Genomic DNA, 57,157 nt, shown 5'->3' on the forward strand with positions numbered 1-57,157 from the left:
TCGAGTATGGCATCGAACCAGACGGTACGAACCGCCGACGAACCGCTCGACGTGCGATTTACCGAGGCGGAACTCGAAGCCGAACACGAACGAATCCTGTCGTTCATCGAGGAACACGTGAACCGTGACGAGGAGCGCATGAGCGTCACGCGCGAACTCGATACCGCCGTCGTCGGCCTGTCCGGCGGAATCGACAGCACGCTGGTCGCGTATCTCGCCGTCGAAGCGCTGGGAACCGAGAACGTCTACGGCGTCGTGATGCCGAGCGAGGTGAGCAGCGACGAGACGATGAGCGACGCCGAGCGTGTCGCCGACGACCTCGGTATCGACTACGACGTCGTGGAGATAGGACCGATAGTCGATGCGATAACGGACGCGCTTCCCGACCACGGGGAGACGAACGACCGGATCGGACGATTCCAACGCGACATAACGGCGGTCCGAACGCGGACGCTCGTGGAGTACCTGAACGGGATGGAGATGAGCGGCGTCGTCGTCGGGACGAGCAATCGGAGCGAATGGTTGACCGGCCACTTCGACAAGTACGGCGACGCGGCCGTCGACTGCCAGCCGATCCTTCACCTGTACAAGCGTCAAGTTCGTCAGCTATCGGCTCACGTCGGCGTCCCCGACCGGATCGTCGAACGGAAGGCGAGTCCGGAAATCGGTGCCGGGGGGACCGACGAGGAGAACCTCGGTGCCAGCTACGACACCATCGACTCCGTCCTCGCGCTGACCATCGACGGACCGGTTTCGCCGGGACGAACGGCCGAACTGGTCGGCATCGAGGAGGAGACCGTCGAGTCGATCATCACCCTCTACGAGCAGTCGGAAATCGAGCGACGATTCGCACCCGCACTCGATGCACCCGTCGATCGAGTTCGATAAGGACCAAATGGGCCGACGGATCAGTCGACGAAGAGCGTTCGATCGACCGAGGTCTCGTTTTCGTCCGTCGAGGAACGACTCGGAAGCCGCGCCAGCAGGCTCATCAGCGCTGCCCCACCTCGTAGCAGGGTCGGTTCGAGCGCGTCGGGAATACGGTCGCGCGACGAGAGGAGCGACGAGAGGCCGTCCCCCCCGCGACTGCTGGGCACGTATCGTCTCCTCCACTGCGGGCCGACGGACCTGCTCGACGCGTCGGAGAAGCCGTTCCGGGAGCGGACCGTCACCGCGATGGAGGACGGGCGTGAGCAGACGATGTACGGCGAGCGCATCCTGAATCGCCAAGTTGTTCCCTTCGGCACCGATCGGCGAGGCGACGTGTGCGGCGTCACCGATGAGCAGGAAGCCGTCGTCGGTCCATCGTTCCGCAAGCCCGGAGCGGATGGAGAGCAGGGAACACGCGTCGAACGAGGTCAGATGTTCGTCGATGTCGCCGTCGAGGGCGGGTTCGATGGCCGAAACCGTCTCCCGAAAGTCGGCGATACCGCGGTCGCGCAGGGCCGGATAGGTGCCTTTCGGGATGAGCAACCCATACTGGGATTCACGCTCGCTCAGCGGGGAGTACACCAGGACACCCTCGTCCTCGACCCGGATGTGTGTCGTGAAGTCCGCCGCCGCACACGGCAGTCGAAACCACACAACCTCGATACCCGTCTCGTTCATTCCCGAATCGATTCCGGCGACCTTCCGGGTGGACGAGAACCGACCGTCCGCGCCGACGACCAGCCGACTCCGAATTTCGAGCGTCTCACCGCTCGGGCGGGACGTCGCGGAAATCCCCGCGACTGAACCGTCTTCACGGAGGAAACCGTCGAACGTCGTTCCGCTGTGAAACGTGAAGGTGTCGTACTCCCGTGCACGTTCGATGAGGAGGCGAAGCAACGGCGGTTGCTTCAACAGGAGGACGTACCGCTCGTCGAAATCGAACACCGGATACGATTTGCCATAGGCGACGACGGTACCCTGGGTGATGACCTCGTGAGGGAGGTCCTCGATGGCATCGAGGAGATCCATTTCGGCGAAGAGACGCGGAAGCGGCGGGCGAAACCCGTAGCCGCGGAATTCCCTGTCGAGCGTCCGCTGGCGTTCGATGAGAACTGTTTCCACGCCGCTTCTGGCCAGCAGATAGCCGAGGACGGCACCGGCCGGACCAGCACCGACTATCACCACGTCCGCCGACTGCTCGGTTCGTTCGGTTCGTTCTATTCGTTCCGCCTGATCGGATTCGGCGGAATCCACCGACTCGTCGGTCATCGCTGTGGCCCCACGGACGCAACGATATCGACACGTCCGGTTTCGGGAAACCGACGGACGTGGACCGGAAGGGACTGCTGTGAGGGGGAGGCAATCATCGGATGTGGGTTCCAAAAACGAAGACAAAAGCTTTCCGGGACGGTATAATCCGTATCCGATTATACAGTGGGGGGAAGCGTGGGTGCATCGATACGAACGGCGGGGGACTTCCGGAGAACATCGCTACAGCTATTGGTGGGGTCGGTCAGATTTCGAACGAGCGTGGTCAGAACGAAACTGAATCGCTTTCGACTCGCCGATGTCGCACAGCAGTTCCTCGGAGCGTTGATCCTCGGTGCCGGGTTCATCATCCCGCCGGACGTGTGGCTCGTCAGCGAGCAAATGTCCACGGTGCGGGTTCTCTTGACCCTCGTACTCGTTTCCGGAATCGCCTATCTGGGGCTGTACTCCGCCGACCAGACCCACGACGTCGAGCGGGAACGAACGGTCGGTGGGGTACCGCTTCGCCTCGTCTCCCTGTTCGTCGTCTCCGGACTCACGGCGACGGCTATCGTGGTGTTCCTTCGGGAACCGTCGTTCTACGGGGCGACGCTCGGAACGACGCTGAAAGCGATTCTCGTCACCAGCCTCTTTACGACCATCAGTGCAACCGTCGCCGATTCGGTGCTGTAGGTGTCGGTGTCATAACGAGAACCGCCCGGCGTTAAAACGTCGGATGAGGCGTTCGATCGGAATCCGTTTCCCGATTTCGAACAGGACGAGTGCGCTGGCACAGAAGACGAGTCCGGTGGAGAGCAGCGCGAACTGTGGTGATAGCCCGAACTGGGTGAAAAAGAGCGGGTTATCCCAGATGTTCGTGATGGCGTGAAACGACTGGAGCGGCGTCACCGTCGCGCCGAGCAGGAACAACACGCCGACGAGGGTACCGCTCCCGCAGAGGATCCGAAGCATGATGCGATGGGAGACGACCGGGTTTTTACGGATGTAGTCCCGGGAGAACCAGAGACCGGCCAGCGCGAGGACGAACACGCCACCGGCGACGATGGCGACCCGTGGGTGGAGTTGGACGTAAGACACGACTTCGGAGACTTGCTCGGAGACCTTGGAAAGTAGCAAGCCGAGCGGGGACGTTTCTCCTGCACCGCTGTACACCAGGAACGTCAGCAGGAGGTTGAAGATGAACGCTCCGCTCGCGGAGTAGGTGACGAACTTTCGGAGGTCCATCTCGGCGATTCCGGCGGGTATCGAAATGGCGGCACGCATCAGCGGCAACATTCGACCCCAGAAGACGGAACTCTCGCCCCAGTGCCCGAACCATCGTTGGCCGCGCTGAATATCGTCGTCGGAGACGTGAACGAGATAGCCCCAGCGACCGAGGACGTATTCGCTGTTCTTCCCGAGGACGTAGTACGCGAGGACACTCCCCACAGTCGCTCCGAGCGTTGCGTCGAGGACGAAGAGGCCGAAGGAAAACGGATCGTGGACGAGTTGCGTGGCCGCGAACGGGACGACGAGTTCGCTGGGTGCGAAATGCAGGATGAATCCCGTTTCGAGCGCCATGTACACGAAGACGGCGAGATAGCCGTAGTCGGAGACGAACGAGAGAACGGTGTGAGTCACCCAATCAAACATTCGATCGGATCTAACGTGAGAACGGCTATCAACTTACTGGTAGCGCCAGGAATCGGACTTTCGTGTCGAAGGGCTGCTGGCAAGCGGTTACAGTCGCACTCGTGAGTAGACTAGCTAAAGATAGTGACGCGAGTCAAACGTGAGTTGAAAAACGGAATATAGAACCCAAACCGAAAGCAAGCGGTGATTTGTGGATGATCAGCGGACATATATTTTCGACAAAAGTAGTTCTACATTGTACCGCATATTCGATGTTATATCATGGAATACCTCTTATATACGTTGATTAACCGATGGTCGTATCGAATCACCGTATGGCAGAGACATACTCGCGACGGAAGGCGCTCGGTATCCTCGGTTTGACAGCACTCTCGACGGCAGGGGTTTCGGTTGCCAAGGAAGGCAACGACGGAAACGGTCAACACCAACGAGGGAACGAAAAGGAGCCTCGCAACGACTTCGACCAACCGGCACTAACTCGGTTCGCGACCGTTCCACTCGGTGCCGAAGTCACGGGACTTCGGATGGCACCCGACGGGCAACTCTTCATGAACGTCCAGCACCCGAACAAGGATAATCCGACACCGTACGACGCGAGTGTCGTCGGTGCAGTCGTCGGCATCGACGGAAGTGGATTTCCCACGGACGTTCCGAACCTTCCGGCCGCGTCGACGGACGACGAGAAGCAAACGACTCGAACCGCAATCGGTCAGCATCAGGTGCTCGCAACTGGGACACAAAAACTCGGAAACGGCGACCTGCTCGGTGTGCCGAACGATGCCGATGGGAACCCGATCACTGACGAAGCCGAGTCGGACATGAACGCGTACGTCCCGACCGGCGAAAACGAGGGATACCTCTTCACGAACTGGGAGGCCCAACCCGGCATGATTTCGCGGATGTTCCTCAGCCGCGATGGGGACAGCGCGGAGTGGACTGTCGAGGACGGAAGTATCGAAAATCTCGATGTGCGGAGAATGGAAGGGACGTGGAACAACTGCAACGGCTCGCTCAGTCCGTGGAACACACCGCTGTCCAGTGAGGAGTACGAACCGGACGCGAAAGCGTGGTTCGAGAGCGACGAGAAAACCTACGGCAACGCCGAAAAGACGTTCGAGAACTACCTCGGCTACTTCGGGAATGCCTACCGTTACGGGTTCATCGTGGAGGTCGAGGACCCGACCGGCGATGCGACGCCGACGAAGCGCTTCGCGCTCGGACGGGCATCCCACGAGGTCGGCGAAGTGCTCGGCGACGAGCGCACCGTCTACCTCACCGACGATTACGAGGGGGGCGTCCTCTACAAGTTCGTCGCCGACGAGGCGGGCGATTTGAGTGCTGGTACGCTCTACGCCGCGAAACTCGAACAGGATGCGACGGATGACGTGACGAAGGCCGGGTTCGACGTGGAATGGGTCGAACTGGCACACGGCGAGGAAGACGAGATCGAGTCGTGGATCAGCGAATACGACGATCAGGACCCGACCGCGGACGGATACGAGGCGAAGTACATCACCGACCACGAGATTCGGGAGTGGGCGAACGGAAACGCCGAGGACGACCGCGTCGCCTTCCTCGAAACCCGGAAGACCGCGGCCGCGCTCGGCGCGACCAACGAGTGGCAGAAACTGGAAGGAATCAGCGCACCGAGTGACGCCAAGCCGGGAGACGTTATCAACATCGCCTGCTCGAACGTCCACGCGACGATGAGCGACGTGGACGGCGACGTGATGCTCGAAGAGGACACATACGGCGCGGTCTACAGCGCCCGACTGACTGGAAGCTACGATATCAAACGCATCGAACCGTCGCTGGTCGGCGGCCCCGAAGCGAACGTCGTCGCACCCGGTGACGACGGCAAAGACGCGAACGGAATGCTCCTGAACACGCTCGCCAACCCGGACAACATCGTCACCTTGGACGACGGCCGCGTTCTCGTCGGCGAGGACGGCGATCACGAGAACAACGTTCTCTGGCTGTTCACGCCCGGAAAGCGAAGCTGGAAAGGAAACGACGGCCACGGCAACGAGGACGGAAATAACGGCGACGGGAAGGACGACGGTTGCTAAGTCGGCGACTTCGAGGTTCGATTTTTTCCGAGAGCGGCAAATGACTCGTTCACTCGTCTGCCCTCGGTTATAATCCATACGCGTCAGACTCTATCTCTTGTACTGCCGGGACACGGCGGAGGAGCGGATGAGCAGCCCAGAAGATCGCCATCGAAAACAATCCGACGGTTACCCCGAGCATCAGTAAGTCGAGTCCGACAATCGTTGCGAGCGCCCCGCCGAGCAGTGAACCGACCGGCTTTGCGACACCGGTGACGCTGTACACTACAGCGGTCACACGGCCGAGGAGACGGTCGGGAACGAGCGACTGAATCATCGCGATGAGTATCGTGTCCATGACGCCGATCGGAACGAACGCGAGGCAGACGAGGACCGTCGATAACGGCAACCACTGCATCCGAACCGCGGCGAGCCATGCAACACCGCCCAAGCAGTAGCCGACCGCACCGAGCAGATGTATCGGTATCCGTTTGAGTTTCGGCGCCGCGAGAGCCCCGACCAACCGTCCAGCGGAGAGTCCGGCGAGGAACATCCCGTACGTCCCTGCCCCGCCGTGTGCTGCCCCGAAAGCGGGAAGTACTGCAATCGTCGCGTAGGCCGCGACACCGGACAGGACGAAGGTGACGAGAATCGGGACGAGAACTGTAGCCCGAATATACCGAATTCCCTCACGCAGTTTCTCGGCGTAATCACCGACTGCCGATGACGATGGCTCGCTGTTCGATCGCTCTGCGGTAGGAACGCGAATATCGGCAAAGACGAGGGCAGCGATGGCAAACGTGGCGGAGTCGATGAGATACAGCGAAACCGCACCGACGAGTGCGATGAGTACGCCACCGACGGCGTTGAAGAGGAAATCCACTCCGCCGTAGGCGAAGGAGAACGCCGAATTCGCATCGACTAACTCTTTCGTTTCGACGATTCGAGGGAGTGCAGCGCTCTCCGCCGGATAGACGATTTCGTTGACCAGTCCGGCAACCGGAATGACGAGAAGCACCGTGGGGACCACAAATCGATCCGTGACGACCGCCAGCGGTACGGCCAGAACGAGAACACATTGAACGAGTTGGGTTCCCAACAGCGTTCGCCGAAGGCTCCATCGGTCGACGAGCGGTCCGATGAGGACCTGAAACGTCTGCGGAAGGAGAACCAACGCACCCGCGAGACCTGTGTAGAACGTCGAGTCGCTGAGGGAGTAGACGAGCCACATCGCCGCGATGTAGTAGAGACTGTCGCCCGCGTTCGTGATGATTCGACCGAAAAACAGCCGTCGGAACGTCGGGTTTCGGAAGAGCTCTCGCATCAATCGAACCACTCGCAGGGTAGCCATAAATGTAATCCAAGCGATATTTCTGTTGGCGGAGGAACAGAATAGTCGTTCTGTTCAGCAGCCGTCAGAACTGGAGACGCCGAACGTCTCGTCGACGTGGACGGTCAGCGACGACGTATCGACTCGAAAAGTCACGTCCACCCGGAGCGGAGTTCGGTTAACGATGGTCACCCTCTCGGGGGAAAGCTCCGAAAATCTCCAGACGGGTCGCTCTCGGACGACGATAGCGTGTTCGTAGTAGAAATTGGCGACGGTCGGATTTGCGAGCAAAAGCGCGTGGTCGAGCGCAAGTCCGGCATCGGCACCGCATCGTTGACATTCGAACGAAACCACCGGTTCGCCACGGAAATGGCTGGTATCTTCGGATTCGGTCGCCGACGTCGAGGCCGTATTCGGCGGATCCGACGGTCGCACCGTCGGTTGCATTCGACCGTTACAGTACGGACAGAAGCCATCGATAGCGTGTCGTGATATCGTTCGGATATACCGGTCCACGACCGCTGGAATCGCGTCGTGGTCGTACCCTGAAAAGACGGACGGTGGTGCTGGGACGTTCCATCCGGATGGACACGAGGAACAGGAGTCACAACCGATGCGGATGGTTTCGCTTTCGTATTCGATTCGCAATCGGTCTCCGCTCGTTTCGCATCGGTCGTTCAATTCGACCGGGTCGAGCGTACCCCGTGCCGTGTATATTCCGGATGCAATCGCACCGCAAACGTGTTTGCCCGCTTGGGTGAGCCGATACGTACCCTCCTCTTCCTCCTTCGTGACGAACCGACCCACGAGCTTTCCGAGATGATAGTTGAACCCGCTCGATTCCCGTTCCCCGGCGGCGGTTCGCAGTTCTGAAAACGTCATTCCGGAATCGTTGCCCTCCCAAAGCGTCTGTAAAATCGTGAGGCGAGTTCCGTCGGAAAGCGACGTAAACACCTCGTGAGGTTCGGCTTCGTGGATAAACGGGTCGCTCATGCGCTACCTTGGAGACGTTTCGGCATAGCGATATTGGGAGCGTTCTCGACAGCCCCAGACACAGGTCGTACGCTCAAAACGTACATTTGCGAAAGGTATAAATAGGTGTACGCTTCACGTATGGGTGGCGATGACGAGATGAGCAACACCACGCCGACGACCGAACTGTCGATGACCGCGCTTCCTGCGGTGGAAGGAGAACACGGAACGAGGACGAACTGATGGCAAACTGGGCACCCGATACCGACGACGACCGAATCGAACACATCGTGGAGGACGTGCGTGACCGTCCCGAAGTCGCCGATGTGGAGCACGACGACGAGACGATAACCATTTCCTTCGACGAGCAAACGACGTTGCCCGAGGGCTTCGACGAATGGGCCGACGCCAACGACCTGCTGATTCGTGACGTCGAGGTGCGGCCCGAGGACGACGGCTTCGCCGTTCACCTCACCTTCACCGACGAAGTCGAAGCGCTGTCGTCCCTCCGATCCGGAGTGGACAACCTCCGTCGATACCTCGACGCGGACCATTCCCCTGCCACACGGCGCAAGGCGCTGATGGCTGCCCGCGGACCGTTCGCACGAGCGAAGTGGGGTCCGTCCCATGGGGACCAACACGAGGGAAGCGACGGATTTCACGCCGCCTGTAACCACCTCCGTCACCGGTACGGCACGGGCAGACACCCACGCTCTCGGTTCGGAAACGACGATCCAGGACGGTTCCGGTCGCGACAATAGTTCCGGGATAAATTCGAGCACGCGTCCGCGCACTCGAACCGGCGGTCGTGCGTCGATCACCCGGAGTACCCTTCGAATCCCGTGATTTGGCTCCCGAACGCTCGGGACCGCGTTACAGGAACCGTTTTTTCTTGAGCAGTGCTCGGTCGGTGGGGAGGATGTACGCTTCAGGAAAAAGAGTACGTGTAGAGCGTACATTATACAGTATATTTAAATATACGTACGTCTCAGGCGAGAGTGGAGACGACAAAATGAGTAACGATTCGAACATGATCGAGGCCGACGACGTCCGCCTCACGTACGCGGACGGGACGGAAGCGGTCCGAGGAGTGAATCTAACGGTACCGAAAGGGGAGTTCTTCGGCTTCTTAGGCCCGAACGGTGCAGGAAAGACCACGACGATAAAGACGCTGACGACGCTGTTACGGCCGACGTCGGGAACGGTGCGGATCAACGGATTCGACACGGACGAGGATTCACGGGCGGTCCGCCAATCCATCGGGTACATGGCCCAGGAGACCAGCGTGGATCCACACCTCACTGCACGGGAGAACATCCGTTTCGCCTGCGAGGCGTACGGCGTCCCACGCGACGAGCGGACGAATCGTGTGAACGAGTTACTCGAACTCGTCGATCTCGCGGACGTGGCGGACAAACGCTCCGAGCGGTTCTCCGGTGGCATGAAAAAGCGACTCGACGTGGCGACCGCGCTGGTTCACCGACCCCAGTTGGTGTTTCTCGACGAACCCACGACGGGGCTGGATCCGAAAGCACGACTCAACCTGTGGGAGTACTTCCGAAAGATCAACCGACAGGGAACCACGGTGTTCCTCACGACGCAGTATCTGGAGGAGGCCGACGAACTCTGTGACCGTCTGTCGGTGATTCAAGGCGGGAAAATCGTCGCGACCGATTCGCCACAGGCGCTCAAATCGCGCGTCGGCGGAGACGTTCTCGATATCACGATCGAGGAATCGAACGACGAGGAGCGGGCGCGTGCCCGTCGGGTCGTGATCGAATCCGGCCTGTTCGCCGACGCGACTATCGAAACGACCGCTGACGGGATTTCCCTCACCGCGAAGAACGCGCGGCGTAACGGCACCGACCTCCTACTCGCGCTGCGGAACGCCGATTTCACGGTCGTCGGCTTCGACGTTCGGTCGCCGACGCTCGACGACGTGTTCCTCGCCATCACCGGCGAACACGTGGACGAGGTCACGACGGGAACTGACACGGACGGCGCGTCCGCCGCACCGGAGGTCAGCCCGTGAGCACCACCGAACGAACAGTCCCGACGACGGGGAATAGCTTCGTCGTCGACGTCTGGATCATCCTCAAGCGCTGGCTCATCAAGACGACCCGTGACCCGATGGTGCTGATATTCACCTTGTTCCAACCCATCATCTTTCTCGTCCTGTTCTCACAGGTGTTCGGGGATGCCACCAGCGGCGTACTGGCGCAGTCGCTCGGCGAGAACGTCAACTACGTCACGTACCTCGTACCAGCGATCGTGATTCAATCGGCGTTCTTCGCCGCCGGTTCGTCGGGTACCGGACTGACGGACGACATGGAGACCGGGATGTTCGACAAGATCCTCGTCTCGCCGATCCATCGGGGTGGAATGCTGCTCGGGAAGTCGCTTTCCGAGGTCGTTAGAATCGTCGTACAGACGTTCATCATTCTCGTCCTCGGGTACGTCCTCGTGTGGCTCGATACCGGCGGTTCGGTCGGCACGTACGTCGCAACCGGTCTACCGGGGGTACTCGGCATCGTGGTCGTCGCGATGGTGTTCTCGATCTGGTTCGCGGCGCTATCGAACATCGTCGCCGTCGCCACCGGAAACGGTGAAGGAACCATCGTCGCGATGATGATACTCCAGTTCCCGATGCTATTCCTCTCGAGCGCGTTCCTCCCGATCGATTCGCTCCCCACGTGGGTGCAGACGGTGGCGAAAATCAACCCGCTCACGTACGGTATCGACGCCACTCGCGCACTGATGCTGAACCAAGACGTATCGAACGTTCTCACCATCTCGGGACTCGGCGGCGTCTGGAATACGGTGGTTCCGGCGCTGGTCGTTCTCGGCGTCCTCGACATCGTACTCGGGGCGATAGCTGTCCGATTCTTGAATCGGGCGTCGAGTCCGTGATCCGAAGCCGTATTTTGCAGTTCGCGTACAATATAGGTACATCGGGAGGTAGTCGGGAGGTCGGAAGTCGAAAGTACGTATGAGGCGTACATCTCCGGATTTGTTAAGTAGATGTACGCCTTATACGATTTCAGAGAGCGAAATGAGTACCATCGCACCGGCGACCGAAGCGTTCAACCCTCGCGTCACGGAAGACGTGGATAGAACGGAGAGCAACCGATGAGCTGGGCCCCAGATGCCGACGACGAACCCGACCGCTTCGAGCGTATCGTAGAAGACGTCCGTGACCGACCCGACGTCGCCGACGTACGGGTCGACGACGAGACGATAAAGATCTTCTTCGAGGAGACGAACCGGCTTCCCGATGGATTCGATGAGTGGGCCGACGTGAACGCCCTCTCGATTCGGGATTTCATGATCCTCCCCGACGACGAAGGATTCGTCGTCGGACTGGAGTTCATCGACACCATCGAAGCGCTGTCGCCACACCACCACGCCGCCGAGGGGCTTCGCCCGTACTTCGAGGCTGGCGTACCACCCGCCGCGGCGCTCGACGCGTGGATGGCCGACCGGGGACCGTTCAGCCAAGCCGAATGGGCGCGGTTCCGCGGCGTCGGTCGGCAGACCGTCGGTGACCGAGTTCGGAACGCCCGCGAGCACGCTCCAAAACGACGGTTGCGCGACGCCAAGCGACGACGGCACGACGACGATGCGGAGTCACCGTGGTGGGACCTCTTCTGACGATTCGCAGTCGGTAACACACGAAAAGAATCCGTTTTTCGAAGTCGATTCGACGGTGGTTCACGAGCGGGATGCTCGTCCAACCACTCAATCGTCGGTCGAACCCGTTCCCACGTCCCGGTGGCCGTCTTCGGAGGGGACACCGTCCTCCGTTCCCTGCGTCCCGGGACTACCTTCGTCCATGTCCGGGTTCGGAAGGGCGAATGCGAGCAGGAAGCCGAGGGCGATAACGGGAACCGTCCAGAGGAACATGGTCGTGAGACTCCCGGAAAGGGCGTTGATAACCGCGTGCTGGATTCCCGACGGGAGCGAGCTGATCTCGTTGACGTTCTGGCTCGCACCCGCGTACTGCGCCGCTTTCGGCCCGAGCGCGTTCGTGAGATCGTCCGTGAGTGTCGAGGTGAAGACGGAACCGAGCACTGCGACACCGATACCCGACCCGAGGCTCCGGGTGACGGAGACACTCGTGGTCGCCACCCCGATCCGCGTCCGATCGACGGCGAGTTGCGCGGAAAGCGACAGCACGGGGTTTACGAAGCCGAGTCCGACGCCGGTGACGAGCATGAAACCCGCGATGGTCGTGAACCCCATGTCCGGTGTCATCGTGGAAAAGAGGTAGTAGCCGATCGAGGCGGTTGCGAATCCGACGACGGGGAAGACACGCAGTCGCCCGTATCGACTGATCAGTTGGCCGGTGATAGCGGACACGACGATCATCCCGCCGAGCAACGGGAGGAGCAGGAGTCCGGAGTTCGTCGCGGACACGCCCGTGACCGCCTGGAGGTAGAGCGGGAGGTAGGTGACGCCGACGAGTTGGCCGAGACCGATGACGAAACTCAGCCCCATCGCCACGCCGACGCCGCGGTTCGAGACGAGGTCGATCGGGAACACCGGTTCCGCCGTTCGGACCTCCTGTACGACGAACGCGACCGCGAGGACGGCCGTCAGGCCGAACAGTCCGAGGATCGTCGGCGAGTCCCACGCGTAATCCCCGCCGCCCCACGAAGTCGCGAGGATGAGCGTCGTCAGGGCCGCGACGAGTAGGAGCGCGCCGAAGTAGTCTATCGGATGATCGACGGTCTCCTGCGGGATGTCGAGGTAAGCCCACACGAGCGCGAGCGAAAGCACGCCCAGCGGAAGGTTGATGAGGAAGATCCAGTGCCAGGAGAAGTGCTCGGTCAACCAACCGCCGACGAGCGGGCCGATCACGAGCGCCGCCCCGAAGCCCGAGAGCATGTAGCTGATGTACTCGGAGCGCTTGCGCGGCCCGAACATATCGCCGAGGATGGAGAGCACGAGCACCCAGAGGCCGCCCGCACCGATACCCTGGAGCGCACGGAGGAGCGCGAGTTGGACGATGCCGTCGATGTATTGGTTCACGACCGGAATCGAACCGGCGGCCGCACAGAGCGCGGAACCGACCACGAAAACGGATACCGCGACAGTGAAGAGCGCGCGCCGACCGTAGATGTCGCTGAGTTTGCCGTAGAGCGCGGCGGAAGCCGTCGTCGTGATCAGATAGGCAGTGACGATCCACGAGTAGTTTTTGACGCTTCCGAGGTCGCTCGCGATGGTCGGAAGTGCAGTCGAAACGATAGTTTGGTCGAGCGCGCTCAGCATGATGGCGAGCATCAACCCGCCGAGGACGATAGCAAGCCGACGGCGAGGCCACTCTTCGACGGGCGAAGAAGTGGGATGACCGCCGCTCACTGCGACCGGCCTCCACATCGCAGACGGTACGTCGTTCGCGCTTCATTCGTCGGTTCGTACGCTACTCCCATCGATACTCACCGTGATTCGAGTGAGTCCAGAGACATATCTGAATACGCATGGTTCGGTATTTCCGTGCGCCACGGATGAGTCTTCCACCTACATGTAGGAATCATCCGACAGTGACAAGTTCGGTCGGGCGTCACGGTAACCATGCCACGAGTTCAGATCGAGATTCCCGACCCACCGGCTAACTGGTTGGTCGCGCTCTCGTCGTCCCATCCCGAGGACGAGTTTCGAATTTTAGCGTCGTATCCGGGGGAGAATGGAACGATCGGGATTTTGGAGGCAAGGACTCGAAACCCGAACGCGATTCGGGAGGAGTTGGGCGAAGTCGAGGACCTCCACTCGTTTCGGGAGATGGATTCCGACGGGGAAGTCGTGATCATCGAATATCGTTCACCGGAGCCGAAAATGCAACGACTGGTATCCGACTCGGGGACCGTTCCCCGATATCCCGTCGTATTCCGTGATGGAACGGTCACCGCTACCCAGGCTACGTCGCACGCACAACTGTCCGAACTCACGGATTCGTTCGAATCCGCGGGAATCGCGTACAACATCCGATCCCTCGTCCAAAGTCTCGACCCGGACGATCTCATCACCGCTCGTCAGCAGCAGTTCATCGAGAAAGCGGTTGACCGAGGGTATTACGAGACACCTCGAGGATGTACCCTGACGGAACTCGCCGCCGAAATGGACGTTCACAAGACGACTGCAGGTGACGTCCTCCATCGCGCGGAACGACGGATAATCACGGAATTCGTTGCGAGACAGTCGTAGCGGTCGGAAATCGGGGACGGGTTCGTTTTCGTCCGGATGAAATCCATTTGCCGGACGATGGGTTACCCGGAGACGGAGTTTGTGTATAGCGAGATAGAATATACATATTCGTCAACTCACGTCGCCAGAAGGGCGACAGCACCGATAGCGAGCCCGATACCCGCCAAATCCCGCAAATCGACGGAGTCGCCGAGAAACAACACGCCGAGGACCGCAGCGACGACGAAGTAGAGGGCAGTAACGGTCGTCGCGATTGCGGTATTGCCTCGTTGAAGCGCGGCGTAGTAACTGATGGAACCGATACCGGAGAATACCCCACCGGCGACGGCGAAGGCGACGCCGGACCCGGAGAGGGATACGGGGTCGGATTGGACGGCGATGTACGCGATCGCGACGCCCACACCGACGACGTACGAGATTGCCATCGCCACTTCCGGTGCGAGGGTACGGGTGGCGAGGTCGGCGAACACCGCCCAAACGCCCCACGTAAGCATACCGACCAGTGCGAAGTAGATAGCTGTTCGAACCATGCGATTGAGAAACGGTACACGGACGAATGTGTTCGGATTCCGGCGGAGAAGGAGGTGTCAACCGTGGGTCAGAGAGTGCCTGATTCGGGCGTAGTCGAAGTATAACAAACTGCCCTATCCGTGACTCCACGAACATGAGACGCCCGACGATACTCACACTCGTCCTCATCGTCGCGTTCGCCGTCGGGGCGATGACGATAGGCACGGAGGGGATGCAGGCGAACGAGGAACCGAGCGAGCGCTGGAACCGAACGTACGGCGGTTCCGGCGACGATATCTTCGCGGACATCGCTCCGACGGACGACGGCGGCTACATCCTCGCCGGAGAGACGGAGAGCGATGGTTCGGGTATCGATGGCTGGGTCATGAAGGTCGATGGGAATGGTGAACAGGAGTGGACGCGGACGTTCTCCGGGCCGGGAACGGACAGGTTCTACTCCGTCGCGACGACCGATGACGGATACGTCGTCGCCGGACGGACCGACCGCGACGGAACGCCGATGGGGTGGATACTCGAACTTGGGGCGGACGGTTCGACGCAGCGAGAGCGAACGCCGGGCACCGGCGCGTTCTACGGCGTCGAACACGCCGATTCGGGGTATATCTTTGCGGGATGGACGCAGGGAGACTCGGGTACCGGCGGATGGCTTCTCAAACAGGACGGATCGGGCGCGAAGACGTGGGAGAAGACGTACGCCACACCCGATGGAACCTCTGGAGGGCTGTTCAAGGCCGTCGTTCCCACGTCGGATGGGTACTTCGTCGCGGGGCAACTCGACGGCGACAGTCAGGACGGATGGATACTCCGCGTCGGGAAAAACGGGGAACGACAATGGCAACGGACCCACGGCGGTTCGGATCGTGAGGCGGTGTGGGCGGCGACCGGTGACGAGAACGGTGTCGTCATCGCGGGCGAGTCCGAAAGCGGCGAGTCACGTGACGGTTGGGTGTTCCGATACGACAAGCGTGGCGAGTTGAAGTGGGAGAAACGGTTCGGCGGCGACGAGGTCGATTGGCTCGACTCGGCGATGCCGACGGACGACGGTGGTTACCTGTTCACCGGCGGAACGTTGACGGGAGGAATCGGCAGTTCGGACGGATACGTGGTGAAAACCGGGTCCGACGGAACCCTCGACTGGGAGAAGGCGTACGGGAGCGACTCGTGGGACAAGCCATGGCCGGCCGTACGATCGCACGACGGAGGCTATATCCTCGCCGGACAGACCGGCGGGTTCGGCGCGGATGGCAAGGACGGCTGGATTCTCGAACTCGGCCCCGGAGCGGCGAGTCAGCAAGCATCGACGACCGATTCGAAAACCACGACGGAAGGAACAGTCCAGGAGACTGGTTCGTCCCAAGGGACGAATCGGTCGTCCGAGGGGACGAGCCTCCCCGGATTCACGGTTCCGATAGCGATTATCGCGCTCGCGTTGCTCGGCCTGGGGATGCGCTATCGGTCGTGAGATATCGTTACGACGGTTGGGCTGCGCTGTTCTATCCTCCCTGCGTCTGAATACGAGGTGTTGCTGAGACGATGACGGTACGCGACCGTTCCTTTCAGCTTCGATCGAGGTTCTTTTATTGCTGTACTCAGTTTACGTCTCTAACTGAGTCCACGAAACGGTCTATTATGAAAGAAGGGAAATTCACAGAACGGGCGACGGAACTCGACCGTAACGGACGAGCGGCGTATCGTGTCACGGGCGACACCGACGATACCAGCACCCGAATCATTCGGGGTATAGACGATGTCGTCGGGGAGGATACGGAGAGACAGACGTGGTTGTACGACAGAGTCGACCCCGACGCGTTGGACGCGATTTTCAAGCAGAAACACGACGGGACGTCTCGAACCGAAGGAAAGGTCGTCTTCAACGCACGTGGCTGTGAAATCGTCGTCCAAGCGGACGGTGATATCATCATCTACGCACCCGCCGACGACTCGTCCGAGTAGTCGATCGAATCCGAAACGGTATTCAATACCCGGCTACGAATGGCGTCAAGAACCGATTAATGACCGAAAAAGCACCCGTTACTTTCCGCGAACTCTGTCAAGAACTCCCAGTACAAACTGGGCTATTCAGCTTTGGTCCGATACTGTTGGGAATCGCCCAACTGTGGAACGGCTTTGCCCATCAGACTGCGCTCTCGTTCAACGCCATGTTCGCCGTCGTGATGGTCGGGTTCGCGGTGCTCATCACCCGCTACCACCTCGCGTCGTTTCAGTTGGATAAGTTGGAACGGATTTAGGCGGTTCCGGCAGGCGCCCCCGCCCGCTCGCTCCGTCCCGCGTAGGCGTTGTACCCGGCAACGATCGCGACGACGATACCCGAGATGATGTCACTCCAGAACGCCGTCGAGGCGGTCATGATGAACGGAGTGAGTATCATCCAGAGACCCAGCAGCGCGACGAACGACGAACTCCCCACGCTGTTCCCCATCCCACGCGACATGCGGTAGTAGTTGTACCCCGCGATGAGGAAGATGGCCGCGCCGATGATGAGGTTGTTCCAGTAACTCGTCATCGACATCGACGGGTAGACGAACGCGGAGACGAATATCCATGCCCCCACGAGCGAGACGAACCCACTCAGCCATTTCAGTCCCGATTCACGGGAGTCGGTACTCCGTGTCGTTCGTTCCCTTGCTTCTGTTTCACTCATTAGTGTTTCCCCGGAAGAGGGTAGGGCGAGCGAACGAATAAAGCGAGCGACCGTTTAAGACGAAAACCGAATCGTACAACCGCTAAGGTGCCGTTACGCCCGATTCGGGTCGTACGTTTCGAACCATTCCGTGAGCTGTTCGATGCGGTGAACCGCCCTGTCCGGGTCGCCGATGTTGTGATGCTCACCCTGGTAGATGACGAGCTTCGAGGGAACGCCCCGTTTCTTGACGCTGACGTAGAGTTGCTCGGATTGTGACGGCGCGCACCGCCAATCCTCGTCACCAGCAGTCACCAAAAGCGGAGTTTCGACGTTTTCGACGTCGGTGATGCTCGATGCGGCGTCGTAGCCCTCGGGATTCTCCCACGGCAGACCGAAATCGTTCTCCCACCACAGGTGGGCGTCGTCGGTTCCGTACGCCGAACGGAGGTCGTAGATGCCGTGTTCGGCGGCGGCCGCGGCGAACCGGTCCGTTCTCGTCACGAGATAACCGGTCGTGATACCGCCGTAGGAGAGTCCAGTAACGAACGTTCGGTCGGAATCGACCCAGCCACGTTCGACGAGGTGGTCGACGCCCGCGAGCACGTCCTCGGATTCGCGTGGTCCCCACTCACCACGGATGACTTCGCTGAACTCCTGTCCGTAGGAACTGCTACCGCGGTAGTTGGGGCGAAACACGATGTACCCCTCGTCCGCCCAGTAGGCGTATTCGAAGGAGAATTCGGGCGCGTCGTAGGCGACGGGGCCACCATGAATGGAGACGACGAGGGGCCGTGGGTCGGGGTCGTCGGGGTCGAAATCGGTCGGATAGTAGACGAATCCCTCGATGTCGTCGCCCGACTCGTTCTCGTAGACGACCCGCCGACAATCGGGCATGGCGTGTGTCTCCTCGAACGATTCGTTGAGTGCAGTTATCCGGGTCGGCTCGCCGGTATCGAGGTCGCTCACGGCCATGGTGGACAGTTCGCCGACGGTCTCCGCGTCTGTGAGCAGGAACGCGACCGTCCCGCCCGCGGCGTCGAACGTTCGGACCGTCAGGTAGTCGCCCTGTGAATCGAAGGTGAACGTCGGCGCGTCCTCGTCCGCCGGACAGCGGACGAGACGAGTGCTTCCCTCGTCGCCGATGGGTACGAGAATCGTTTCGTCGTCCTCCCATCGAAGTCGCCCGACCCGTGCGACGGTGCGGTCGAGCGATTCCGTGACGGACCGGTACTCGCCGTCCGCCGCGACGTACACCTGATTCGGAACGTGGACGTTCGTCGGATGTGCGCCGACGAACGCGAGTTTCGACCCGTCGGGCGACCAGCGAGGCGAATTGGCCGTGAGGTCGGAGTCGGTGACCTTCCGGCAGTCGCTCCCGTCGGGGTCGATGATGTACACGTCCATCGTGTTCGAATCGTCCGGCCGCTCCGAACGGTCCGAAAGGAACGCGATTCCATCCGGTCCCCACGCGGGTTGGAGTCCGAACATGGGTTCGTACGCACCGCCGCCGTAGGCATCGTCGAGGCGGCGGGTTTCTCTCGTTTCGAGGTCGACTACGAACAGGTAGGTCGTCACTTCGTCCAGAAACCCCTTGCCGTCGAAGCGATGTTGCAGTCGCTCGGTCTCGACGGGACCGCCATCCCGGAGCTCCGAGAGATAGGCATCCTCGTCCTCGGTCGGGTCGCGCGACGAGATGACGAGTCGCTCGCCGTCCGGTCCCCAGTCGAACCCGTCGATACCCTCGTCGCGGTCGGTTACCTGCCGTGCGTCGCCACCCCGAACCATGTCGAACACCCAGACCTGCGGTTTGGGTTCGTCGTCCTCATCGTTCGACTCTTTTCGGTCTCCCTCGTCCTCATCTTCCTCGCCCGCTCCCGCCCCCACGGCGAGGGAAACGTCCTCGTCGCGGGCGGCGAGAAACGCGAGTTTCGAACCGTCGGGCGACCATTTCGGTCCCCCGGCATCGGAAGCCCGCGAGAGTCGATACGGGTCCTCTCCCCCGTCCGCCGGAACGACGAACAGCGAGGTTCGTCGGTCGTCCGCCCTCCGGTCGAACTCGTCCGCGACGAACGCGATGCGGGAACCGTCCGGGGAGAGCGAGAGGTCGCTCACCAACGTCAGGTCGTAATAATCGTCGATTTCGAACGTCTCCGTCATGGATGAAGGTTCCACGGGAACGGCTTAGTTGTATGTCCACCAGCAAATCGAACGGTCCACTGCCAGGATCACGCCACGTTTCGCTCGTCGACGGTCCGACCGTCCGCGAATCGGGCGGAGTCGAGACCCGAGATGTCGACGAGTGACGCTTCCCCGTCGAAGACGAGTTCCGTCACGAGTTGACCGGTCGCGGGTGCGTGCTGGAACCCGTGGCCCGAAAAGCCGACGGCGTTCACGAAGCCCGAAATCGTCTCCTCGATAATCGGGTGGTGATCCGGCGTGACGGCGTACAGGCCCGCCCATCCCCGGCGGATTCGGGAGTCGGGACCGAAGTACGTCGCCAACTCCGCCGCCTTCTCGACCGCATCTATCGTCCAATCGAGGTCGGACGAGTGATCGTAAGCGTTCGGGTCCACCGTCGTGTCCCCGCCGAAATGGCCGCCGACGATGGCGGCACCTTCGCGCTCCGGTCGGAAGTACAACCCCGTATCGAGGTCGATGACCAAGGGAACCGACTCGGGAACGGGCGTTTCAGGGTCAACGACCGCGATTTGGCGACGCTCGGGCGAGATGGGAAGGTCGAGGCCCGCCATCGCCGCGACTCTGCCCGCCCACGGTCCGGCCGCGTTGACGACGAAGTCCGCGTCGATGGGCCCCGCGGTCGTTTCGACGCCTGTAACGCCACCCCCGTCCCGCAACACATCCGTCACCTCGACGCCGGTACGGATGTCCACCCCGTCCTCACGGGCGCGGGTGGCGAACGCTTGAAGCGCCAAATGCGGGTCCGCGAAGCCGTCTGTCGGTGAGTACGTCGCCGACCGGAAACGGTCGGCACGAAGACCGGGGCAGTGTTCCAGCGCCTCCTCGGGAGTGAGCGACTCGCTCGGTACACCCTGCTCGTTTTGCATGGCGACGGTTTCCGCGAGTTCCTCCACGGAGTCGTCAGTCCGGGCGAGGAAGAGATAGCCCGAGCGTCGATGGGAGATGTCGGCGTCGAACTCGTCCTCGAATCGATCCCAGACGCGCATGCTGGCCCGCGAAAGCGCGACGTTGACGGGGGTCGAGAACTGCGCCCGAATTCCGCCAGCCGAACGTTCGGTGCTTCCAGCGCCGATGTTCGAGCGCTCACAGAGGACCACATCTGCTCCGCGCTGTGCGAGATAGTGCGCGCTCGAACAGCCGACGATTCCGCCACCAACGACAACTATTCGCATACCGTCGAAAAGGGACCGCTGGCTAATGGTTCCATCGTCGGGAAATAAGCATGTCCGAGCCAAAGGACCGATATGGTTCGTCTCATCTCGGACGACGACGTGGCGTCGCTCCTCGACATCGAATCCCTGCTCCCGGTGGTGCGCGAAGCCTTCGTCAAACAGGGCCGTGGCGAAGTGGAACGACCAGACCGCCCGCACTTTCCGGTTGGTACCGGAATCGTCGGTGATTCCCCCCTCGGAACGGGTCTCGTGATGCCCGCGTACATCCACGGCGCACGCTACTACGCCACCAAACTCGTCGGCGTGTACGAGGGAAACGCCGACCGAGGACTGCCGACCGTGAACGCCCAAATCGCGCTGACCGAAGCCGAGACTGGATTGCCCGCCGGGTTCCTCGCCGGGACGAGAATCACGAACGCACGGACGGGCTGTATCGGCGGAATCGCGGCCGCCGAACTCGCCGCGTCCTCGCCGGTCAAACTGGGGATCATCGGGGCGGGAACACAAGCCCGCTGGCAAGCACGGTGTATCGCAACCGCGACGGACGTCGAGTCGATCCGCGTCTACTCGCCGAGCGATTCGAAGGACGAGTGCGCTGACGAACTCGAATCCGACCTCGACGTTCCGGCGACGCCAGTCGAGTCGGCGGCGGAAGCGGTCGCGGATGCGACGGTCGTCGTCACGACGACCACGGCGACCAGTCCCGTCTTCTCGGGTGAGGCGCTCGAACCCGGAACACTCGTCATCGCCATCGGTGCCTACACGTCCGAGATGCGTGAACTCGATCGCAAAACGTTCGACCGTGCCGACAAGACGTTCGCCGACGTTCCGGAAGAGGTCGCGGAGATAGGGGATTTGCTGGCAACTGACCTCGGCGAATCCGACCTCGTTCCGCTCACCGACGTTCTCGAAGACAGGGTTGGCCGCGACAACGATAGAGAGATTATCGTGGTCGAAAGCGTCGGATCGGCCGTGCTCGATGCGGCCACGAGTGAGTTCGTTTTCGAGCGAGCGGTTGAGACGGAGACCAGTGAGGAAGTCGAACTGTAGCGGCCAGCGAGACTGAGTTTCCAGACGGGATGGAGGGATATCCAGACAGATAGCTTGCCAGAAATCTGTTCAGAAATCCGATCCGAACGGGAGAATGATCGGTGAGTAGAGATGGCAAGAATATTCGGGGACATGTCTGGAAAGCCATCCAGATAGCTATACAACTAGAAATCTACCGAGAAATCCGACGGTAGAACGGTTGAGGAGCGATTTTTTGGAATTGAGGGAAGGAGGAGCCACAAGAAACCGCCGAAGGACTTCGATATCACGCTCAGGTATGCAGGGAGATATCTGTATAGATATCCAGATAGATAGCTATCCGAATAGTTTAGCCCAATTGTCTGACGAGAATTTATGAGGGAGAAGGGTATATCAACCGACTGTATGAAGCGAGCCATCACACTGTGGAGCGAGTCAGGTGGGGTCGGTAAGACGACCATGGCGACCAACATTTCCGCCGCGCTGGGACGACAGGACGAGCGGGTTCTCGTCATCGATCTGGATCCCCAACTGGGCAGCTTGACTGACCACGTCGGCTATCAGGAATTGAAGACCGGCGACCGGGACCACCTCGGGGACGTTCTGTTGAATGATGAGAAGGACATCGAATCGCTCATCGTCGAAACGGAGGACTTCGACCTCGTACCGTCCCACGAGGGATTGGCGAACATCGAGAGTGAGATGGCCGCGCGGAACACCTCGCTCCGGGAGTTCCAGCTCCGATCGGCACTCAAATCCGTCGCGTCGGAGTACGACTACTTCATCATCGATCCACCGGCGACGCTGAACGTTCTCGTGGACAACGCGCTCGTCGCTGCACGAAACGTGGTCATCCCTATCGAACTCACCCGCAAAGGAAGCATCTCCATCGAAGGGTTGGAAGACACCCTCGACAGCATGGAGCGCGGGTTCAAGAAGTTCGACGACGGGTTCAACCTCGGGATTCTCGCCGTGGTACCGAACGAAGTCGGCGACTCGAACATCTACCGTGACACACGCGAGGAACTGGAGACGGACGGCAAACCGGTGACCCCGTTCGGCGTGCGAAAGCGTGACGTGCTGAAGGAGGCGTGGAAAAATCAGATGAATCTCTTCGAATTCGCGGAAAGCGAGGAAACGCGTGATCTCCGCGAGTACGAAGAGGACCTGCTTTCGAACTTCGAGCAACTGGCGCGGATCATCCAACAGGGGACGGTCGATGTCGTGGAGGTCGAAGCATGACGAAGGACGATAGATACGGTGCGACCGACGACGATTACAGCGACGAACTCGACGGGTATGCCACGGAATCGACTACAGCGTCGGGGTCGAGTGTAGAGACGGTCACAGCCGAGTCGGAACCGGAGGAGTCGACCACCGAACCGGATCCGAACCCCTTGCCGTTCATTTTCGCGCGACGAACGGTGAAAGCAGACCGGGACGCTGTTCCGGTATACGTGCAAGACCAAACTGCGACCGAAATCGACGAGCTCGAACGTGAGTTGAGCCAGACGTTCGACGGAGACAAGGTGATGGCCCTCGACGTCCGTGAGGCGCTCATTCGTGCGGGGCTCGAAAACGTGGACGATGTACAGCACGTGATGGAAGAGTGGGGATACGGTCGTCGGTAAAGGTCGCTTCTTGCTATCGGATATCCGGGTGTACATCCGCATGTAAACACGGATAGAATTATATCGAGAAATTCAGACAGCTTTCTGTATAGATATCCAGACATATCCCGGTTCAATCCTACCCACCAGCAGTCCGGACAACATGCTAGATACGGACTACAGAAATGTGTGGAACATGCAAAACCATTAAGTCGGAACGACACCTATTGGGGGATAGATGACGGACGAACTCGAAGAGATTAGAGCGCAGAAGCGTGAGAAAATGATGAACGAGGATGCGGAAAAAGAACAGGGAACCGTCGCAAAACCGGTTCGCGTCGAAAGTGCGGCACACCTCGATGAGCTAGTCGGATCACACGATGTGGTGTTGGTGGATTTCTACGCGGATTGGTGTGGGCCGTGCAAGATGATGGAGCCAGCCATCCAGACAGTGGCGAGCGAGACCGAGGCGGTCGTCGCCAAGGTGAATATCGACCAACACCAACCGCTCGCACAGCAAAACGGCGTGCGTGGCGTGCCGACACTCCAGTTGTACGCGAACGGGGAACCGGCACAGAGAGTGGTCGGGATGCAGGACGAATCGAAGCTCAGAGATCTGATCGGACGGTACGCCTAAGGAAAGTTCTTCGTTCCCCCCGCTCTTCGATCAAAACGAAAAATGGGATTTCACACGTTCGACCCCGAGAAGGCAGCAAAGCTCGAAGACACCGGACGCTATCGGTACGTCTCCCGCGAGGAGTTGCTCTCGTATCTCGACCTCGCCGATGGCGAAACCGTTGCCGACCTCGGGAGCGGGACCGGCTTTTATACCGACGATGTGGCTTCGTTCGGAGAGGGAATCGGCGTGAGCGTTTACGCGGTAGACGTACAGGACGCGATGCACGAGGAATATCGTGCGAAAGGCGTCCCCGAGAACGTCTCACTCGTCACGGCGGACGTCGGCGACCTGCCGTTCGACGAAAACGAACTCGACGCCGCGTTTTCGACGATGACGTTCCACGAGTTCGCGGACGAGGACGCGCTCGCGGAAGTCGCCCGCGTTCTCGGTTCAGGTGGTCGGTTGGTCGTGGCGGACTGGAGCGGGGCGGGTCGCGGTGAAGACGGACCGTCGGTCGATGAGCGATACGACCTCGAAGCAGCGACGGAGTTGGTAGAATCGGCCGGGTTCGAAGTTCGGTACGGAAAAGAGCGAGCGGAGACGTTCGTGTTCGTCGCGAGGCGGTAACCTGACACACTGACGAATACTGCTTGCGATACCAATGGCTGTTCTGGATCGAAATACTATCGACTCGCTTCGCACCGCTGTAGCACGATGCAATCGTCGTACTGAAACGCGTTTTACCGGATGTCGGTATGGCAGGGCGAAGAGAGACGATGAACCCATAAATCGATATTTGCTATACAAACTCAACAGGCCATTTACAATTGGAAGCCTCGATAGTCACCAACGAAGTTCAAAAAAACGTATCCTTAATGTGAATTATTCGACATCTTCTTCGTTCTCAGACTTCAGACCAGACGTGGTTGTATTTCCCACTAGTAGACTCTCGTTGTGGAGGCGTCGATGATTTCTTAATATTGATTCCCGTAATTTCTAATCGCTCTAAAAATTCGTGAAGGGCGGATTCAACCTGTTCCCAGACGACCCGTTCGTCGGCGTCATCTGTTGTATCTAACCTGATGGTGAGCGACCGTGGGTCGGTTTGTATTATTTGTGTTCGATGGATTCCCTGAACTTGCTCAACGGTGCTCGATAAGGGAAGCGGAAAAACCGGAATGGTTCTCCCGTCATCGGTCGAGAAATGAAGAATCTCACCTTGGCGGCCACCGATTTCGATAATAGGAAACGGACTCCCACACGAACACGGCTCCTCGTACATCGTAATACTATCCCCCAAGTCGTAGCGAACGAGTGGTTGAATGCGATTCGCGAGGTTCGTCAGAAGAACCGTCGCCGATGGCTTACCGGGTTCGACCGGTTGATACTCTTCGTCAACTGGTTCCAAAATCACCCAATCGCTATTGGCGTGGAGATTTCCGTGTTCGCACTCGACTCCTAGCGCGAAAAATTCCGTCGAACCATATATCTCTCGTACAGGACAATCAAATATCCGGGACAGTTCACGTTTTTCGGAGACTGAGATAGGTTCAGCGCCCGTGGAAATGAACGCTGGTGATAGCATTAACCGACCTTTCGTCTGTTCTCTGGCGAGTTCTTTAATTACACTGGCGTATCCGGTGATGAGTGCTGGCTGGTAGTCGTTGAGATCCGCTACTAACTCCGGGAGAGATCTTTTAGGCGAGAATACTTTGAATCGATTTCGAAGGAATGGATACCGGCGCTGTAGCATGGTAACACCGGATGCGGCCGCATAGTGATGACCATCGATGGAAATCATTGCCGCCCGGAGTTCGTTTCGAGCCAATTTCTTCGCCGTTTCGACGTTCAGTAGAGACCGTAACCATCGAGTACTTGCCACGCCAGCAGCAGTTAGCGCATAATCGTCCTGAAGAAAAATACCAGGTTCTCCGGTCGTGCCGGAAGTCGTCCATACTGGATATCTGCCGAGGAATCGCTTCCCGATCGCATTTTCATCCTCGACAAATGCATCGATTTCATTCCGTGTCACAGCTGTATCGGTAACGATGTCTTCGAAGTGTTCCATCAACATCGGTTTCGACGTAATCGGGAGGTCTTCGAGGTTGGTGATCGGAAACTGGATATCTCCGTACAGACGCTTATAAAACCGCGATTCTCGAGATGTGAAATCGAGTAAATCTTCGAGTCGTCGCTGCTGTCGAGCGTTTATCTCGACTGGGGTCGTGCGTGCCGCTCGAAGGGTGTCGAAACGAATCTGAAACTTTCCTACCTGACTCAATTTGGCCATCTTTGAATACCTCCGTTACCGCTATTGGTTTTCATTCCGCCGCCGACGCACCGTCGCTTCGATCGGATGCGCATCGGAATGTGCAGTCGTTGCTCCCGGATCGTGATCCAGTTTCTCGGTATGAATTTCGAGATGATACTGCTGCAGAATCGTCGCAAGCACGAGTTTGGTTTCCTGCATCGCGAATCGATCACCGAGACACCGGCGCGGGCCAGCGGCGAACGGGTAGTACGCCATCGGAGGACGTGACGCTTCGCGTTCTTTCGTCCAACGGTCAGGGTCGAACGTGATCGGGTCCTCATACCAGCGAGAATCTCGATGTGTCGCCCATTGACTGATGAGAATCTGGGAACCAGCGGGAATCCGATAGCCGTCGATTTCGTCGTCTTGGGTAGCTTCCCGGGAGATCACTCGGGGTGCGGGAGGGTAGAGACGCATCGATTCTTTGATAACTCGCTCCGTGTATTCGAGTTCATCAAGGTCGTCGTCCGTTGGAGTTTTGTCACCGAGCACCGAATCGAGTTCCTCGACCAATAACTTCTCCACGAGAGGATGGTGACCAACCAAAAAGAGGGTCACCGACATTGCAAACGCCGTCGTACCGAATCCAGCAATCAAGAGGGCGATCACCATATCTCGAAGCTCTTCGTCGGTCATTTTACGACCCTTCTCGTCCTCGGCAGCGAGGAGCATCGAGAGCGCGTCGTCCCCTTTGTCGTCGCTTCGCCGACGGTCTGCAATGATCGAGTAAACGACCGCGTCAAGTTCGCTGATCGCGGCATGGTATCGCTGCCGTGGTGGGAGCGGGACCCATTCGGGAACTCGATCGAAAATTCCGGTAACGGTACCCCACGAGTTAACAAAGAGAGTGTCCAGTGCTCGGACCACTCGCTCCCCTCGATCATCTTCACGTATGTCAGCTTTGAACAAGGTTTGAGAGATGATCTCAAGCATCAGCTGGCTCATCTCTTTCCGGATGTTGATCGTCTCTCCCCCTTTCCATTCGGAGGTCAATCGCTCCGTATAGTCCGTCATCGTGTCCGCATAACTCGTTATATGCTCCGGATCGAACGCCGGGTTAGCCATGTGACGTTGTCGACGCCATACGTCCCCCTCGCTCGTGACGATCCCGTTTCCGACGATATCCCGCAACAGTTGGGTCATCGCCCCTTTCCTGTAGTTTTGATTGTTCCGAATCAGGATGTGATCGATCGCGTCCGGGTGACTGACTAGATAAAAGTCGGACGCAGCGAGACGAAATCTGACGACGTCACCTTGAACTCGACACTCGGAAACGAACTCGAAGGGGTGTCGAATGAATTTCCAAGAACTTCCGATGAGCGGTGGTTCGTTTATCCGAGGTGGAATCGAAGCGTCCGAAATTGATTCCAAACCACCAGGAAGACATTCGTTTAGTATTCCCGTGATTTTATTCTTATTCATCGGTATCATCCGTTCGATTTACTCGACTGCGGGTGTCACGGCGAGGTTCCGTTTCATTCTTGGAAATTGTTCGTTCGAGTGTAACCATACCTATTCCTCATCATAGGAGCGTATATGGATTTCGCTCGTAGGCTCTTGAATGATGAGCAATAAATTTATGATTCTCGATTTTCAATGGAGTTCATGCACAATTTCAGCGATGAGGAGCGGGAGGAGATCAGAGAAAACCTCGTGGAGACCGCTCGAGAACTCATAATTCGACATGGGTTCAAGAAGACAACAGTAGAAGACATTACGGAACCAGTCGGAATCGGTGAGAGTACATTCTATCAATTTTTTGACTCTAAATCGAAGATATTTTTAACGGTGATAGTTCGCGAACATGAATCACTTATCGATACTATCGAATCGGAGTTCACCGAAACGGATGATCCCGAAGCGGACCTGGAACGTCTCATCCATACCTGGGCAGACGAGTTCGAGAATCGTCCAATCCTACGAGCTGGCCACCAGACATTCTCCGAGTACCCGTTCCAAAGCGTCGAAGCGGAGATGCATAACGAGATGACGAACAAGTATCTTGAACAGTTGGGTCCAATTATCGAGGGTCTTAAAGGTCGAAGCGACGGATTGATCCAAGAGTTGGACCCGAGCGTTGTAATGGAAGTGTTGTCGGTCATAGAACTGATGTCCAGATATCGAGATGAGTACGAAAAATACGGATCGGACGAGTACTCGTTTGTACGAGATACGTTGATTACGACAGTAGCAAGAGGGTTGACGAGGGAAAAACAGCGATAATCGAATTGATTCGGGTCCGTGAATCGCGATCGTACGCTGTTCTAAGGAAAGGGACTTCCGAGTCAGTCATCGGACGACTTTTTCATGGACGCTGACGGTAATTCGTTGCATCTGCCCAGTCCCACTCCCAGCGGTTTGCTGAGATGCACGAGTTCGGAGAGGAGGGAATAGAAGACGTTCAATTCTGACTCGACATTTCGATGGAACGCCGAACCGTCGCCTCGACTTCGACGAGATGACAGAGCGGATTTCCGGGGTAGACGACCGGATTTTCGAGGACGCCGACGAGAAGGCCAGTGAAAGGAGCGAGGACTTCGACGCTCTCGCGTTTGAACGGGTCGCTAACCGAACAGATGGTTTCGTCTTCGTACACGAGTTCGCCGCGTTCGCGTCGCATGTCGACGAGGCCGCCCTCGTCCGAACGAATCCACGTTCGCTCGTCGTCGGTTTCAACGACGGTTCGCCATCCCGGCCAACGGACGAGTTCCTGCTGGTAGAGGCCGTATTCGGCGAATACGCTCCGAACGCCGTCCAGAGCGTGTTCGATGAGGTCACGCTCGAACCGGTGGGCTTCCCCCATCTCGATGGTGATGGTCGGGGTTCCGCGTTCCGTCGCCTCCCGGCGGAGCATCCCGGGTGCGCCCCGACCGGCGATGATGAGGTTCGTCCCGAACGCGTTGGCGAGTCGCGCGACGTCCGGATCGAGCATGTCGGCCCGGACGTGGAGCATGTTGGTTCGTCCGCGTGTGGACGTGTGAAAGTCGATGCCGAAATCGCACGGTTCGACGAAGTTTCGATAGATTTCGTGCGCAATACGGCGGTCGTTGGTCCCGTCGGGGCCGCCCGGAAATGCCCGATTGAGATCCTGCTCGTAGCCCGGTAGATATCGCTCCTGGGCGAGAAACCCGGGGACGTTGAGGACGGGCAGGCAGACGATGGTACCGTGAACGTCCGAGTGTTTCCACTCGTGGGCTACCTCGCGGACGACTTCGATGCCGTTGAGTTCGTCGCCGTGAAGCGCCGCCCCGAGGAACACCGTCGGGCCGGGGTTTTCGCCGTTGATGATGGTGACGGGGATTCGGATAGGGTCCCCGAGGTACGTCTCGCTGGTCGGAAAACGGAACTGTTGGCCCTCACCCGGTTCGACGCGTCCTCCGTCGAACTCGAACGCTGTTGATTCCCCCATGGCGGATAAAACGACGGATTCCGTATTGGAGGTTTCCGGGGGAACCGGATGACTGCTAGAACCGAATTCGGGTGAAACCGAATTTGGGTGAGAGTCGGGAAACAGTCCCGAAACATCCTCGGAACATTCCCGGTGGAGTTCGGAAAATCGTTTTTGACCCCTACGGACTCGATGCAGGAGAAGCCATGAAGCAGAACAACGACGCCACCGACGACTCGTCCAACACGGGAACGCGGCGCACGCGCCGGACGTTCCTCGGAGCGACTGCGGCAGTCGGCACGCTGGCCCTCGCCGGTTGTACAGGGAGTAGCGATGACGGTGCGAGTTCGACGATGAGTACTTCGATGTCCACCTCGATGGACACGACCACGTCCGACATGGAGACGACGACCGAGGAGGAGATGTCGAACCCTGACGTTCCGATACTCAACTACGCATTGACGCTCGAACACTTGGAGTACGCCTTCTACCGCGACAGCCTGAAGAAGTTCAGCGACGACGAACTGATGAACGCGAAGGTAGTCTCGAAGTTCGGCGACGGGGTCCGGATGGATGTTCCGGACTATCTGAAGACGGTGAGGGACGACGAGGCAGCGCACGTCGATGCGCTCACCCAGACGGTCAAGAAACTCGGTGGGACGCCGGTCGAGGAAGGGGAGTACGATTTCGGTTGCGACACGCCGACTGATTTCTTCGGTGTCGCGAAGGCACTCGAAAACACGGGCGTCGCGGCCTACGCGGGTGCCGCACCGTCGGTCGTCAACAACGACGTGCTCGCGGCAGCGGCAGGTATCCACAGCGTGGAGGCTCGTCACGCGGCGTTTCTGAACCTCCTCAACGAGGAGTCACCGTTCCCGAAGGCGGTGAACGGGGCCAAATCGATGGACGAAGTGCTTAAAATCGCGGGGAACTTCGTCACGTCGGACGTCGATACGGGCAAGTACGAGATGGGAGATTCGCGCCCGAAGCAGGATCGGAAGAAGGACGACGGGACGAGCGACGTGGACGTGCTGAACTACGCGTTGACGCTCGAACACCTCGAAAACGCGTTCTACCGCGACGGGCTGAAGGAGTTCAGCAACGACGACCTGATGAACGCCGACGCGCTCTCGAAGTTCGACGAGCACATGCGAATGAAGGTACCTGCGTACTTGAGCAAGATCAGCGACCACGAGGCCGCACACGTCGATGCGCTCACGAAGACGGTCAAAAAGCTCGGTGGGACGCCGGTCGGGGAAGCGAAGTACGACTTCGGCTACGGGAACGCTTCGGAATTCCTCGGCGTGGCGAAGGCGCTCGAAAACACGGGCGTCGCTGCGTACAAAGGCGCTGCGCCGACTGTCGAGAACGACGACGTGTTCGCCGCCGCTATCGGTATCCACAGCGTGGAGGCCGAACACGCGTCGTTCCTCAACGAGTTGAATATGACGTCGCCATTCCCGAACGCGGTGGACGAACCGAAGACGATGAAGGAAGTGAAGAAGATAGCCGGTCAGTTCATCGTCAGCAACTGAAATCGACGCCGTATCGTCATCCATTTCCTCTCATGTCGATGGCCTTAGGTAGCCGGGTTCGGATGTAATGTACAATGGAGGCAGTCCTCTGGTACGTGTTGGCCGGGACGCGCGGCGGTATCAACCGCGCGCGCATCCTGCGTTCGCTGGACCAGCGTCCGCGAAACGCCAACAAACTCGCGGAGGACTTGGACCTCAACTACGACACCATCCGTCACCATCTGGACGTGCTCACCGACAACAACGTGGTGAAAGCGAGCGGCGACGATTATGGTGCGGTGTACCTCCCGACCGATGCGGCCCGCCACCACTGGGACACCGTCGAAGACATCATCACCCAACTCGACTGATAATGAACCCACTTGCACACGAGCGACACGTTTCCAAAATCTCCCCACTGGAGGAGTACCGATGAGCTGGGTAACAGCCGCCCAACTCGCCACCGCAGCCCAAATTGCCACCGCAGTAAACATGGTACTCCTCGCGGTTCTCGGCGGCGTCTGGGCCCGGAACTACATGCGACTCCGGTCCAAGCATACGCTCGGAATGCTCGTGTTCGCATCCCTGCTGTTCTGCGAGAACGGGTCGGCGCTGTACTATTACCTGTTAGATCCCGATCTCTCGATCTGGTTCAGCACGGCAGTTCCGCCCATCGCGTGGCACGCGATGCTCCTCTTTCACGTGTTGGAGATGCTCGCAATCGGCTTCCTGGCGTGGGTGACGCTGGATTGAGAGAGCGGGTGAAGGAATTCGAGAAGGAGACTAGGTCGGACCGTTCGGGCGATTTTTCGTAATCGGGACCTCAGCCGGAGGATTCGTGTTATCATACAACAAGAGCTGGTTTTTGACTACGGAATGGGAAGACAGTGACAGCAAGTGACACACTTAACCGTGTTCGGTACTAACCTAACGTGAATCCGACTACCTAGCCCCTATCGACAGCGATGGCGCGGATGTGGTCGCATCGGTGTGGCTTGGTAATCGAGATGGGGAATGACCAGAGGGTATGACTGACAACAAGACGTACGAACGATTGTATAAGAAAACGATTCCGTCGGTCGTGTCGATCTACGTCACGCCGAATGACGCGAATCGTCCGTCGAGAATGGGCGCGGGATCCGGATTCGTCTACGATAACGATGGCTCCGGCGGCCACATCGTAACGAATCACCACGTCACGGGTGGTGCCGACGAAGTGGAACTACGGTTCAGCGACGGCGACTGGCGCACCGGCCACGTGGTCGGTCAGGATAGCGGTACCGACCTCGCAGTCGTCGCCGTCACCGACCTTCCGACGTACGCGAAACCGCTTTCGGTCGCAGCGGACGCGCCGAAACCCGGACAGGAAGTCGCTGCACTCGGGAATCCGATGGGGCTCGACGGAACCATCACGACGGGTATCGTCAGCGGGACGAACCGCTCGCTCCCCACCGGCAACGGGTTCACGATTCCCGATACGGTGCAGACCGACGCAGCGATCAATCCCGGGAACAGCGGCGGCCCACTCGTGACGCTGGATGGGGAAGTCGTCGGGGTCAACCGTGCCCGACAGGGTGACGGCATCGGCTTTGCCATCTCGGGGGCCATCGTCTCGCGGATCGTTCCGACGCTCATCGAAAGCGGTTCCTACCGGCATCCGTTTCTCAAGATCTCGACGGTGGACGTTTCGCCGATCGTTGCGGAGGCGAACGGGCTCTCGGAGCCACGTGGAATCCTCGTCGTCGACGTTCGTCTCGGCCCGGCGAGTGGTGCCCTCATCGGCTGTGAAGCCACCCGGACACTTCGCGGTCGTGAGATTCCAGTCGGTGGGGACGTGATCGTCGGTCTCGACGGAAAAGAGGTTCGTTCCCACGAAGAACTGATGCGACACTTGCTCATCGAAACCCAACCCGGTGAGCAAATAGAAGTCGAACTGGTTCGAGACGGTCGAAGATTGACGGAACAGGTCGTCCTCGGGGAACGACCGAAGGCGAGGGGTAACGGTCGTATCGGAATCACGGTGGAGTGACGGCCGCTACCGAGTGCTCACGATGGAGCGACGAAAAAAGAAATCAAAAACAACGGAAACAGTGGCGTCGGCTGGAGAATAACAGAACATAGCGCCGTGAGGGGGAAAACAACGGAAGTTGCGGACTAATTCGAATCGGTTAAACTGACGAGAACAACGGAAATGATGGGGTTAGCTAGGTGAAACCAAACGAGTTAGGGGAACGACACCGGAAATAGTGGTGTTAGTGAAATAAAGTGAGTGATAGCGGTAGTCGTAGATTGGACGTAGTAGAATCCATGAATCGAACGAAATAGCAGTAGTTGTGAACCTGACGTAGTAGCAGTAGTCGTGAACTAGACGTAGTGGTGTCAGTAAGATGGAAAGGGTTCGTGTAACGAATACGGTGTTTGTCGATTATTTCTCGCGTTCGTCAAGCAGCGATTGATAGTACGGCCGAATACTGTCGTGAACACCGGCGAGTTCGATGGTCTCTTCGAGTGCGCTCACGACGAGGTGAAGGTCCTGCTTGAGCGCGTGTTTGCGGTATTTTCCGCCGGACATCCCCTCGTTTTTCTCCATCGAGGAGATGACGCCGAGCATGGCGAGATCGGCGAGATGGTCACGCATCCGTCTGCTGGTGAGCGCCTCGGTACCGATGTGGTTACAGAGTTGTTCGTATCGCGGTCGGATGTCACGCGAGCGTGCGGGGCATTTGTCCTCCGCTTCGAGAGACGTGAGCGCGTACAGAATGAGACGGGCATGTTGTGTGAGGTCCGCGACGCCCTCCATGATCCGGTCGCGTTCGAGCTTCCGTCGCGCTTCCTGGACGTGGTGGTCCACGACCTGCTCCGCGGCGTCCTTCCGCGCGAGGTCGCCGGCTTCGAGAAGCAAGTCCAGTGCCTGGCGCGCGTCACCGGCGTCCTGTGCTCCGTAGGCCGCACAGAGTGGAATGACGTCCTCCGCGAGGGCACTCTCGTGAAACGCGACCTGATCGCGCTGGCGCAGCACTTTCTGCAGTTCGGTCGCGTCGTACGGCGGGAACGAGACTTCCTTCTCACAGAGCGAGGATCGCACCTTCGCCGACAGGGAGTCGCGGAACGAAAGGTCGTTGCTGATACCGATGAGACCGATTTTGGCGTGTTCGAGGTAACCGTTACTCCGTGCGCGGGGAATCTGGTAGAGGATGGAGTTGTCGTTGATATGGTCGACCTCGTCGAGAACGATGATGATAGTGCCGTTGAGATGGTCGAGTTCGTCCCAAAGAAAACTGTAGACTTGTGCCTGCGGGTATCCGGTGTTACTGATCTGGTCTGCAGGATCGCGGAGCGTGTTGACGAGACGAACCGCCACCTGATAACTTGAATTGAGACCGTCGCAGTTGATCTCTACGACGGAGAGGGAGATGTCGTCGTATCGAGCGGCGTCCTCCTGGAGTTGATTGAGTAGAAATCGGGTCGCGGCGGTCTTCCCGACGCCGCTTTTTCCGTACAGGAAGATGTTGGACGGGGCTTCGCCGTTGATTATCGGTTGGAGCGCCGCGTGATACTCTTCCAACTCGTCGTCCCGACCGACCAGGTTGTTCGGCGTGTACTCCTCCAAGAGCGCATCCCGGTTCTTATATAGGGAGTTATCTCGGTCGAAACTGAACGATGTCATTACACGATGTATTCACGGAGAGGTATATAAAACTGGGCCGTCCGTTGTTTCTTCTGTTCCGAAGAGTATAAGTACGAGAATTAGTTCGAAGGGTGCATCGTTTCCGATGCTTTTCGCGTTGGTGCGGTAAGGGAAGATCAAGTGAAGTAGAAATGGACGTGGAGTGGAGTGGAACTCGAAGGCGGAAAAGATGGTCAGGGAGAATCTGAATTGTTGATATCGAAGAACAGCGGAAACGGTGGAGTTGGTGGCGTTGGTCGGGGAAGGGCGTTCTCGATAACAAAGGATAGAGACGATAACCCGCCTTTAGATGAGGTGTTCGGGTTTAGTTCCTAGAAAACGGATGGCGGAGGGGTATATAAACACACACCCACCCCACTATTTCCGGTGTCTTCCAGTGGGAAGGTGGGTCGGGGTGGACGGAGCCTTTGGTAAAACGATGGCTTTATAACATAGGACACATAACAATAACCGTACAGGGAACAAAAAGCAATTGATAGATTTATTTAAACTATATTTTAGTTGTTAACTGCTTTCGGTTAGCTTTCATTTTTCTCCTATCGCCGTCCTTTTGTTGCTGTCAGACGATATCTATCCTTTCCAATCGTCTACTTAATGTTTATTTTTCAGAGAAAAATTATACCATGCAGGACTGAATTTTATCTATGTGTTATCCTCTGATATCCCCTCGCCATGCTTCTACGTTGTTTAGAAGTCGCTATTCGGCTTACCCTCCCATTTTGGAACCCCCCGATTTCCGCTGTTTTCGTTCACTCACAATTCCGTTCGAAACGGCATCTCTTGCCCCGCTACCCCCCTCACCCCACCCCTACCCTCTCACCGTCAAAACAGCGGAAACGATGGGGTGGGTGTCCCCTCCCCCATAATCTCGACTTCCGTTATCGTCCGCTTTGCGTCTCACACACCGAACAACGGAAATCATGGGGTCTCTGTGTTCCCGTCGAACCCACCGATGAAAACGAGCTCATGCTAGAATCCATGGAAGCGATGAATTGCCCAGGAAGCGATTTCCGTGGTGTCTCGTCCGTTCGCTCTCGACTTCCCCCTCCCGAGACTCGACTTCTTTTTCTACCCACCTTTATTAATGATGATTCATGCTTGATTCCCGAACGAAATATGTCGACCCGATTTGTACCGATCTGACTTCAATACCGGGTCGATTCACGACAAACCGGGGTCATAACGTCGCAAATAACAACGGAAACGATGGGGTCGATTATGACGGACGGTTATCGCCGGGAACAACGGAAATCACGGGGTTGTTTATATACTACTCGAAATTCGGTGGCCATGCGATCCGACATTCAGCAGTGACTCTCTCGATAGAACTCGACCTGAATTCGTTCAGTTATCACGAGCTCTCAACTGCTCACAACAGTGATTAAGCATACATGGGCCGTCTCCTTCGATCCATACCCCCTGGTGCAAAGCTTGGGAGTTCTTTTGTCCATCGCTATAGAACAACGGAAACAGTGGTGTTACGATGATCGACCGGCACTCGTATCGATCGACATCCTCTCTGCATTCTTCCTGCATTCGTCCTGCATCCTCCTTGCATCCTTACCGCATCCTTTCTGCATTCTCATCGACCGATACGCGTACTGGCCGGTCGAACTGTAACCGAACAATCCGGCCAAACTATAACTAGTCAATATTCTCTACTGATTCTGTTCGACTTCGAGGATACGGGCATCACATCCTTGGCAGGTGGCGGCGACGACTTCCATCGAGCGACAGCAGGATTCGACTGTTTCCTGTTCCGCGGTGATGTCGCCACCACACTCGGGGCACGTGTCGAGGAAGATGCGGAGACCGCTCAGGATTCGACTCTGGTTATCGACCGAGAGTTTATCCCAATCGTCATAGCGATCACTCAACTCGCGAGCGGCCGCGAGGTCGGCGACGAGTGCGGCGTGGGACTCCCACTGGCCGAGTCGCCGACCGTCCATTCGGGCGATGAAGGCGGCATCGTGTTCCTCGAACTCCAACTCCTCTTCATCCGCGCCGAGGATTCGACTCAAGTCGCTCTTTTCCGCGCCGTCCTTCATGACTCGTTCCATGTTGTCGTGCCACATCTGACGGAACTCATCGTCGAGACAGAGGTCGTCGATTTCCTCACAGGGTTGAACGACGCTCGCATCGACGAGAACGTTTTCCGGTTCGCGGTCCGTCGGTTCCGGTGATGCCGTCTGGACGGTCTGCATTTCGTGTTTGTCGAATTTCTTGAGCAACCAGTCGGGGAAGTACGTTTTCGTAAACCACGGGGTTCCAGGTACGAGATACCCACGAACGTAAATCGTTGCCATACTGAACACAAAAAATGCGATTCCGATAGGCATCGCCGCAAATGTCAGAATCGTACTAGCGACGACGGCGATTACGACGTTGACGATTGTACACGGCGTACAGCGGTTTTCGCCGGTGTATTCCGGCTGTCGGAAGCGGTCGATAACACCTGAAAGCTCGGTACTCATTTCATCTCTATCATTTTGCCTCATCACCATATACTTATTGTTGGATGGTTCTGACACTGGTTAAAAACAAATCAGAACAAAAGAAAACTGACTCGCCACCCGACGACCGGTGAATCGACTACTCGGTCTGTAATGGCAAATCGACTATTCGGTTGGCGGCTCCGCTCGTTGGAGGCGAACCGTCACGACGCTTCCCCGCGGATGATTGGTTCCGAAGATGAGTTCGCCACCGAACTTCCCGACTATCCAGTTTGTCAACCACAGGCCCAGACCGCTTCCGTGCTGGAGAGCGGTTTCCCGCCCTTCGTTTAGCACTGCCTGTTCATCCATCGGTATCCCCGGTCCGTTGTCCGTGACTTCGATTTCGATCCAATTTTCCCGATCAGATTCGACGCTCCTCACCGAAACCATCACGCTAGGAACCTTCTGATCGTTATGCTTGATTGCGTTCTCGACGATTTCGGTGATGACCGTATCGAGCGTCTTGTCCGCACAGACCCACGCCGTGTCCGGAAGGTCGGTCGCGAGGTCCACGTTCGGATACGTTTTCCGCAGGTCCGAACACGTCCGCTCGATCAAAGCAGTGATTTCGACGGCTATCCGCTTCTGACTGCGCTTGTCCAGCGTTCGACCGATTTCACGGGCCTTCTCACTGACATCTATCAGGTCGCTCGCTTTTCGCTTGATGATCTCGGCACTCTCGGTGGCTTCGGGAATCGCTTCCTTGAGGTTGTCCGCATGGCCGAGGACGACGTTGAGGTCGTTTCGAAGGTTGTGTCGGAGGATTCGATTGAACACCTGCAGTCGTTGTTCCCGCCTGAGCAACTCCTGTCGTGTTCGAACCGAGTTGATGGCGTACGCCACGCTGTTCCCGAACTTCGAGAGAACACGTCGTTCCGTTTCGTCAAACGCGTATGGATGATCGGAGTAGACGCTCAAAACACCGTATACGGTTTCTTCGTGTTGGATTGGAATCGTCGCCTTCGAGTAGTACTCCCGGTTCGGTCCGTTCCATCGCCCTTCGGACGACGAATCGGGACCGATATCGTGTGTCACCTGTATCGCTCCCGTTTTCAACGCACGGGAGGCATGTTCCAACTCGTCTCGATCCGCGTCGTCGGAAAGCACCGTATCTAGATGTCCCGTTTCGACTCCGGTGCGGACCCGAGGGACGACTCGATCATCGTCGTCCACTTTCCCCATCCATGCGAAGAGATATGATTCGGACGCCGCGAGTCGTTTGCAGACGGCTTCTTCGATTTCTTCACGGGTCGTTGCTTCGAGGAGTGATTGGCTGACGTCCCAGATGAGATCGTTGATGGCCATCTGGCGCTGAACCGTTTGTTCGGCCCGTCGGTGAGCGACGGCGTTCTCGATCCGGTTTGCGAGGGCGACGAACTGCCGTTTTCCGGTTCCTTTCTTCAGATAGTCGGTAACCCCGGCGGAAATGGCCTCGCTCGCTGTCTTTTCGCTTCCGCCGCCCGTCATGAGAATGTACGGTATTTGCGGGACGATCTCTTTCACTGCGCCGAGCAGTTCGAGCCCGTTCATTTCCGGCATCTCGTAGTCACTGACGACGCAGTCGAACTGTTCCAGTTCGAGACGGGCGAGAGCGTCCGACGGGATGGTTTCCGTGTGAACGGTCACATCCGCTATTTCCTGTGTCAGGATTTCAGACGCGACCTTTCCGAAGAACTCGTTGTCTTCGACATGTAGCACCCGAATCGGGCGACGTTCCATTCTACAATACAGGTCTCGTATGTGATCAATATATAACTTTGTCCTCCACGTAGGGATCAAATCTCGTTCTATTTTAGTGACTGTTCATCTCAATCAGCCTCTCGTGGAAGTTTCCACCGATGTCAGTGGGTTTCCGGTGGCTCGGGAACGTTGCCGAACGACGGTCGCGATGCCTCGTCCGGGGCGGCCCATTCGACGGCGTTCCCCAGGATTTTTCGGATTTCCGGCTGTCGGTAGATCGGATACGTCTCGTGTCCCGGTCGGAAGTAGAAAACACGCCCCGATCCGCGGCGGTAACAACAGCCACTTCGGAACACTTCGCCACCCTCGAACCAACTGACGAAGACGAGTTCGTCCGGGGCGGGTATGTCGAACTGCTCGCCGTACATTTCGGCGTTCGGGACGATGACCTGTTCGTCGATTCCGTCGGCGATGGGGTGCCCGGAGTCGACGACCCAAAGGCGTTCGCGTTCACCGTCTTCCCGCCACTTCAGGTCACACGTGGTACCCATCAACTGCTTGAATATCTTTGAGAAGTGGCCGGAATGGAGCACGATGAGCCCCATCCCGTCGAGAACGCGTTGCTGTACGCGCTCTACGATTTCGTCCGCGACTTCGTCGTGTGCGATATGTCCCCACCACATGAGGACGTCCGTCTCCGCGAGTACCTCCTCGGTGAGTCCGTGTTCAGGTTCGTCGAGCGTCGCCGTCCCGACGTCGAATCCCTGCTCTTCGAGCGCCGACGCGACGATGGTGTGAATGCCGTCCGGATAACACTCCTTGCTCGCTTCGTCTTCACGTTCGTGTCGAAACTCGTTCCACACCGTGACGCGCGTGCTGTTCATATACGGTTCCTCGTGGGTCGGTCGATTCACTGTTTCGGAACCCGCAATCGCCGCAGGGACGATCCGTTTTTCCTCACTCGTCCGAAACCTCGTCTTCTTCCCACCCTTCGCTGTAAATCCGCTCGTCGGGAACCCCGATTTCCTCCAACTCCGCTTTCGTCTCGACGACCATTCCGGGAACGCCACAGCAGTAGAAGTCGGTCGATTCGGGATCGGGGACGACGCTTTCGACGTGTTCTTGGACGTGTCCGGTTCGGCCGTCCCACTCCTCGTCGGAGAGCGAGTAGGCCACGGTTAGGTTTTCGTTTTCAGCTTCCAGTTGGTCCAGCGTCTCCCGGTACATCACGTCGTCCTGTGTCTTCTCCCCGTAGAGGAACGTCGCGTGACCGTCGCCGTCACGGAGGTAATGTTTCACCATCGCCATCATGGGCGTGATTCCGGTTCCCGTCGAGACGAACGCAACGTCGGAATCGAGGTTTCGAAGATACAAGTTTCCGTCCGGTTCCTCGATTCGAATGGTGTTCCCGGGGTCTTGTTCGTGCATGTACACGGAGGCGGTTCCATCGTCGTACCGTTTTATCGCCAGAACTAGGCGATCCGTTCCCGGAAGCGTCGTGGGCGTGTATGGACGAACGACTTCGTCATCGTCGCCCGACGTATCCACCTCGCTTGCTTCGCTCGCATCGAAGTGCAACTGTGTGTGTTGCCCGGGTTCGTAATCGAACGGTTCGTCGTCGGCCAGTTCGAACTGCTTCACTCCGGGTGTCACCTGATGAATCGACGTGATTTCTACTTCGCGCATGGCAGAGGAGGACGGCACGACTGTCCGTAAACGAACTGCCTGCATCTTCCACCCTGCACCTTCCATCCTACACTTTCCACCCTGCACCTTCCACCATTCCGCCGGAACACCACTCCGAATCTAGCGCTGACGCGGTCCATCGGCGAGAATATCCGCAGCGGTAAGCGGAGTCGAACGCTCCCGGTGCAGTTCGAATTCCTCCTTCGCCCACGTGCTGACGGCTTCGTTCCGACTTTCGCCATACGCCGGAAAGGTACCATCGGTACCGGTCAACAACAGTCCCACCGTATCCTCCGCCACAACCAGTTGTATCGGTGGTTCTTCCCGGATATCGAACTCACGTCGCTGAAGACGTGGATCGAACGACGAGACTGGCAGCGGTTCGCCGACTCGGCCTGACAGTATCCCTATTCTACGAGTTTCGACGGACTGCCGGAACGCATAACCCGCCCGAGTACCTGGATATACTCCCATGAAACACGCCGACCTCCCCGAAAATCTACCCCGCTACAAGCGAAAATCGATCGAGCGGGTCCGAACGGTGAGCGACCTCCTCGACGAGGCGTTCCGCGTTCCCGGCACGAACTTCCGGGTCGGTATCGACCCGATTCTCGGCCTCCTCCCGGTCGGCGGCGACGCCGCATCGGCGATCATCTCGCTTTACATCGCCCTCGAAGGGTATCGGCTGGAAGTTCCCCGTCACGTTCTCGCTCGCATGCTCGTCAACGTCGCCATCGACACGTTCGGTGGCGCGGTTCCCGTCCTCGGGTCGGTGTTCGACGCGACGTGGAAGGCGAACCGCAAGAACCGGGAACTGCTCGAAAAACACGTCTCGAACCACTGATCCCACTTTTCTGATTCTGTCTACTCCGCGGGTTCGAGCGTCACCGCTTCGGCTTCGAAATCCTCGACGAACGACCCCGAACCGCCGACGCTTATCTCGCCCTCGTCGGTTTCGATGACGAGCGCCGCTTCGACCGGGAACGCGTTCGATGCGGGTTCGAGCAGCCCCTGCCGAACGTCGATGAGGAGACCTTCGATGGTTACCACTTCGCTATCACCGCCGACCGGTCGCCCCCGAACCCGGGCGACAATGGCGTCGTTCTCGCGGAGGTGGAGCGTCGCTTGGAGCACCGCCGAGCGGAAGTCGTCGAACGTCTTCGGAAGTTCCACTGGTTCGGCCGCGTACACTTCGTTCGCCATCGGCCAGTAGTTGCCGAGGAATGACCCGACGAGGACGGGGACGAGTTGCTCCTGTGCGAAGGTGATCGCCTGCTTCTCGCTGTTCGACCGAACGATCATCTCGGTCGGAGCGACGAGACCGAACTGCTTGTCCACCGTGAGCGTCGTCGGCATCGGTTCGCGCCAGACGCGGACGGTGCTTGCGAGTCCGGCGAACTCCGACCCATCGATGTCGTCACGATGAATCCCGCTGAGGACGAGCAGGACGAGGACGCCGCGTTCCACCGCATCCGCGAGTTCGTCGGCGACTTCGGTGAGATGTTCGTACGGTATCGAGAGGGTGACTTCCTCGTTCGCCTCGGCGAGGCGGTTCTGGATCCGCTTGATGACCGTGACGCGGGATTTGATGACCTCGAACTGGTCCGGTTCGCTCGTCGTCGCGGAGTAGCGTTCGTCCAGCGCGGGTCGCATCGTTTCCACCCGGTCGGAGAGCGTCCCGATGACTCGTTCGGGCGGGTTCGCGCGGATCATGGTCGGGACGACGTGGTCGTTCACCTCCACGAATCCCCTGTCGGCCAACTTCTCGCTGGTGCTGTAGACGTAGCGTTTCGAGACACCGGCGTCGTCGGCGATGGTGCTGGCTTTTGCCTCGCCTTGTTCGAGAATCGCGAGATAGGTATCGACTTCCTTTTCGGAGAGACCGAACTGGCGGAGGAGGTTTTCGAGCGTGGTGTCGTCCATTTCCTGACTCATGATTTCTCGGGTACCTATTTACTTTCCTCGGTGGTCCGAACGACGACGACGTCCGAAACCGACAGTTCGATTTTCGAATCGCTTTCCGCCGCGGTGGGAACCCGTTCCCCGGACACGAGGTCCACGTCCTCGACGCGCTCGCCGATTCGAATCGTCTCGCGCCCTTCAGAGAAGTTCACTGCTACGATGATCCGCGAATCACCATCATCACGGACGAACGCAACGACCGACGAGGAGTCACTCTCCCATTCGATTCCCTCGACCGTCCCGTCCTTGAGAACGGGATGTTCGTTGCGGGCTTCGACCAGCGACCGGTGGAACGCGGTCAACTCGTCGTCGCCGTCGTCCCAGCGCATCGTCCCGCGGTACTCGGTCATGCCGCGCTCCTGCCCGTAGTAGATCATCGGGGCGCCGGGAAGCGTGAACGTCGCGGCGGCCGCGGCTTTCAGCGCGTCGCGGTCGCAATCGTCGAGATACCGCGATTCGTCGTGGTTTTCGACGTACCGGAGGTGAACGGCGCTTTCGGGGAAGCCAGCACGCTCCGCGTCGGCGAGCGCGTCGAACACGGCGGATGCGGGTCTTTCACCGTTTCCGATTTCGCGCAGGGTTCCGTACAGCGTCGTGTCGTAGTGCATCGTGAATTCGCCCTCGTGGTAGGCCGGGTCACGCGGGATCGTCTCGTCCAGCAGTAGAAAATCGTCGGGCACGCGCGCGGCGACTTCCTTCCAAAACTCGTGTGGGACGCCCCACGCTACGTCGCATCGGAACCCATCAACGAGTCCCGCCCACTCGTCCACCACGTCGAGCAGGAATCGCCGGACAGCGAGCGAATCGAAGTTGTAGTTCGGGATTCGGTCCCAGTTGAAGTAGCGTTGTGCCTTCGGTTCCCCGGTCTCCTCATCTTCCTCCCAGATGTACCAATCGCGGTACTCAGGAACCCCGGCGGCGCTCATCTGGAACGCCGGGTGGTCCCGCGAGGAGTGGTTGATGACGAGGTCGAAGACGACCCGAATTCCGGCGTCGTGGCAGGCCGACACGAAGGATTCGAACTCCGCGCGCGTGCCGAGGTCCTCGGCCGTCTCGAAGTAGTTCGTCGTGTGGTAGCCGTGGTCCGTCGGGCTTCCCAAAATCGGGGTGAGCCAGACGCAGTCCACGCCGAGCCATTCGAGATACGGAAGCCGCCGCTCCAACTCCTCGAACGTGGTATCGACCGTCTCATCCCCGAACGACCGGACGAAAATCTCGTACACCGTGGCGGATTCGGCCCACTCCGGCGGGTCGTTGGGCCTGTGAATTCCCACTCCCTCGCTCCGTGGCACCTCGCTTCGCTCGGACCCACTTCGCTCGGACAGTCCGAGTTCACTTTTCCCGCCAATCTCCACGCAGTCGGCGACGCTGTGGCGTTCGCCGACTGCGACGGCGTGAATCCTGAGTCCGTCCCCGATGTCGTCGCGGGGAATTCGGACGGTTCGCGGGCCGTCGGTTACGGCCCGCGAACCGTTTTCGTAAAGTTCCACCGTCAACTCGTCGTCCGCGAATTCGCTGTCGGGTGCGGATTCGGTCGTCGCTGTGACGACGACCGAATCCGTTTCCAACGTGGCATCGAGGTGAATCCGTGGCCGTCCCGGTCCGGGGACGGTGAGCGTCCCCTGCACCTGCTCGGTCAGGTCGTCGTTCAGCAGGAATCCGTAGGGGTGCTCGCCCGGCGGAAGTTCCGTCTCGTACACGTACGCCCCGTTTTCGTACGTCGGCCGGTCGCGGCCGACGAGATGCTCGTTGAACGGCCCAGCGATGCAGACGGACTCCAGTTCCTCGTGGGGAATCGGCAGGTCCGACAGCGGCAGTTCGAAGCGCACGGGTCGGCGCTCGTCGGGGAACGCGCGGACGGTTCGTTCGTGGTCGCCGTCGGGCGTGGAGAGTCGGAGTCGGTAGACGCCCGGGACGTCCGGCGCGAAGTGGATGACCGGCGCGTCGTCCACGACCGCTGAACTGCCGTCCGGGCGTGTTTCGAGGTGCCACTCGTACTCTCCGTCCGGATTCGGGTCGTGCGGCGCGAGTTCGACCGTCGCTCCGACCGTCGTGAATCGCGGGGGATCTGCTGTGTGCATGTGTTTCACGCCACAGGGGAGTTATAACTATCTTGCGTTCCGATAAGAATCTGTGAAGGATTATTTCACCAAGTCTTTTACCACCCCGACTCGTGGTGCTACCTGATGACGCTCCGCGACGCACTTTCCGATTTCAAACGCCACCGCGGGAACGCGACCCGCTTCCCCGGTGAGCGCCGGACGACGGCGGGCCGGTTCTCCGGTTTCGACGCTCGACTCGTCCACGTCGGCCCGCATGGGTCGCTCCGCGACTACTCCTACCCGCTCTCCGGCCGCTACGGACTCGACCGCTCACGATTCGGGGTTCGGAGGGACGGAAACGCCGACATCGTGTGGTTCGACGCCGTCGATTCGACGCAACGCTATCACGAGGGGAGCGCCCTCGTCGTCACCGAGCACGGGACCGCGGACTGGTCTATCACGCAGTACGATCTGACGTTCGGCGATTTCCACTTCACCCACTTCGCGGTCGACGATGCCGACGAAAACGACGCCGCCCCCGCCGAACTCGTGGCTTACTTCGGGTTCGCACCGGACGGCCGGGACGACAGAATCGGGCAACTCCGCCACGGCGACGTGGTCGAGGTGTACCACACCGAGGAACACGATTACCTCGGAATGTCCGCCGAACCGACCGAAATAGACGGTCTCGTTCCGGCGGATTTCGACGCGCTACTCTCCGAGAAACCCAACGCGGTACCCGGTATCGCCGACACCGGCCGCTACGAGGAGAGTCGCCTCAGCGGCGAACTCGTCGTCTCCCTCCCGCTCGATGGTGCGACGACGTTCGTTTCCCTGCTCGCCGACCACCGTGAACTCCCCCGTGAGGATGCTCTCCGGCGAGTTCGGGAACTCGCCTCCGAGTACGATTCTCCCGCCCGAATTCGGGCCCTCGCCACCGACGAGACGTCCCGGAACCCTCTCGATACGACGCTCGACGCGCCGACGACGGACGCCATCACCGACGACCTCCGGGTGCTCTCGTTTCTGTCGGCGGAGACGGGGGCGCGAATCGCCGGGCCGGATTTCGACCCGTTCTACCAGTACTCGGGTGGCTACGGCTACACGTGGTTCCGCGACGACGCGGAGATTTCCCGCTTCTTGCTCACGGCCGACGACCACTTCGACCTCTCGCTGGCCGATTGGCACGAGAAAAGCGCCCGGTTGTATTGTAAAACCCAACGCCCTGACGGGACGTGGCCCCACCGCGTCTGGCCCCGCGACGGGACCATCGCCCCGGGATGGGCGAACGCCCGCGTCGAGGCCGGTGACGGCGCGGACTATCAGGCGGACCAGACAGGAAGCGTGATAGCTTTCCTCGCCACCTATCTCCGAACGTCCGACCTCGATGCGGAACTCGAAACCGAAATCGAGGGAACCCTTCGTGCCGCGCTCGACGGATTGGACGACACCCTCGAAGCGGATGGCCTGCCGATCCACTGCCAGAACGCGTGGGAGAACATGACCGGGCGCTTCGCCCACACCGCCGCGACGTACCTCGAAGCCTACGCGGAACTCGCCCGCGCGCCCGTCTCGGACGACGTTCGGGACCGAGCGCTGGAGGGAACGAAAGCGGTACTCGCCGGACTCGACCGCCTCTGGACGGGCGAGTTCTACGCGCTTCGACTCGTCGAGGACGACCGCGACGAGCGCCGCGATTCGAGCGCGCTTGCGCTCGCGGCCGCACACCGCGCGGCCGCATCGGTCGTCGACCTCGACTCCGAGCAGGTGGACCGACTCGTCTCCCACACCGAAGCCGTCCTCGACGGTCTCTGGCGCGACCCGGAGGAGAGCGAGATTCGCGGCCTCGCGCGTTTCGACGGCGACGATTGGCGCGTGCGCGAGCAGACGACGCCCAAAATCTGGACGGTTTCGACGGCGTGGGGAGCCAACGCCGCGAACGAACTCGCGGACCTGCTCGCCGAGCGTGACGACCGCCGCGCCGACGAGTTCGACCGCCGCTCGCGCGACCTCCTTTCGTTGCTCCTGCCGGGCGGTTCGCTCTGTGCCGAAACCGGTTACCTCCCGGAACAGTACTTCGACGTGGGCGAGGCCGACAGCGCGACGCCGCTCGGGTGGCCCCACGCGATTCGACTGGCGACGGTCGCGTCGCTGGACGAACGGGGGGAACTGGGACCGGCAAAACGAGCGGCCGACGACTGAATCGAATCGATTTCAGACCGACGCTTTTTCGGCCACCGTTTCTCCCTCACCGACGACGTCACCGGTTTCGCCGTCGAAGACGTGCAGGTCGTCCTCGTCGAACGTGATTCGAATCGTCTCGCCGGGGGCGGGTTCGATGTCGGAATCGACGCGCGCGATGAAGTCGGGTGCGAGATCGAGATAGAGGTAGTTGTCGCTGCCGATGGGTTCGACCACTTCGACGGTGGCCGAGAGGGCGTTCCGGTCGGACTCCGCCGCCGGGAAGATGTCCTCCGGTCGGATACCGATGGTAAACGCCGCATCCGTGTTCTCGATTCGGTCGGCGAAGGACGGGGCGAGACGGCACGAAAACGCACCGTGGTCGTCTTCGAGGACGACGGCGTCGCCGTCGCGCCGCGCGCGAACGTCGATGAAGTTCATGCTCGGCGACCCGATGAAACCGCCGACGAAGCTGTTTACGGGTTGTTCGTACACGTTCGTCGGCGCGCCCATCTGCTGGAGTTCGCCGTCACGAAGGATAACGATGCGGTCGCCCATCGTCATCGCCTCCTCCTGGTCGTGGGTGACATACACCGACGTGATCCCGAGTTCCTGCTGGATGCGCTGGATTTCGGTTCGCATCGTGGTCCTGAGTTTCGCGTCCAAATTCGACAGTGGTTCGTCGAAGAGGAAGATGTCGGGTTCGCGGACGATGGCGCGGCCGAGCGCGACGCGCTGTTTCTGCCCGCCGGATAACTCGTCGGGTTTGTCCCCGAGCAGGTCCTCGATACCCATCATCTCGGCGGCTTCGTACACCTTCTCGTGGCGCTCGTCCTTCGAGAGGTCGGTACTCATCCGGAGCCCGAATCCCATGTTCTGCTCGACGGTCTTGTGGGGGTAGAGCGCGTAGTTCTGGAACACCATCGCCACGTCGCGGTTCTTGGCGTGAACGTCGGTCACGTCCTCGTCGCCGATGTAGATGTGACCGTCGGTGGCGCTTTCCAACCCGGCTATCATGCGGAGTGTCGTGGTCTTCCCACACCCGGACGGACCGACGAGCGTGACGAACTCGCCGTCCTCGATATCGAGGTCGAGACCGTCCACGGCGACGATTTGGCCGCGGTCGAACTCCTTTCTGAGCGTCTCCAGTCGAAGGCTTGCCATTACTCGTGTGGTGTCGTACCACGGTAAAGTTCTTTCCCATCGAGCCAAATCTGTGATGGGATATTTCATACCACTTTTCAAGGCCGATATTCGACCGATTCGTCCCCTTTCTCAAATATGTCGATGAGAAAACGACACGAAAATCCCTAACGGTTAAATACGTGAAGTCATATTTCATAACGGATACAACCATGTCGTACCCACGGCGGAAAATCCTACAGACAGGCGGCGCAGTGGCTGGTATCACCCTCGCGGGATGCATCAGCGTGAACAGCGACAAGAAGGACGGCAACGGCGACAACGGTAACGACGGTGGTGGTGGCGACGGAAACGGCGGTAACGACGGCAACGACGAGACGACCGGCGGCACCGGACAACTCTGGCATTCGCGCCCGAAGGGACCGAAGAAGAGCCTCGAATCGAACGTGAAGAAGTTCGAAGGGCAATCCGACTACGCGATAAAACTCTCCGAGATTTCGGACCTGCAGAAGACCATCGAGAACAAACTCCCCGCAGGAAAAGGGCCGCATCTGTTCCAGTGGGCACACGACTGGATCGGCGAGTACCAACCCGCCGGATTCCTCTCGGACCAGAGCGATAAGCTCTCGGTGGACCTCGAATCCACGTACACCAGCGCGGCGGCGGAGGCGGTGCAGTTCGACGGCGAAACGCTCGGCCTGCCGTACGCCGCCGAAACCGTCGCACTGCTCTACAACAAGGACATGGTGGACGAACCGCCCCAAACGGTCGCAGAGATGCAGTCCATCATGGAGGAACACCACGACCCATCGAACGGGAAATACGGCCTCTCGTTCCCCATCGACCCCTACTTCATCAGCGGCTACGCGCAGGCCTTCGGCGGCTACTACTACGACGAGAAGAAGGACGAACTCGGCCTCGCGAAGTCGGAGACGCTCAAAGGGTTCCGGTTCGTGCGCGACGAACTGGCGAAGTATATCCCGAAAGACCAGAAATACGACCCGCAGGCCGCCGTGTTCAACGAGGGCAACGCGCCGCTCGCCATCAACGGTCCGTGGTATCTCGGCACCGTCCGTGACAAGGGTCTCGACGTCGGCGTCGCCCCGCTTCCGAAACCGAAGGGCGGCAAACCGAAACCGTACACCGGCGTGAAGATGTGGTACTTCGCCAAGAAGATGAACGAGGAGAACGGGAACACCGCGGCCGCTCGGAAGTTCACCGAGTGGCACACCACGAACACGGACCTGCTCCTCGACCTCGCCAAGGACCACGGCTTCATCCCGGTTCACAAGGACCTCGCGGGAAGCGACGACCTTCCGCCAGCCGTCAAAGGCTTCTCCGAATCCGTCCAGATGGGCGAACCGATGCCGACGGCCCCTCACATGCAGAAGGTATGGGATCCGGTCAAATCCGCGTTCCTCAAGGTGCTGAAAGGCAAGCAGGACGCGAAACCGGCGTTCAAAGCGGCGGAGAAGACGATCAAGCAGAACTGGGACTGAGGCCACATGAGTATTCGCTCGACGTTCACTCGCGGCGCAAACGCGCTGGAAAATCCCGTATTCGACCGGGACGACCTGCCCCTGCTACTGATACTGCCGGGGCTGTTTCTGTTCTCGGCGTTCATGTTCTACCCCATCCTCTACTCGTTTTACCTGTCGTTGACGGATGCGACGAACCTGACGCTGTTCACACACGAGTACTCGTTCGTCGGATTCGACAACTACCGGAGGGTGCTGTTCGGCACGCCGCACTTCAAGCTGATTCTGTTCGGATTCAGCACGACGCTCCCGCTCAACGCGGGCTTTTGGAACTCGATGGGCATCTCGTGGCTGTTCGTGTTCACGAGCGTGGCCCTCAAAGTCGCGCTGAGCATCGGCATCGCGCTCGTGTTGACCAATCCCTACGTCATCGGTCGGCGCTACATGCGTTCGCTCATCATCATCCCGATGGGCCTGCCGACCATCTTCACCATCACCGTCTGGCGCGGCATCTTCAGCAACGCCCGATACGGGCTGGCGAATCAGGTGCTCACCGGACTGCACCTCCAGCCGGTTCTGTGGCTCGACCAGCGATGGACCGCGTTTCTGGCGTACAACGTCACCGAAGCGTGGTTGGCCTACCCGTTCATGGTCATCATCATCGTGAGCGCGCTGCAGGACGTGCCCGAGGAACTCCACGACGCGGCGATGGTGGATGGCGCGGGATTCCTCAACCGGTTCATGCACGTCACGCTTCCGTCCATCAAGCGACCCGTGCTCTTCGCGTCGATACTGACGGCGGCGGCGTCGTTCCAGCAGTTCCTCATCCCGTACGTGATGAACAAGGGTGGACCGCTCCGCCAGAACGAACTACTCATCGTCTACGGCTACCGTGAGGCGTTTCGCTTCGACAAGTACGGGAAGGGGGCCGCCATCATGACCGCGACGTTGATCGTCATCAGCGGCTTCATGTTCCTGAACGTCAAACGCGGCCGCCTCGCGGAGGGGGTGAGCGAATGAGCGACGGAATCCTCGGCGGCTTCGCCGAGGACATTCGACGTGCACTCGGGGCACCCGTTCGCGCCGTCGAGTCGGCGCGGTACACCGTCCACGGCCTGCGAACCGGCGAAGTGTCGGCGCGACGAGTCGCGGCGAAACTCGTCGCCACCGCGTTCGCGCTGTTGATGGTCGGAACACTGCTGTTCCCGATTTACTGGATATTCCTCGCCTCCCTCTCCGGGACCGGCGGGTCGCTCTACAGTTCGAGCGGGATCCATCTCCTGCCGCAGAAACCGTCGCTCGACGCCTACAAATGGGTGCTCGGCGGCATGTCGATACCGAGCTACACGGTCGCGGTTCACCTGTTCGGCACGGAGATAGCGCTACAGACGCCCGGCGTCTCGACCACGGTGAACTGCGCGCGTTTCGACGGTTGTTCGCAGTTCCCGCTGTTCCTCTGGAACAGCTTCACCGTCGCGGTGCCCACCGTCATCCTGACGATGGCAATCGTGATTCCGGCGGCGTACGCGCTCTCGCGGCGGAAGTTCCTCTTCCGATCCAAAGTGCTCTACCTGTACGTCCTGTTCACGCAGGTCGGCGGTGGACTCGGCATCGCGGCGCTCATCGCGCTGTACGCCACGTTCGTCCAGTTCGGACTCGACAACAGCAAACTTGCGCTGTCGTCGTACTACGCCGCGACCGCCGTCCCGTTCAACACGTGGCTGTTGAAGACCTACATGGACAACATCCCGACCTCCTACGAGGAGGCCGCGATGATGGACGGCGCGCCCACGTGGCGCATCGTCTGGGAGATAATCATCCCGCTGTCGAAGGCGGGACTGGCGACCGTCCTCGTCTTCAGCTTCCTCACCGGCTGGACCGAGTTCATCGTCGCCCAACTCCTGCTCAGCACGGGCAAGTACACACTCCCGGTCGGCCTCTACAGCCTCGTCGGGAAGTACTCGACCCCGTGGGCACGGTTCTCGGCCTTCGCGCTGACCTTCGCCACGCCCATCGTCTTGGTGTATCTGTTCGCACAGCGGTACATCGAGAGCGGACTGTCCTTCGGCGGTATGGAAGGCTAGGGCGAGTTGGGTGGGTTTGATTCTTTCTTTCGTTCGGTGGCTACTGGGTGGTTCTGGTTTTTCGATGGTTGCAGTCGTTGAGAGTCGGATTTTGAACACTTTTCCGGTCGTGAGGTGTTCTGTTTGATCTTGGTTTTGGTCTTGTTGTGACCGCAAATACAGACGTCAGTGAAAACCCCACCCCCCTCGAACCTCCCCAGCCTCCTCGGTTGCTTACTCGCGGATAAACCGCGAGCATGTGAATCACGCCATGGCGTGATTCACAACGCTCCCTCGTCCCTCGCGCACGTTTCTCGCGCGCGCCACCACAGGAATCCCTCAGCGCGAGACTGGACTATCGCACGGCGCGCGAAGGCGCATCGCAGGTGCGCCCGCGCGAGGTCTTCGTGAGTGACGCAGGAGCGAACGAGTGGCTCGTCAGAGCTCCGCTCTGACGGTGGATGACGAGCGTCAGCAAGGAATCGGTTGGGGAGGGCGTGGCTGTCGCGGTGTGGTGGCGGTTTCAGTGACGTCTGTACTTGCAGTCACAGCAAAACCGAACATAACTTGCCGAATGCGGTGGCGGTTGTTTGCCGCTTGGTAGTTGTAGTCACGTAGAACCAACCTCGGGTCGTTTACCGCCCGGCGGTATAATCACGACAAAACCAGCATCCCTTCGTAACTAGCGAGTCGGCAACTTTCCAAGCACCACCAACTATAATCCGAAAAACCGGATTCACGGCGATGTGAACGCGCTTACGCACTTACCAACATTCGCTTTCCAAACAGCGCGTCCAAATCGGGTTGCTCGACCAACTCGTACTCGTCACCCGCCCGTTCCACGCACCCCGCGTTCGCCAGATGTTCGAGGTGGGCGTAGGACTCGCCGGGTCCGTGGAGGAGGTGGATTCCTTCGAGTTCGCCGAACAGGTGGGCACCCATGGTCCACGGGTCGGTCGGGCCGTTTTCGTTCAGCACGCCGACCACGTCCTCGGCGCGTTCGCGGTGGTGGGCGTGGATTTCACGGGCGCGGGAGACGGCGTCGAGGGGGTCGCCGTGGCCGGGCCACGCGCGGGTGTAGGACTCCGAAACGACGTGCAAGAGGGTGTCGAGGTAGGCCTCAAGTGGATTTTCGAGGCGAACGTCCGCGCCGCCGACGTTGGGGGTGTACGCTTCGAGGAGGGCGTCGCCGCAGAAGAGTTCGCGGCCGTCTTCGCCGTCGAAGGCGAACCCGGCGAGACCGGCGGTGTGGCCGGGGAGATGGACGGCTTCGAGTTCGTACTCGCCGCAGTCGAAGGTGTCGCCGGCGGAAAACGGTTCGACGGTGGGGGTGGGACCGTCGAGGCGTCCGGCTTTGACCGCGTTCCGGAACACGGGTTCTTGGATCGGTTCCGGGAGTCCCCACTCGTCCAATAATCGCTGCTGTCGGGTTTCGATGCCGTTCCACGCCGATTCGCGCTGGGCGACGAGCGCGGCGTCCTTCTCGTGGACGTGGACGGTGGCGCCGCTTCGCTCTTGGACGGTTCCGGCGAGTCCGGCGTGGTCGGTGTGCCAATGAGTGATGCACACCTGCGCTATGTCCTCGACCGAACAGCCGTGGTCCTCCAGCCCGGATTCCAGCGATGCGAGCGTTTCCGGTTTTCTGACGCTCGTGTCGATGAGTGTCGTCGGGCCGTCGGAACTCGCGTTGAGGAGGTACACGCTGTTTTCTCCCTCGAACTCCGTATTTTCGAGTCGAATTCGGTTCACGGACGTTTTTGGGACTCTTCTCTTATGATATTTTTTATAATTATCGCGGTAACGAGAGATGCCCACTCTTTCTCGAAAAACACACTAAACGGTGTGTACTGTTCGGGTCTAGTGAGTTGCCAGCGACGTTATCGGTCGTCGGTCAGGATTTGGGCGAGCGACAACACGGTGAACGTCGTGACGAGGAGACCGCCCCAGATGAGGTCGGGGATGGATGCGATCGGCGGAATTCCGGCCCACGCCGCCATCACCATCAGAACGCCGACGGCCGTGACTCGCCGATAGTAGGTCAGCCACGGTACTGCTTGGTCGTCCAAGTCGTCGGTCTCGGGTTCGATTTCGTAGTCCGTTTCCTCTGCCGTGTCGAGATATGGGTCGAACTGATCGGCCAATGGGCCGCGTTCGACGATACCCCTGCTCTTGTTGTAGCGGATGACGCCCTCGCTTTCGAGTTTCGGGAGGTGGGACTGGTACAGCGCGATGTACACGCGCTGGCGTTCGTCGGACGTGAGTGCCTGGACGGTCGTGTCGTTTTCCCACGCGGCGACCTGTTCTGCGAGGTCCCGCATCTCGACCGCCCCGTCCGTATCCTTCAGGAACCGGAGTGCATCCCGTCGGCGCTGTGTCTGGAGAATATGGAATATCTTGTCGCGCGAAAGGGGTTCGACCAGTTCCTCGGACGCGTGTTCGAACTCGTCTACCGCCGAGTCGGAACTGACGCTCATTTGTTCAGTCCCCGGTATGCGGTGCTTTCCGCTCCTCGAATCGCTGTCCGGCAAGGGGTTTCATCGGAGCGAGATGATTCATCGTAGAAGTGAATCCCATCAGATTGGAGGAAATCGTCGGGGTAGAGAGTGTCGTCGTTACTTCGGACCGAGACGGACTTCCGTCTCGGTAATCGGTCGTTTCGTTGCTCGCGTGCCATGTAGTTCAATATCGGACGTGGATTTTAAAAAGGTATTGGGTCTACGTCAATGATAAAGCTCTAATTTATCTTCTGGCCGCAAGTTGGTACGTTTATGCAGTCGATATGTTTGTTTTCATCGACGGGAGCGTCATCGGTCTTTTACTATCCCGAAATGGAACCTTTCTCCGACGATGGTGAACGAGATCGTCGCCGAGGATGTGACTGACACACATGCCGATTATGAGGTATTCATTCGCGCGATGGCGTTCTCCGTCCTCTATCAGGACGTGCGCGAAGCGGTCGAAAACACGATTCCGGTCGAACGGGACGCCGCCCGTTCCGACTAGTCACGCCGTTCGACCTCTTCATCTTCGACCGACGCAGGCCGGGCGACTAGTCCATACGTTTAGGCACGTCCGGGTCGTGGTCAATCCATGCCCGACACACCCCACCCGGGCGAGGAGTTTTCGCCCTGTGCCAACTGCGGGACGCTCGTCAATCTCGGTGAGTACCACCCGACGGTCATCGTTCGTCACAGCGTCACCGCCAATCAAACCGAAAACGTGACGCTCCACTTCTGTAGCGAGGATTGTCTGGACGAGTGGACCGGTCCGTTTCCGTAGTTTCTCGAAAACTATCCGCCGTTCCGATCCGTCGCTCCGCCGTTCCGCTGTACGCGGTAATCCGACCATACCCGCAGTTTTCCCGCGAATCTCTCCGAAACGCTCAGCGATTTTTACCCGTCTCGGAACCGTGGTTCGGATATGGAGTTCGAACGTCCGGAATCGCGGTGGAAACGAGTTGCAATCATCGTCGGCATCGCGTTCGGGTTTCTCGCCGTTTCGTTCGTCGCGATCCCAGTCGTGCTGCTCGCCGGTGAACTCCTCGCTGGAATCGTCGTCGGGATCGTTCGCGTGATCACCGAACCACGTACGGGTCAGCACCCGGCATGAACCGTCCCAGATCGACCGACTGCTGATAATCCGACGAAAGAATCCCGGTCAGTCGCTCGCGGAGTTCGTCGCCGTCGTCCGAATCCCACTCGCGGGGATCACGAATCGGGACGACGAGGAACCCCCGTCCCTTGATCTCTTCGGCGTGCAGCGCCGCCATGTCCGGTGTTCCACCGTCGAAGCCGTATTTGTCGGCCTGCGCGGTGAACTCCCAGAAGACGTGTTCCGTCGCCGTTTCGCCGACCGGCAGGAGGACGTGTGCCGCGATGGCTCTGAGTTCGGCGTCGAAAAAGCGCTCCAAGTCGTCGTACTCCTTCGGTGTCGGTGGCCGACCGTCGGGAAGCCTGCTCATATGGAGGTAACTCATGAACAAGTTGGCGATGGTCGGTTCGTTGCTGTACACGTCGCCGAGGAGGCCGACGTCGTTCAGCACCGGTTGGAGTTTTTCGCCGACTTCGCCGCCGGTGAACGGGACGTTCGTCTCGGTGCCACCGTGCGTTCCCGGGTGGTCGCCGATGAGATGGAAATCCGCGTTCGCGTCGCCGTAGCCGAACACTGCACAGTCCCCGTCGTGCCGTTCTTCACACTGACAGGAGGGTCGCATTCCGAACGGGTTACGTACCCGTCCTTCTTCGTGGAGCCATTTCACACCTTTCGTAGCAGTTCCGTATGAAAAAGCGCGTCGGTACGGGTGAATCTCATCGCTGACTGGCTGAGATTATACGATCGTACGTCGCGTGTATGAACACTGAAAACGGTAGATGCATTGAGTGATGCACCGAACCAGACACAGAGGTATAGATTTGACAGGCGCAAAGCCGTGGATTTTCGTGGGTGATCCAATTCTTATTCGTTCCCTCCTTCCTGGTATGTCATAGCATATTCTACAATGGCCGGTTACTATTTAGTCTTTGTGGTGGTTTTGAACTCTAATCATCTCTATTGGGAACCCAAAACCGAAAAAACAACACGAATCTAGTACTCCTCACGGGATAATTTGAATATGTGGCTTCTCTCCCCTTCGCGTACTTTCGAGATGAGACGTATGACTCATTTCTGCGGATGTGGTCGGTGGTCGAAAGTCGATGGTCGGTGGTCGATGCACCACTCTCGGGAGTGTCGAACGCGAAAAAATCGTGGGTTGAACGCTCGTAGTTACTTTTCGTTCACTTCAAGCACTCGGCCCGCCGCGATGGTCTGGCCCATGTCCCGCACCGCGAAACTCCCGAGTTCGGGAATCTCCGAGGACGGTTCGATGGAAAGTGGCTTCTGTGGCCTGACGGTCACGACGGCGGCGTCGCCGCTCTGGATGTAGTCCGGGTTTTCCTCGACGACTTCGCCACTGGCCGGGTCGATTTTCTGGTCGATGGATTCGATGGTGCAGGCGTCCTGTGCCGTGTGGGCGTGGAACACCGGCGTGTAGCCCGCCGTGATGACCGACGGGTGTTGCATCACGACGATTTGGGCCGTGAACGTGTCCGCCACCTTCGGCGGGTCGTCCGCCGGACCGCAGACGTCTCCCCGTCGGATGTCGTTTTTCCCGACCCCACGCACGTTGAAGCCGACGTTATCTCCCGGTCCCGCCTCGGGAACTTCCTCGTGGTGCATCTCGATGGTCTTCACTTCCCCGCTTACGTCGCTGGGTTGGAACGAAACCGTATCGCCCATGTTCAGTATGCCGGTTTCGACGCGTCCGACTGGGACGGTCCCGATTCCCGAAATCGTGTA

At 59.2% G+C, this 57,157-nt stretch carries 54 protein-coding genes and 1 pseudogene (1 of these 55 running past the window's edge); 31 read left to right on the forward strand and 24 right to left on the reverse strand.

Features of this window, described 5'->3' with window-relative positions; translation table 11 throughout:
- Positions 1–6 precede the first annotated feature (6 nt).
- Positions 7–888: an NAD+ synthase gene (locus NKF25_RS19755; RefSeq protein ID WP_253228455.1), complete on the forward strand. Its 882-nt coding sequence runs from the start codon at positions 7–9 to the stop codon at positions 886–888.
- A gap of 267 nt (positions 889–1,155) precedes the next feature.
- Here the strand turns inward: NKF25_RS19755 and NKF25_RS19760 are convergent.
- A pseudogene (locus tag NKF25_RS19760) lies at positions 1,156–2,199 on the reverse strand (FAD-dependent monooxygenase); the annotation flags it as partial.
- A 261-nt stretch (positions 2,200–2,460) separates the two neighbouring features.
- On the opposite strand from NKF25_RS19760, the gene NKF25_RS19765 reads away from it, so the two are divergent.
- Positions 2,461–2,871: a DUF2391 domain-containing protein gene (locus NKF25_RS19765; protein ID WP_253228354.1), complete on the forward strand. Its 411-nt coding sequence runs from the start codon at positions 2,461–2,463 to the stop codon at positions 2,869–2,871.
- 9 nt (positions 2,872–2,880) lie between these two features.
- Here NKF25_RS19765 and NKF25_RS19770 read toward each other — a convergent pair whose 3' ends face one another.
- Positions 2,881–3,831, reverse strand: a complete 951-nt coding sequence (locus NKF25_RS19770) for a DedA family protein (protein ID WP_253228355.1) — start codon at positions 3,829–3,831, stop codon at positions 2,881–2,883.
- 314 nt (positions 3,832–4,145) lie between these two features.
- On the opposite strand from NKF25_RS19770, the gene NKF25_RS19775 reads away from it, so the two are divergent.
- Entirely contained in the window at positions 4,146–5,900 is a 1,755-nt protein-coding gene (locus tag NKF25_RS19775) for an alkaline phosphatase PhoX (RefSeq protein ID WP_253228356.1), read from the forward strand.
- Positions 5,901–5,967: 67 nt separating this feature from the next.
- On the opposite strand, the gene NKF25_RS19780 is transcribed toward NKF25_RS19775, so the two are convergent.
- Complete coding sequence (locus tag NKF25_RS19780) at positions 5,968–7,203, reverse strand: MFS transporter (RefSeq protein WP_253228357.1); 1,236 nt, start codon at positions 7,201–7,203, stop codon at positions 5,968–5,970.
- 81 nt (positions 7,204–7,284) lie between these two features.
- Positions 7,285–8,202, reverse strand: a complete 918-nt coding sequence (locus NKF25_RS19785) for a helix-turn-helix transcriptional regulator (RefSeq protein ID WP_253228358.1) — start codon at positions 8,200–8,202, stop codon at positions 7,285–7,287.
- 221 nt (positions 8,203–8,423) lie between these two features.
- Between NKF25_RS19785 and NKF25_RS19790 the strand changes: the two genes are divergently transcribed.
- The 4 genes from NKF25_RS19790 (at position 8,424) to NKF25_RS19805 (ending at position 11,832) form a co-directional block, all read left to right on the forward strand.
- Positions 8,424–8,942, forward strand: a complete 519-nt coding sequence (locus NKF25_RS19790; protein WP_253228359.1) for a hypothetical protein — start codon at positions 8,424–8,426, stop codon at positions 8,940–8,942.
- A 251-nt stretch (positions 8,943–9,193) separates the two neighbouring features.
- A complete protein-coding gene (locus NKF25_RS19795; protein ID WP_253228360.1) occupies positions 9,194–10,213 on the forward strand; it encodes an ATP-binding cassette domain-containing protein in 1,020 nt (339 codons plus the stop codon).
- Positions 10,210–11,091 (forward strand): ABC transporter permease, encoded by an 882-nt coding sequence (locus NKF25_RS19800; RefSeq protein ID WP_253228361.1) that lies wholly within the window; start codon positions 10,210–10,212, stop codon positions 11,089–11,091. Before NKF25_RS19795 ends, NKF25_RS19800 begins: the two co-directional genes overlap by 4 nt.
- Positions 11,092–11,310: 219 nt before the next feature.
- The gene (locus NKF25_RS19805) at positions 11,311–11,832 is read left to right on the forward strand and encodes a hypothetical protein (RefSeq protein WP_253228362.1); all 522 of its coding nucleotides are present in this window, start codon (positions 11,311–11,313) and stop codon (positions 11,830–11,832) included.
- A gap of 87 nt (positions 11,833–11,919) precedes the next feature.
- Here the strand turns inward: NKF25_RS19805 and NKF25_RS19810 are convergent, their stop codons facing one another.
- Positions 11,920–13,542, reverse strand: coding sequence for an MFS transporter (locus tag NKF25_RS19810; RefSeq protein WP_253228363.1), 1,623 nt, complete (start codon positions 13,540–13,542; stop codon positions 11,920–11,922).
- A gap of 213 nt (positions 13,543–13,755) precedes the next feature.
- On the opposite strand from NKF25_RS19810, the gene NKF25_RS19815 reads away from it, so the two are divergent.
- Positions 13,756–14,385 carry a helix-turn-helix domain-containing protein gene (locus tag NKF25_RS19815; protein WP_253228364.1) on the forward strand — a complete coding sequence of 210 codons (630 nt, stop codon included), beginning with the start codon at positions 13,756–13,758 and terminating at the stop codon, positions 14,383–14,385.
- A gap of 116 nt (positions 14,386–14,501) precedes the next feature.
- On the opposite strand, the gene NKF25_RS19820 is transcribed toward NKF25_RS19815, so the two are convergent.
- Positions 14,502–14,915, reverse strand: a complete 414-nt coding sequence (locus NKF25_RS19820; RefSeq protein ID WP_253228365.1) for an EamA family transporter — start codon at positions 14,913–14,915, stop codon at positions 14,502–14,504.
- 134 nt (positions 14,916–15,049) lie between these two features.
- Between NKF25_RS19820 and NKF25_RS19825 the strand changes: the two genes are divergently transcribed.
- The 3 genes from NKF25_RS19825 (at position 15,050) to NKF25_RS19835 (ending at position 17,165) form a co-directional block, all read left to right on the forward strand.
- Complete coding sequence (locus tag NKF25_RS19825) at positions 15,050–16,378, forward strand: hypothetical protein (protein WP_253228366.1); 1,329 nt, start codon at positions 15,050–15,052, stop codon at positions 16,376–16,378.
- A gap of 167 nt (positions 16,379–16,545) precedes the next feature.
- Positions 16,546–16,869 (forward strand): HalOD1 output domain-containing protein, encoded by a 324-nt coding sequence (locus NKF25_RS19830; protein ID WP_253228367.1) that lies wholly within the window; start codon positions 16,546–16,548, stop codon positions 16,867–16,869.
- Between the two features lie 59 nt (positions 16,870–16,928).
- Positions 16,929–17,165 carry a hypothetical protein gene (locus NKF25_RS19835; protein WP_253228368.1) on the forward strand — a complete coding sequence of 79 codons (237 nt, stop codon included), beginning with the start codon at positions 16,929–16,931 and terminating at the stop codon, positions 17,163–17,165.
- Here NKF25_RS19835 and NKF25_RS19840 read toward each other — a convergent pair.
- The 3 genes from NKF25_RS19840 to NKF25_RS19850 form a co-directional block, all read right to left on the reverse strand.
- Positions 17,162–17,578, reverse strand: a complete 417-nt coding sequence (locus NKF25_RS19840; protein ID WP_253228369.1) for an SPW repeat protein — start codon at positions 17,576–17,578, stop codon at positions 17,162–17,164. The two genes, NKF25_RS19835 and NKF25_RS19840, sit on opposite strands and share 4 nt — an antisense overlap.
- 93 nt (positions 17,579–17,671) lie before the next feature.
- On the reverse strand, positions 17,672–19,717 hold the full coding sequence (locus tag NKF25_RS19845) for a S9 family peptidase (RefSeq protein WP_253228370.1): 2,046 nt from the start codon (positions 19,715–19,717) through the stop codon (positions 17,672–17,674).
- Positions 19,718–19,785: 68 nt separating this feature from the next.
- On the reverse strand, positions 19,786–20,931 hold the full coding sequence (locus NKF25_RS19850; protein WP_253228371.1) for an FAD-dependent oxidoreductase: 1,146 nt from the start codon (positions 20,929–20,931) through the stop codon (positions 19,786–19,788).
- Between the two features lie 72 nt (positions 20,932–21,003).
- Here NKF25_RS19850 and NKF25_RS19855 point away from each other — a divergent pair, with 72 nt between their 5' ends.
- The 5 genes from NKF25_RS19855 to NKF25_RS19875 all read left to right on the forward strand — a co-directional run bounded on the left by NKF25_RS19855 (position 21,004) and on the right by NKF25_RS19875 (position 24,816).
- Positions 21,004–21,981, forward strand: a complete 978-nt coding sequence (locus NKF25_RS19855; RefSeq protein ID WP_253228372.1) for an ornithine cyclodeaminase family protein — start codon at positions 21,004–21,006, stop codon at positions 21,979–21,981.
- A gap of 384 nt (positions 21,982–22,365) precedes the next feature.
- Complete coding sequence (locus NKF25_RS19860) at positions 22,366–23,202, forward strand: ParA family protein (protein ID WP_253228373.1); 837 nt, start codon at positions 22,366–22,368, stop codon at positions 23,200–23,202.
- On the forward strand, positions 23,199–23,591 hold the full coding sequence (locus NKF25_RS19865) for a hypothetical protein (RefSeq protein WP_253228374.1): 393 nt from the start codon (positions 23,199–23,201) through the stop codon (positions 23,589–23,591). The genes NKF25_RS19860 and NKF25_RS19865 overlap by 4 nt, the downstream gene beginning before the upstream one ends.
- A gap of 217 nt (positions 23,592–23,808) precedes the next feature.
- On the forward strand, positions 23,809–24,207 hold the full coding sequence (gene trxA / locus NKF25_RS19870) for a thioredoxin (RefSeq protein ID WP_253228375.1): 399 nt from the start codon (positions 23,809–23,811) through the stop codon (positions 24,205–24,207).
- Positions 24,208–24,249: 42 nt separating this feature from the next.
- Positions 24,250–24,816: a class I SAM-dependent methyltransferase gene (locus NKF25_RS19875; RefSeq protein ID WP_253228376.1), complete on the forward strand. Its 567-nt coding sequence runs from the start codon at positions 24,250–24,252 to the stop codon at positions 24,814–24,816.
- A gap of 277 nt (positions 24,817–25,093) precedes the next feature.
- Here NKF25_RS19875 and NKF25_RS19880 read toward each other — a convergent pair whose 3' ends face one another.
- Both NKF25_RS19880 and NKF25_RS19885 read right to left on the reverse strand, forming a co-directional pair.
- A complete protein-coding gene (locus tag NKF25_RS19880; RefSeq protein ID WP_253228377.1) occupies positions 25,094–26,479 on the reverse strand; it encodes a phenylacetate--CoA ligase family protein in 1,386 nt (461 codons plus the stop codon).
- A 21-nt stretch (positions 26,480–26,500) separates the two neighbouring features.
- Positions 26,501–27,931, reverse strand: a complete 1,431-nt coding sequence (locus tag NKF25_RS19885; RefSeq protein WP_342766341.1) for a cytochrome P450 — start codon at positions 27,929–27,931, stop codon at positions 26,501–26,503.
- Positions 27,932–28,105: 174 nt separating this feature from the next.
- Between NKF25_RS19885 and NKF25_RS19890 the strand changes: the two genes are divergently transcribed.
- Positions 28,106–28,723 (forward strand): TetR/AcrR family transcriptional regulator, encoded by a 618-nt coding sequence (locus tag NKF25_RS19890; RefSeq protein WP_253228379.1) that lies wholly within the window; start codon positions 28,106–28,108, stop codon positions 28,721–28,723.
- A 178-nt stretch (positions 28,724–28,901) separates the two neighbouring features.
- On the opposite strand, the gene NKF25_RS19895 is transcribed toward NKF25_RS19890, so the two are convergent.
- On the reverse strand, positions 28,902–29,909 hold the full coding sequence (locus NKF25_RS19895) for a succinylglutamate desuccinylase/aspartoacylase family protein (RefSeq protein ID WP_253228380.1): 1,008 nt from the start codon (positions 29,907–29,909) through the stop codon (positions 28,902–28,904).
- 185 nt (positions 29,910–30,094) lie between these two features.
- Between NKF25_RS19895 and NKF25_RS19900 the strand changes: the two genes are divergently transcribed.
- The 4 genes from NKF25_RS19900 to NKF25_RS19915 all read left to right on the forward strand — a co-directional run bounded on the left by NKF25_RS19900 (position 30,095) and on the right by NKF25_RS19915 (position 33,431).
- Complete coding sequence (locus NKF25_RS19900) at positions 30,095–31,423, forward strand: ferritin-like domain-containing protein (RefSeq protein WP_253228381.1); 1,329 nt, start codon at positions 30,095–30,097, stop codon at positions 31,421–31,423.
- A gap of 74 nt (positions 31,424–31,497) precedes the next feature.
- Positions 31,498–31,773: a winged helix-turn-helix domain-containing protein gene (locus tag NKF25_RS19905; protein ID WP_253228382.1), complete on the forward strand. Its 276-nt coding sequence runs from the start codon at positions 31,498–31,500 to the stop codon at positions 31,771–31,773.
- 61 nt (positions 31,774–31,834) lie between these two features.
- On the forward strand, positions 31,835–32,155 hold the full coding sequence (locus NKF25_RS19910; RefSeq protein ID WP_253228383.1) for a hypothetical protein: 321 nt from the start codon (positions 31,835–31,837) through the stop codon (positions 32,153–32,155).
- A gap of 274 nt (positions 32,156–32,429) precedes the next feature.
- Positions 32,430–33,431 (forward strand): trypsin-like peptidase domain-containing protein, encoded by a 1,002-nt coding sequence (locus tag NKF25_RS19915; protein WP_253228384.1) that lies wholly within the window; start codon positions 32,430–32,432, stop codon positions 33,429–33,431.
- 396 nt (positions 33,432–33,827) lie between these two features.
- Here the strand turns inward: NKF25_RS19915 and NKF25_RS19920 are convergent, their stop codons facing one another.
- Positions 33,828–35,069, reverse strand: a complete 1,242-nt coding sequence (locus tag NKF25_RS19920; RefSeq protein WP_253228385.1) for an orc1/cdc6 family replication initiation protein — start codon at positions 35,067–35,069, stop codon at positions 33,828–33,830.
- 168 nt (positions 35,070–35,237) lie between these two features.
- Between NKF25_RS19920 and NKF25_RS19925 the strand changes: the two genes are divergently transcribed.
- Entirely contained in the window at positions 35,238–35,405 is a 168-nt protein-coding gene (locus NKF25_RS19925; RefSeq protein ID WP_253228386.1) for a hypothetical protein, read from the forward strand.
- Between the two features lie 1,343 nt (positions 35,406–36,748).
- Here NKF25_RS19925 and NKF25_RS19930 read toward each other — a convergent pair.
- From NKF25_RS19930 to NKF25_RS19945, 4 genes are all read right to left on the reverse strand, one after another.
- Entirely contained in the window at positions 36,749–37,396 is a 648-nt protein-coding gene (locus NKF25_RS19930) for a hypothetical protein (protein ID WP_253228387.1), read from the reverse strand.
- A gap of 312 nt (positions 37,397–37,708) precedes the next feature.
- Positions 37,709–39,304, reverse strand: coding sequence for a response regulator (locus NKF25_RS19935; RefSeq protein WP_253228388.1), 1,596 nt, complete (start codon positions 39,302–39,304; stop codon positions 37,709–37,711).
- Between the two features lie 122 nt (positions 39,305–39,426).
- On the reverse strand, positions 39,427–40,149 hold the full coding sequence (locus NKF25_RS19940) for a ThuA domain-containing protein (RefSeq protein WP_253228389.1): 723 nt from the start codon (positions 40,147–40,149) through the stop codon (positions 39,427–39,429).
- 73 nt (positions 40,150–40,222) lie between these two features.
- Positions 40,223–40,951 (reverse strand): FAD-binding oxidoreductase, encoded by a 729-nt coding sequence (locus NKF25_RS19945; RefSeq protein ID WP_253228390.1) that lies wholly within the window; start codon positions 40,949–40,951, stop codon positions 40,223–40,225.
- Positions 40,952–41,134: 183 nt separating this feature from the next.
- Between NKF25_RS19945 and NKF25_RS19950 the strand changes: the two genes are divergently transcribed.
- Both NKF25_RS19950 and NKF25_RS19955 read left to right on the forward strand, forming a co-directional pair.
- Positions 41,135–41,350: a hypothetical protein gene (locus tag NKF25_RS19950; RefSeq protein ID WP_253228391.1), complete on the forward strand. Its 216-nt coding sequence runs from the start codon at positions 41,135–41,137 to the stop codon at positions 41,348–41,350.
- Positions 41,351–41,423: 73 nt separating this feature from the next.
- Positions 41,424–41,795 (forward strand): DUF4112 domain-containing protein, encoded by a 372-nt coding sequence (locus NKF25_RS19955; protein WP_253228392.1) that lies wholly within the window; start codon positions 41,424–41,426, stop codon positions 41,793–41,795.
- A 20-nt stretch (positions 41,796–41,815) separates the two neighbouring features.
- On the opposite strand, the gene NKF25_RS19960 is transcribed toward NKF25_RS19955, so the two are convergent.
- Together NKF25_RS19960 and NKF25_RS19965 are read right to left on the reverse strand one after the other, a co-directional pair.
- A complete protein-coding gene (locus NKF25_RS19960; RefSeq protein ID WP_253228456.1) occupies positions 41,816–42,874 on the reverse strand; it encodes a TrmB family transcriptional regulator sugar-binding domain-containing protein in 1,059 nt (352 codons plus the stop codon).
- Between the two features lie 26 nt (positions 42,875–42,900).
- Positions 42,901–44,994: an alpha-amylase family glycosyl hydrolase gene (locus NKF25_RS19965; protein WP_253228393.1), complete on the reverse strand. Its 2,094-nt coding sequence runs from the start codon at positions 44,992–44,994 to the stop codon at positions 42,901–42,903.
- Positions 44,995–45,099: 105 nt separating this feature from the next.
- Between NKF25_RS19965 and NKF25_RS19970 the strand changes: the two genes are divergently transcribed.
- Complete coding sequence (locus NKF25_RS19970) at positions 45,100–47,157, forward strand: glucan 1,4-alpha-glucosidase (protein ID WP_253228394.1); 2,058 nt, start codon at positions 45,100–45,102, stop codon at positions 47,155–47,157.
- A 12-nt stretch (positions 47,158–47,169) separates the two neighbouring features.
- Here NKF25_RS19970 and NKF25_RS19975 read toward each other — a convergent pair whose 3' ends face one another.
- A complete protein-coding gene (locus tag NKF25_RS19975) occupies positions 47,170–48,300 on the reverse strand; it encodes an ABC transporter ATP-binding protein (RefSeq protein ID WP_253228395.1) in 1,131 nt (376 codons plus the stop codon).
- Positions 48,301–48,491: 191 nt separating this feature from the next.
- Here NKF25_RS19975 and NKF25_RS19980 point away from each other — a divergent pair, with 191 nt between their 5' ends.
- Genes NKF25_RS19980 through NKF25_RS19990 form a run of 3 tightly spaced genes read left to right on the forward strand, consistent with a single transcriptional unit; the run spans position 48,492 to position 51,841 of the window.
- Positions 48,492–49,778 carry an extracellular solute-binding protein gene (locus NKF25_RS19980; RefSeq protein ID WP_253228396.1) on the forward strand — a complete coding sequence of 429 codons (1,287 nt, stop codon included), beginning with the start codon at positions 48,492–48,494 and terminating at the stop codon, positions 49,776–49,778.
- Between the two features lie 6 nt (positions 49,779–49,784).
- Positions 49,785–50,777 carry a sugar ABC transporter permease gene (locus tag NKF25_RS19985; protein WP_253228397.1) on the forward strand — a complete coding sequence of 331 codons (993 nt, stop codon included), beginning with the start codon at positions 49,785–49,787 and terminating at the stop codon, positions 50,775–50,777.
- Positions 50,774–51,841: an ABC transporter permease subunit gene (locus tag NKF25_RS19990; protein WP_253228398.1), complete on the forward strand. Its 1,068-nt coding sequence runs from the start codon at positions 50,774–50,776 to the stop codon at positions 51,839–51,841. The genes NKF25_RS19985 and NKF25_RS19990 overlap by 4 nt, the downstream gene beginning before the upstream one ends.
- Positions 51,842–52,576: 735 nt before the next feature.
- On the opposite strand, the gene NKF25_RS19995 is transcribed toward NKF25_RS19990, so the two are convergent.
- Both NKF25_RS19995 and NKF25_RS20000 read right to left on the reverse strand, forming a co-directional pair.
- The gene (locus tag NKF25_RS19995; protein ID WP_253228399.1) at positions 52,577–53,569 is read right to left on the reverse strand and encodes an MBL fold metallo-hydrolase; all 993 of its coding nucleotides are present in this window, start codon (positions 53,567–53,569) and stop codon (positions 52,577–52,579) included.
- A 128-nt stretch (positions 53,570–53,697) separates the two neighbouring features.
- On the reverse strand, positions 53,698–54,294 hold the full coding sequence (locus NKF25_RS20000) for a hypothetical protein (protein WP_253228400.1): 597 nt from the start codon (positions 54,292–54,294) through the stop codon (positions 53,698–53,700).
- 373 nt (positions 54,295–54,667) lie between these two features.
- Here NKF25_RS20000 and NKF25_RS20005 point away from each other — a divergent pair, with 373 nt between their 5' ends.
- From NKF25_RS20005 to NKF25_RS20015, 3 genes are all read left to right on the forward strand, one after another.
- Complete coding sequence (locus NKF25_RS20005; RefSeq protein WP_253228401.1) at positions 54,668–54,823, forward strand: hypothetical protein; 156 nt, start codon at positions 54,668–54,670, stop codon at positions 54,821–54,823.
- 87 nt (positions 54,824–54,910) lie between these two features.
- Complete coding sequence (locus tag NKF25_RS20010; protein WP_253228402.1) at positions 54,911–55,099, forward strand: hypothetical protein; 189 nt, start codon at positions 54,911–54,913, stop codon at positions 55,097–55,099.
- A 141-nt stretch (positions 55,100–55,240) separates the two neighbouring features.
- Positions 55,241–55,429: a hypothetical protein gene (locus tag NKF25_RS20015; protein ID WP_253228403.1), complete on the forward strand. Its 189-nt coding sequence runs from the start codon at positions 55,241–55,243 to the stop codon at positions 55,427–55,429.
- On the opposite strand, the gene NKF25_RS20020 is transcribed toward NKF25_RS20015, so the two are convergent.
- On the reverse strand, positions 55,395–56,078 hold the full coding sequence (locus NKF25_RS20020; RefSeq protein WP_253228404.1) for a uracil-DNA glycosylase family protein: 684 nt from the start codon (positions 56,076–56,078) through the stop codon (positions 55,395–55,397). The two genes, NKF25_RS20015 and NKF25_RS20020, sit on opposite strands and share 35 nt — an antisense overlap.
- A gap of 506 nt (positions 56,079–56,584) precedes the next feature.
- On the reverse strand, positions 56,585–57,157 hold the 3' end of the coding sequence (gene tuf, locus NKF25_RS20025; protein ID WP_253228405.1) for a translation elongation factor EF-1 subunit alpha. The gene runs 693 nt beyond the window's last position; 573 of the gene's 1,266 nt are visible here — the last part of the coding sequence; its start codon lies beyond the right edge, outside the window; its stop codon occupies positions 56,585–56,587.

Source organism: Haladaptatus sp. AB643, assembly GCF_024136975.1.
GTDB lineage: Archaea > Halobacteriota > Halobacteria > Halobacteriales > Haladaptataceae > Haladaptatus.

Bases quoted from the DNA above. Each gene is read 5' to 3' on its own strand.
- NKF25_RS19755 (WP_253228455.1), top strand. From the start codon at position 7: ATGGCATCGAACCAGACGGTACGAACCGCCGACGAACCGCTCGACGTG.
- NKF25_RS19770 (WP_253228355.1), bottom strand. From the start codon at position 3,831: ATGTTTGATTGGGTGACTCACACCGTTCTCTCGTTCGTCTCCGACTAC.
- NKF25_RS19775 (WP_253228356.1), top strand. From the start codon at position 4,146: ATGGCAGAGACATACTCGCGACGGAAGGCGCTCGGTATCCTCGGTTTG.
- NKF25_RS19780 (WP_253228357.1), bottom strand. From the start codon at position 7,203: ATGCGAGAGCTCTTCCGAAACCCGACGTTCCGACGGCTGTTTTTCGGT.
- NKF25_RS19785 (WP_253228358.1), bottom strand. From the start codon at position 8,202: ATGAGCGACCCGTTTATCCACGAAGCCGAACCTCACGAGGTGTTTACG.
- NKF25_RS19790 (WP_253228359.1), top strand. From the start codon at position 8,424: ATGGCAAACTGGGCACCCGATACCGACGACGACCGAATCGAACACATC.
- NKF25_RS19795 (WP_253228360.1), top strand. From the start codon at position 9,194: ATGAGTAACGATTCGAACATGATCGAGGCCGACGACGTCCGCCTCACG.
- NKF25_RS19805 (WP_253228362.1), top strand. From the start codon at position 11,311: ATGAGCTGGGCCCCAGATGCCGACGACGAACCCGACCGCTTCGAGCGT.
- NKF25_RS19815 (WP_253228364.1), top strand. From the start codon at position 13,756: ATGCCACGAGTTCAGATCGAGATTCCCGACCCACCGGCTAACTGGTTG.
- NKF25_RS19820 (WP_253228365.1), bottom strand. From the start codon at position 14,915: ATGGTTCGAACAGCTATCTACTTCGCACTGGTCGGTATGCTTACGTGG.
- NKF25_RS19825 (WP_253228366.1), top strand. From the start codon at position 15,050: ATGAGACGCCCGACGATACTCACACTCGTCCTCATCGTCGCGTTCGCC.
- NKF25_RS19830 (WP_253228367.1), top strand. From the start codon at position 16,546: ATGAAAGAAGGGAAATTCACAGAACGGGCGACGGAACTCGACCGTAAC.
- NKF25_RS19835 (WP_253228368.1), top strand. From the start codon at position 16,929: ATGACCGAAAAAGCACCCGTTACTTTCCGCGAACTCTGTCAAGAACTC.
- NKF25_RS19840 (WP_253228369.1), bottom strand. From the start codon at position 17,578: ATGAGTGAAACAGAAGCAAGGGAACGAACGACACGGAGTACCGACTCC.
- NKF25_RS19845 (WP_253228370.1), bottom strand. From the start codon at position 19,717: ATGACGGAGACGTTCGAAATCGACGATTATTACGACCTGACGTTGGTG.
- NKF25_RS19850 (WP_253228371.1), bottom strand. From the start codon at position 20,931: ATGCGAATAGTTGTCGTTGGTGGCGGAATCGTCGGCTGTTCGAGCGCG.
- NKF25_RS19855 (WP_253228372.1), top strand. From the start codon at position 21,004: ATGGTTCGTCTCATCTCGGACGACGACGTGGCGTCGCTCCTCGACATC.
- NKF25_RS19860 (WP_253228373.1), top strand. From the start codon at position 22,366: ATGAAGCGAGCCATCACACTGTGGAGCGAGTCAGGTGGGGTCGGTAAG.
- NKF25_RS19865 (WP_253228374.1), top strand. From the start codon at position 23,199: ATGACGAAGGACGATAGATACGGTGCGACCGACGACGATTACAGCGAC.
- trxA (WP_253228375.1), top strand. From the start codon at position 23,809: ATGACGGACGAACTCGAAGAGATTAGAGCGCAGAAGCGTGAGAAAATG.
- NKF25_RS19875 (WP_253228376.1), top strand. From the start codon at position 24,250: ATGGGATTTCACACGTTCGACCCCGAGAAGGCAGCAAAGCTCGAAGAC.
- NKF25_RS19880 (WP_253228377.1), bottom strand. From the start codon at position 26,479: ATGGCCAAATTGAGTCAGGTAGGAAAGTTTCAGATTCGTTTCGACACC.
- NKF25_RS19885 (WP_342766341.1), bottom strand. From the start codon at position 27,931: ATGATACCGATGAATAAGAATAAAATCACGGGAATACTAAACGAATGT.
- NKF25_RS19890 (WP_253228379.1), top strand. From the start codon at position 28,106: ATGCACAATTTCAGCGATGAGGAGCGGGAGGAGATCAGAGAAAACCTC.
- NKF25_RS19895 (WP_253228380.1), bottom strand. From the start codon at position 29,909: ATGGGGGAATCAACAGCGTTCGAGTTCGACGGAGGACGCGTCGAACCG.
- NKF25_RS19900 (WP_253228381.1), top strand. From the start codon at position 30,095: ATGAAGCAGAACAACGACGCCACCGACGACTCGTCCAACACGGGAACG.
- NKF25_RS19905 (WP_253228382.1), top strand. From the start codon at position 31,498: ATGGAGGCAGTCCTCTGGTACGTGTTGGCCGGGACGCGCGGCGGTATC.
- NKF25_RS19910 (WP_253228383.1), top strand. From the start codon at position 31,835: ATGAGCTGGGTAACAGCCGCCCAACTCGCCACCGCAGCCCAAATTGCC.
- NKF25_RS19915 (WP_253228384.1), top strand. From the start codon at position 32,430: ATGACTGACAACAAGACGTACGAACGATTGTATAAGAAAACGATTCCG.
- NKF25_RS19920 (WP_253228385.1), bottom strand. From the start codon at position 35,069: ATGACATCGTTCAGTTTCGACCGAGATAACTCCCTATATAAGAACCGG.
- NKF25_RS19930 (WP_253228387.1), bottom strand. From the start codon at position 37,396: ATGGCAACGATTTACGTTCGTGGGTATCTCGTACCTGGAACCCCGTGG.
- NKF25_RS19935 (WP_253228388.1), bottom strand. From the start codon at position 39,304: ATGGAACGTCGCCCGATTCGGGTGCTACATGTCGAAGACAACGAGTTC.
- NKF25_RS19940 (WP_253228389.1), bottom strand. From the start codon at position 40,149: ATGAACAGCACGCGCGTCACGGTGTGGAACGAGTTTCGACACGAACGT.
- NKF25_RS19945 (WP_253228390.1), bottom strand. From the start codon at position 40,951: ATGCGCGAAGTAGAAATCACGTCGATTCATCAGGTGACACCCGGAGTG.
- NKF25_RS19955 (WP_253228392.1), top strand. From the start codon at position 41,424: ATGAAACACGCCGACCTCCCCGAAAATCTACCCCGCTACAAGCGAAAA.
- NKF25_RS19960 (WP_253228456.1), bottom strand. From the start codon at position 42,874: ATGGACGACACCACGCTCGAAAACCTCCTCCGCCAGTTCGGTCTCTCC.
- NKF25_RS19965 (WP_253228393.1), bottom strand. From the start codon at position 44,994: ATGCACACAGCAGATCCCCCGCGATTCACGACGGTCGGAGCGACGGTC.
- NKF25_RS19970 (WP_253228394.1), top strand. From the start codon at position 45,100: ATGACGCTCCGCGACGCACTTTCCGATTTCAAACGCCACCGCGGGAAC.
- NKF25_RS19975 (WP_253228395.1), bottom strand. From the start codon at position 48,300: ATGGCAAGCCTTCGACTGGAGACGCTCAGAAAGGAGTTCGACCGCGGC.
- NKF25_RS19980 (WP_253228396.1), top strand. From the start codon at position 48,492: ATGTCGTACCCACGGCGGAAAATCCTACAGACAGGCGGCGCAGTGGCT.
- NKF25_RS19985 (WP_253228397.1), top strand. From the start codon at position 49,785: ATGAGTATTCGCTCGACGTTCACTCGCGGCGCAAACGCGCTGGAAAAT.
- NKF25_RS19990 (WP_253228398.1), top strand. From the start codon at position 50,774: ATGAGCGACGGAATCCTCGGCGGCTTCGCCGAGGACATTCGACGTGCA.
- NKF25_RS20000 (WP_253228400.1), bottom strand. From the start codon at position 54,294: ATGAGCGTCAGTTCCGACTCGGCGGTAGACGAGTTCGAACACGCGTCC.
- NKF25_RS20005 (WP_253228401.1), top strand. From the start codon at position 54,668: ATGGTGAACGAGATCGTCGCCGAGGATGTGACTGACACACATGCCGAT.
- NKF25_RS20010 (WP_253228402.1), top strand. From the start codon at position 54,911: ATGCCCGACACACCCCACCCGGGCGAGGAGTTTTCGCCCTGTGCCAAC.
- NKF25_RS20015 (WP_253228403.1), top strand. From the start codon at position 55,241: ATGGAGTTCGAACGTCCGGAATCGCGGTGGAAACGAGTTGCAATCATC.